This window comes from Coleofasciculus sp. B1-GNL1-01, assembly GCF_040220235.1.
Taxonomy (GTDB): domain Bacteria; phylum Cyanobacteriota; class Cyanobacteriia; order Cyanobacteriales; family Coleofasciculaceae; genus Coleofasciculus.
The window spans coordinates 1-57671 of record NZ_JAVJTO010000059.1; the positions used below are offsets into that span (position 1 = coordinate 1).

Below are 57671 nucleotides of genomic sequence, written 5' to 3' on the forward strand. Positions count from 1 at the left end.
GCTTACAGTGAACCCAAACTGGGGAAGTATTTGGGGGTGTGTATCAGTTAGCGGCTCAATGGTCTATTCAACTCTTACGTTGCCAGCCCTGTCTCTGGCAATCCCTAACCTAAGCGTGATAGCTAGGTTAGGGTTGTTGAAGCCTTACCTCAACCTATAAAGCATAACCCTAACTCAGTGTGGATAGCTAATAATCGTTAGATTAGCTTAGCTTCTGTTAACTAACCAGTGTGGATTTCCCGGTATTCTGTTTCGGGAGACAAGAGAGATGAGGAAGCAAACACATCGAGATCTGAGTCAACTCAACACTCAACACTCAACACTCAACACTTTCTTTTCCTCATCTCCCTAGTCATTAATCAAAACCTAAATGACTGTTCCATCGGGAATTACGGCATTTTTGAGGACAACGACAATGCCATTGCGGATCAAAAAGCCTTGTTTTTCACGTTCAGCTTCCTCGACGTGATCTTTGTTCACAATTTGAACATCGTGACCAATCCGAGCATTTTTGTCAACGATGGCACGGCGAACTGTGGTTCCTGCACCAATCCCTAAGGGCACACGTCCGGTTTCTACATTAGATTGACGTTCGGCAAAGGGTTCATAGAAGTCACATCCCATAATCAACGTGTCTTCAATCACACAACCCGCTTCAATGCGAGAGCGAATTCCCAATACCGAGTGATGGATACGACAATCTTTGAGAATACAACCTTCTCCAACAATCGATTGCGTCACATGACTATCCAAAAGTTTAGTCGGAGGCAAATAACGGGCGCGAGTATAAATCGGTGCCTCTTTGTCGTAGAAACTAAACGGCGGCTGGGGTTGGCGAGTTAACGCTAAATTAGCCTCATAGAACGCTTCAATGGTACCAATGTCTTCCCAGTAGTCGTTGAACAAGTAGGCTTGAACGTTATGATCTCCTGATGCCCCTGGGATGATTTCTTTACCGAAATCGGTTTGTTCGGGGTTGGCTTGCAACAACTTAATCAACGCCTCTTTACTAAAGACGTAAATTCCCATCGAGGCAATATAGGGTTTTTCCTTTGCCTCATCAGGCTTCAACCCTAAAACCGTCGTATCCACATGCATTTGCTTCAGCGCATCCCCTTTGGGCTTTTCACTGAAATCAATTACCCTGCCCGTGTGATCAATTTTCATCAAACCAAAACTGGTTGCCAGTTTTTCACCGATAGGCACCACAGAAAGGGTGATATCAGCTTTCGTTTCACGGTGGTGTTCCACGAAATGGCGATAGTCCATCCGATAGAGATGGTCGCCGGACAGAATGATATATTCATCAACATCCCACTCCTCTAGGAGCCATAAATATTGACGAACCGCGTCTGCTGTGCCCTGAAACCAGCTAGGATTTTCAGCAGTTTGCTGGGCAGCTAGAACTTCAACAAATCCGTCGGTAAAGCCAGCAAAGTTATAGGCACGGGCAATGTGCCGATTCAAGGACGCTGAGTTAAATTGGGTAAGAACGTAAATCTGATAGATCTCGGAGTTGATGCAGTTACTGACCGGAATGTCAATCAGGCGGTACTTACCTGCCAAAGGAACAGCCGGTTTAGCCCGCAACTTGGTTAATGGATAAAGGCGGGTGCCCGCGCCACCTCCGAGAATGATACCTAATACTCTTTTCACGAAACACCTCTGGAATGCCGATAGACTCTCAAGTCTTAGTGTCCGCTTGTGTGGAACTCTTTTCAAGAGGGTAAGGGAGAAAGTTGACTCTCTCCAAAGAAAGAAAAACTCAAAAAACGGCGGGAATAGAGGCACGAAGAGAGACTTCTACCCCAACTAGAGTAATGATTTGAGCTGGGTGTCCCCCTCAACGCTGGGGTTGAACTTGTGAGTTCTACGCCGTTATTATAAATTTCCACTACATTAGGATAAAGAATGGCAAAGGAAGTGAGAGATGTCAGCACAACTGTTACTGGTCGATGACGAACCGGGCGTTCGGGTGGCGGTCAAAGAGTATTTAGAAGAGGTGGGGGGGTTTAGCGTCGATGTGGCTAGTAATGCCAATGATGCGTGGCAAATGTTGCAACAAAAAACCCCCGATCTGGTGATTACCGATATTATGATGCCTCAGGTCGATGGGTATCAGTTTCTCAAGAAGTTGCGAGAAGACCCGCGTTTCAAATCACTGCCAGTGGTTTTTCTCACGGCTAGAGGTATGACTACAGACCGGATTCAAGGGTATCAAGCAGGTTGTGATGCTTATCTGTCCAAACCATTTGATACGGATGAATTAGTCGCCATTGTCGAGAATTTACTGGAACGTCGTGCCGCTACTGCACAGGAAACGGCGGGTACGGCGGATTTAGGAAACATTGAGAAAGAACTAACCGCGATTCGGGAAATGTTGGCTCAACGGGGTAATATTTCTCAAACTCCCCCACCCATTCGCATTGACTTTACGCCGCGAGAGCAAAGTGTTCTGGATTTGGTTGCCCAAGGGCTGATGAATAAAGAAATTGCCCGCCGCCTAGAAACCAGCGTCCGCAATGTGGAGAAATATGTCAGTCGCTTGTTTAGCAAAACTGGAACCAATAGCCGCACCGAGTTAGTCCGTTATGCCCTTGAACATGGCTTGACTCAGTAATATAGCACTACGGGGTACGGAAAGGACATCAGTTAGCCCAAGAGGGAACAGGGAACAGGGAACAGTAAAGAATGTCTTAACCTGTCTTAGTAAGCTGTTCGGCATTTAAACCTTAATATCAATAATGGCGAAATCCTTGTAGTGCGTTTAGCGAAGCCATGCCGCAGGCTTTGCATCTTGCTCGCTACCCATTCCCAATTTAAATGCATGACAGCGTACTGCTATATCATGTCCGGTTGAATACTTAATACTATTGGTGGAAACCAAGCTCCAGGGAAAGAAGAAGGTTGCAAGGTAAAAGGCAATGATGGATTTCTAGTGTTAATCTAGGTAAATGTCACTAACTTAGAGGTTTATGGCGCTAAAACGCAACTACAAACCTAGCTTAAGCAGCGTGACTTGCCTTGCTATTCCCCTGCGTATCTAGAAACAGATGGCAACCTTAGTTGTAACGACTGACACGGTTTTCAAAACTAAGCCTGTTCAGTCTTCAGAACTCCCCGACTCCGAGAAGCACCCTGTCTCCCAGGGAGAATTCGGACTCAAAAGTTATCAGGAGGAGAAGGATCATTTCAAAGTCACCTTAGCCAATCCCCTTAGCGATCGCACAGAATGGTATGTGTTTCAAGGACACGCTGAAGTCCTTAACACCTCCACCTTAGTCGTCACCCAAGATACCATCTTCAAGACTAAACCCCTACAAGCCAAAGACCTACCTGACTCCGATAAATTCCCCGTTTCCCGACGAGAACTCGCGGTCAAAACCTTCGAGGAACGAGGCGTTCATCTGCTGGTGAAATTAATTAATCCAATTGACAGTGATTCTAACCGCCTGGACTGGTATGTGTACGAAGGTCACATCGATTTGCTCAAAATCGCCACCTACTCCCCGCCAATGGACGAACCCGAACCCGTGAATCGGGGTATTTTGTTCCGATTACCAGGACGCGGACAAGTTGGAACAGACGACTCGATTATACCTAATGGCAACTTTACCTGGGGTGAAGCAACCAAAAATGGGACTCGTATACCCGTTAATGAACTGATTGTGAATAACATCATCGCCATGGCGCGACGGATGGAAGAGGTGAGAGAACGGTTGGGAAATCGCTCCACGATTATTACCAGTTGGTATCGACCCCCGCGTGTGAATCGTGCTGTTGGTGGTGCGACGCGTTCCACTCACTTACAAGGACATGGGGTTGACTTCGTGGTCAGTGGACTAACACCGCGAGACGTGCAGCGACAACTTGATTCCTGGTGGCCCGGTGGATTGGGATATGGTCGGACGTTTACCCATCTGGATAATCGAGGGTATCGAGCGAGGTGGAATTACAATTAGGGGCTGCTGAATAAGTCTTGTGGTGGGGTAGAGAGCAGGGGAAGCAGGGGAAGCAGGGGGAGATGGGGGAGATGGGGGAGATGGGGGAGATGGGGGAGATGGGGGAGATGGGGGAGATGAGGGAGATGGGGAAGTTAACTCAAAACTCTACCTTACCTTGTTCCCTATTTCCTGTTCCCTGTTTCCTGTTCCCTACTTAAATAAATTGCCAAACTTTAATCGTTTTATCTTGAGCCGCACTCGCCAAGGTTGAACTATCTGGACTAATTGCCACAGACATGACACCAGCGGAATGATCCGATAATGTCTGGAGCAGTTTTCCACGACCCGGATGCCAAAGTTTAACCGTTCCATCAGCACTACCACTGATTAATAGGCGACCTTTAGCGCTGATTGCAACAGAATGAACCGCATCTGTATGTCCAGTCAGCGTCAATAAAATATCACCTGTCCTCAAGTTCCAGACTTGAATCGTCGCATCCGCACTACCACTGATTAAAAGTTGACCACTAGGACTAAAGGCAAGTGAATTGACGGCATCGGTATGTCCATGTAGGGTTAGTTGAATCTCACCTGTGGCTAAATTCCACAATTTAATCGTGCGATCTGCACTACCACTTGCCAAGGTTTTTTTATCTGGACTAATGACAATCGTATTAATCATGCTGGAATGACCATCAAAAGTTTTCTGTATGTCTTGTATGTTTAAATTCCAAATGTTAATTGTTTTATCAGCACTTCCGCTGGCGAGAATCTGACCATCTGGACTAAAAGCAACTGATTTAATCCAACCTGAATGTTGCTTCAGGGTATGCTTTAAAGTTTGGGTCGTTAATTCCCAAACTTTAATCGTGTGATCCCAACTACCACTGACTAAAAACTGTCCATCTGGACTAAAAGCAATGGTATCAATTAGACTAGAATGCCCAGAAAATGTACAACTGGATATACCACTATCCAGATGCCAGAGTTTGACGCTACGATCCGCACCCCCACTAGCCAGAATCTGTCCGTCTGGATGAAAGGCGATCGCATGAATCGAACTCGAATGACCCCGCAACGTCCGTACACATTGCCACGTCGGTGTTAGCGTGTTTGGTTTAACCGATGGATTTGGGGAAGCGACTGACAAGGATTGGGCTAACGTCTGGGTTAGATGCAAATCCTGGAGAATCTGGGCGGCTGACTGATAGCGCAGTTTTACCGCCCCCTCTAGCATTTTATTCAAGGTTTGCTTGAGGCGATCGCTAATCGGTTCAACCAGGTAGTCTTGCCACACCCAAATTCCTTCTAAACTGTTGAATAAATCAAAAGGATGAATGCTAGTCAATAAATGAATACAAGTTACCCCTAAACTATACAAATCACTACTCGTACTCGCTTTACCCATTAGCTGTTCTGGGGCAGCGTAAGCCGCAGAACCAATCGTCGTTCCGGTTCGGGCTAATGCAGTTTTCGTCGTCAGTTTGGCGGCACTAAAATCAACGAGAACCAGTGTCTCGGCTTCTGTCTCGATTCCTGGACTGGCAGAACAAATAATATTGGCTGGGTTAATATCGCGGTGAATAACCTGATGAGCATGAATATACTGTAATACAGGCAATAGTTGTGCCAAGACATGGCGAATCTGGGTTTCCTTAAATGATCCGGATTGGGCTAATTGTTGGGCTAAACTCTCTCCCTCCACTAAGCGTTGCACGATCGCACCCGTTGTTCCCGTTTGCGGATTAGGTTCAAAATAAGCCAGCAGTCGGGGAATCTGGGGATGTTCACCTAGAGTTTGTAATCGGGCGGCTTCTTGACGAAAAGATGCCGCCGCTTTCTCAATATTGGTTGTCCCTTGATTGGTGGGTGAAAACTGCTTGATAATACAAGTGGGTAATCCCGACTCCGATTCGTCAATTGCCCGAAAGGTACGACCAATACCCCCTTGACTAATCAACTCCATCGCCCGGTAGCGATCGCCTAAAAGTAATCTTGACCCACAAGTGGAGCAAAATCTGGCATGATCAGGGTTGTCGGGTTTGGGGCAAGTTAGGTTAAGGCAGTAACTCATTCGCGAATTTTTAGAGTCAAGAGTTGATCCTATTGTGGCTTGTATCCAGCCTCCCCTGCTCCCCTTCACCCCATCTCCGAAATCATGCTTCCTGTATCCGGCGAATAGACGGCTGGCGTATCATCAAATCCTCAGTCGTTGACACAAAACCATGTCTGCTGTACCAGGCGCGTAAATTTTCTATGCCAAAAGGACTACCCTTGTCCAATTCTAGAGTAATCGGTTTATCATTCAACATTTGGCAAAGCATCTTCAGGATTTTAGACCCATACCCTTTGCCACGATTACCAGGCATGACATTTAAGAAATGAATAAAATAGGAGGTTTCATCCTCACAGACAGATACCACTCCGACTAAGTCATCTGCCTGAGTAAACTCATACCTCATTTCCCCTTGATATCCAAAAGTTCTGGGAAAGACTCGTACCGATAGATTCACGGTTAACTCATCCTCTCGTCCATTCAACGTATACACCAACCTATTGTCAAAGTCCGGTTAGTGCGTCGGCAGATGTAACCCCAGTTAATATGACATGCGTCATTTGTCATTTGTTTGCTCCCTCTACACACCTAGAAGGGCAGGTTTAGTCATGTTATCGGACATCGACAGAACCTTAGCGGTAAAACCCGCCCCTACAGCCCCTCTCCCAAACGTGCCATGGCAACGTCTGTGCTTCCTCAGCTTCAGTAGACACCGATGGGACGTGGTAAGCGGCGCGATCGCGTCTGGGTTAAACATAGAGTACAGATGATTAAACTACAGCTTCTGAAGAAAAATCTATCTTCTTGCAGATACTTCTTTGTCAATTATCGTTTCCTCTGATAGAGGTAAACCGGACTCAAGTTAAAAATAATAAAAATGTAACAAACTCTCATGGGAGAGAACGCCAATGCGATATAAAAATCTTACAGCCATCGGAATCCTAACCGCCATTTTCGGCTTAGCGAACCCTGTCTCGGCTCAATCACCAGTCATGACCAAAGCCGACGACGTTACTCTATCGGGTGAATCCTTAAGGGGCATTGAACAGAGAAATCTCGGTGATGATTTTGACCAGTTCTTTTTAGACGATCCAGCCCTAGCATGGAGAGGAACAGGTGGTAGCCAGATTAATTTTAACAACCAAGCTGGTACTGACTTCCAGTTAATAGAAGATGTGGAAATCTCAGTGAACGAACCCTTATCTCCACCGATCAGTCCGATCAATTTCCGCAGACACGAGAATTTAAGCAGCGGTCTCGATCGGGTGGAAGTGCAAGTTGAACTTGATTAATAGTTATATGTTTTTCCGAAAGTAGGGGCGGGTTTAGGGCTTTCATTTTGCTATTGATGATCAAGTTTATTCAAAACCCGCCCTGACAGAGTGGCAGAGTTTGGGCTGAGACAGTGGAGAGTGATTATCTAGCACTATTGTCACCAACCCTATAAGCACCTATTTCAACATAATCATTTGATTGGTTTGGGCTGATTGGCAAGCGGCGTCTCCAACCTGAAGCGCATATAAACTGGATTCACTCGACACATACAGAGATTTTCCATCCACTAGATGATCCAATACCATTTGCGTATCTTGAACAAATAAACCGCGACGCCCTGCAACAGGGATGGGGTGTTCTTCCTCGCCGCGAATTAATTTACCTTGATCGCCCTCAAATACCAGCGTCCCGCGATCGCCGTGGACTTCAAATATCCGCAATCTCTGCCAAAATACGTCTCCTTTACCATAGGTGACGTGGGCAATTAAACCTTGGGCAAACTGTAATTGAGCCGTACATAGACAGGCACTATAATAGTTTGAGTGCTGCCAAAACTGAGCATTACAGCTAACGGTTGCGACGTTGCCAAATAAATGGGTAAATCGATGGATGTGAGGTAATGCGGCTTTAAAGGGAAAGCCAAATAAATCCCGATGGTATGTCCAGCGCTGCGGTGCTGGCTGTTTCGGCACAATAGTGACATACCGGGCATAAACAGGAGTACCAATCTCTGGTAATGATTGCTGTAAGGCTTGATGTAAACCGCCTAATAACTCAATATGTTCCACATGTAGGAGTTTGCCTTGAGCTTGGGCAAGGGCAATTAGGGATTCGGCTTCTGTCGGATCAAGGGAAATCGGATATTCGACGACCACATGCTTCCCTGCGGTTAAAGCCGCCCTAACAATCGCACCATGATCACGATTAATCGTACAAACAAAGACTAAATCCACATCCGGATGTGCCACCACTTGTTGCCAAGACTCGACGGCGCTAGTTTGGTGACGTTGTACAAAGTCTTGCACAGTTTCCGGGGTATGCCCACTGACAACCACAAGCTGCGATCGCGCATCCGCCTGTAGTGTTTGCGCCCGTTGGTTGGCGGCATATCCAGTCCCGACGATACCAGCCCGAATGGGCAGTTTATCAAACATTTGTGATTAATCCTCTCTTAAAAATCCCCCTATTCTAGAGTAACTAAGTAGTTGAACACAGACAAACGCAACAAAAAACCTAACGCCCAACCCCCTTCTATGAATAAAAATCTTAGTCCTTAGTCATCTCCCGGAGAACAAAAAGCGAAGTATCCTTTGGTCTCCCCGTGCAAAAAAAGCTCCCGCCTCCTCTGGCTTCCCCATGGAACAAAAAGCGAAGCATCCTTTGGTCTCTTTTTGAAGGGGGACGGAAGGGAGATCTAATTGGGGAGAATGAGAGGGGTGAGAAGTTATAGTTTTACACCCCTCTCCTTGCAGGAGAGGGGCTGGGGGAGAGGTCATAATTTTATCCACCTAACTTACAAAGAGAGTGGGTAAAATCACAGTAACTTCAAGTATTCTTTCAGCACGTTTTGCTTCATGGTAAAAAGCAATTGCGTCCTGGTTATTTTACCTTATTTTGCTTTCTGGAAGACTCTTTTTTCAACAATGCACCAAACCCGAGCGCTAAACCAGAACCAAGGATAGTCAAGGGTTCAGGAACAGGTTCGCTTGTGCCTACTTTGATTTGATACGCCAGGTTAGAGCCAGTCGGTTGAGTTCCAGTCCAACTGAGGTTTGCTCTGCCAGTAAGAGTAAAAGGCTGGGAGATGTTTTCTATTAGCAAATAGTCCTCATCATCTGTACCGGAATTGCTTGGTGTTGAAATAGCAGGGTCAGATGTACCCTCTAAAACCAAATCCATACCGTTTAACTGCAACATATCAACCTGAATATTGCTGTTAGACGTTTTTGTGTCTCGTCGGGTGCGTAGGTATATGGTATCCGCTAGACCGCTGAAATTGGCAGTCAAATCTATACCTGCCACTGTATATGTGACTTCTGTGCCATCGTATGTCAGTGTAAAGTTTACTGGTTGATTACTTCCCCATGCATACTGACCTTCGGCAACAGGATCACCATTTGGCTGGTTAATCCCAAACTCTCTATCTCCACTCGTTCCGCTTCTACCAATTCGCCCTTCAGCAACGAAGACTTCGGTAAAGTTTAACGCATTGAACTGCTCTTTGGTCAAGTTAGGTAGACTCGTGACTGTAGCGGCACTGGCAACACCCGACACCAGAGACATACCCACAGTGGCTAAACCAACGCCTAAAGCAACTCTAGCTGCTCTGAACGAAAAATTTGAGTAGATGCTATTCATAGTTACACCCCGTATATGTACTTACCTAACAGTATAATTCTCTCTTGAGAGAATTTCTATGAAGTGTTGATGAAGTAAGATCCAAATCCTAGCGCAAAATCCCTAGTTATGTTATGTCAACAAAAATTGTCAATATTTTTTAAGTAGGGCAGCATTTCCATACCAGCCAACGGGGAACAAATTGAGCCTTGTCTATAGTTATTCTCAATTAGCTAGACGGATGCTAGCTGAATATTCCAGACTCAACCCAATAGGGGCTGTTGGGGAAAAAGCATTAGGAGAGTTGATATCTAAGTGGGTTCTTGTGGTTTAACTTAACTCTAATGGCACTGAAAATTCGTATTTTTAGCTCGCCGAAACTCTTGATATAGCGTAGGGGCTTGGCAAGGTTAAAACGGTGGTCAAGTATTTTCAAGGAACCCTTATGAGAGTAGCGATCCAGAAAAATTTTACCCACGACTTTAAGCTTGCCAGCCTAATGCCCACGAACATACCAGTCAATACCATTCAACTCAACTCCCCTCGCCAAACCGATATCCCTTCCCGTATACCGTGTGAATCAGAGGCGCTTCACCAGGAGCCTCTATTTTGCGGCGTAACAAGCGCACTAAAGCCGCTAAGACATTACTACTCGGTTGTTCCTCATCCTGCCACAATTGCTGATAAATTTCCCCATGAGTCAACAGTTGACCCGAATGACGCATAAAATAGTCCAGAAGCTGGGTTTCTTTTTCCGAGAGTTCAATTAATCGTCCATTGCGGTAGGCGAGCTGATTGTCCACATCCAGTTCTAAAGAAGCGACACGCAACCGAACAGGCGCATTGGTTTCCGTCGCGGTTGAACGCCGCAGCAAGGCGCGAACCCTAGCCAGTAATTCTCGCAATTCAAAGGGTTTGACGAGATAATCATCCGCCCCTGCATCCAATCCCATCACCCGATCATCCAGGGTATCTTTAGCGGTAAGGAAGAGAACAGGTGTCGTTTTCCCTTGCGATCGCAACTGTTGGCAAAGCTCTAACCCAGACTGATGCGGTAACATCCAATCTAGTATAAGTAAGTCGTAGTCGCTTTGCATCGCTAACTGGCGTCCCGACTGTCCCTCATACGCCACATCAACCTCGTATCCCTCCCGTTTCAGGACTCGGCTTAAGGGATCAGTGAGTTCAACTTCATCATCAACCAACAGAATACGCATTATTTGTCATTCGTCATTTGTCATTCGTCAGGAATAACAGGGAACAGGGAACAGGGAACAGGGAACAGGGAACAAGGTAAGGTAGAGTTTTGAGTTAACTTCCCCAGCTTCCCCAGCTTCCCCAGCTCCCCCAGCTCCCCCAGCTCCCCCAGCTCCCCCAGCTCCCCCAGCTCCCCCAGCTCCCAGACGCGCCATGGCACGTCTCTACATTGCTCCCCCAGCTCTCCCAGCTCCCCCAACCGAAAACTTTTGCCGCCACACGCTATATCATGGTGAATATTGCTGCGCTTAACGATGCCCATGTCTGTATCCCGGCTCAATGTAACCGAAGGCTGGCTAGAAGCCAATCAGCAGTATCTGATGGGAGAGATTGCGCGAGTGCGTCAAGCCTTGGAACGCAAGAGTGATCAAATTATGACAGGGATCTCTCTCACCTTAACTAATGGCTTCTATCCCAATGGAAATGGTTCCTACCATCAACCCGATACATCGCTTTCACCGCCTCCCTTATTAGATCAGCTTTGCCAAATGTTTGGGCTTTCATCGTTTGAGCGAGATTTGCTGTTGTTATGTGCGGGGATGGAATTTGACGCCTCTTGGGGGTTGCTCTGCGGCATCGCTCAAAGTAATGATGAATTCAATTATCCCACATTTGCTCTAGCGTTGAATATATTGCCCCATGGACATTGGGGGGCGCTGACGCCAGATGCACCGTTGCGCCGTTGGCGGTTGATTGACGTGGGTGAAGGGTTTACGTTAACCAATAGTTCGCTACGGATTGATGAGCGGATTTTGCATTACCTGCGCGGGGTGCAATATATTGATGAGCGCTTGGCGAGTATGGAGGAACCGATGCCTTTACCGGGTATTTTGGTATCCTCTCATCAGCAAAGTGTCCAACAAATTGCTACAACCTGGTTACAGGTGGGCGAGGGTACATTTCCGGTAGTGCAGCTATGTGGAGAAGATGTCACCAGTAAACGAGCGATCGCGCGAGCGGTATGCGATCATTTAGGGATTAATCTCCATGCCCTTTCTGCTGAATCTTTACCCACGAATACCAGTCAACTGAATATCGTTAAGATACTCTATGAACGGGAATGGGCATTAAGTAGCACGGTTCTAATGCTCAACTGTGATCATCTCGAAACCAATGATCCAGCCAGAGAAAGCGCGATCGCCCGTTTCATTGAAAGCCTGAACACACCCCTGATTGTAACGAGTCGCGATCGACGCCGCCAACGCCAGCGTCCCATTATTACTATTGATGTCCATCATCCCACCAGTGATGAGCAGCGTTTAATTTGGCAAGACGCTTTAGCCGATAAAGCGGAAAAACTTGAGCCTGCAATCAACTTATTAGTCTCCACATTTAACCTCAGCGCCCCCAATATTCATACCGCTTGCTTAACCATCAAAGGAATGGACATTGAGACGCCAGAAGAAGATGAACAACCTATAGACGAAGAAAGCTACAACCCATCTGCCCTCCCACCCCTTACCACTAAATTGTGGGACGTTTGCTGTATTCAAGCCCGTCCCCGCATGGAAGAATTAGCCCAACGAATTGACACAGCCGCTACTTGGGACGATTTAATTTTGCCGGACAGAGAACGCACGGTTTTGGCAGAAATTGTCACCCATGTGCGCCACCGGATGAAAGTGTATGAAAGTTGGGGATTTGCCGGAAAAAGTAGACGCGGGCTGGGAATTAGCGCTTTATTTGCTGGTGCCAGTGGAACCGGGAAAACCATGGCTGTAGAGGTGATCGGCAAAGAGTTACGATTAGATGTCTATCGGATTGACCTCAGTTCCGTTATTAGTAAATATATTGGTGAAACTGAGAAGAACTTGCGCCGGGTTTTTGATGCCGCAGAAGGAGGCGGATCAATCCTGTTATTCGATGAAGCCGACGCCCTATTCGGTAAACGTTCTGAAGTTAAAGACTCCCATGATCGCCATGCAAACATTGAGGTCAGTTATCTATTGCAGCGCATGGAATCCTATCGAGGATTGGCAATTTTAACCAGCAACATTAAAAGTGCCTTAGACCAAGCCTTTCTGCGCCGGATTCGCTTTATTGCTCAATTTCCTTTCCCCGACGCGGAGCAACGCCAAGAAATTTGGAAACGGATTTTTCCGAAACAGACACCAACCGAGAAACTGGATTATCGGAAATTGGCAAAACTGAATGTAGCAGGGGGTAATATTCGGAGTATTGCCATGAATGCGGCATTTCTAGCGGCAGATGCTGGGGAAGCCGTACAGATGAAACATATTTTACAAGCCACTAAGAGTGAATATATCAAACTAGAGCGACCCTTAACCGATGTAGAAATCAGGGGATGGGTTAAATAAGAGGTTTAGGGATGGTAAAAATTAATGTAGAGACGTGCCGTGGCACGTCTGCAAATTGTATGTAGGGGCGGGTTCAGCCATAATTGTAGGGGCGGGTTTAGGGACAATTGTAGGGGCGGGTTTAGGGACTAAATTCAGATATCCACCACTAACGGAACAACAAAACCCGCCCTCCCTCACCACTAACGGAACAACAAAACCCGCCCTCCCTCACCACTAACGGAACAGCAAAACCCGCCCTGCCTTGGTAAGGCTATATTTTCTAAAGTTCCGTAACAATTTGAGCGATCGCGAATTGCAAAAAGGACTTGTGCAGGATAATATTAAGTATCCAATAAGTTGAGTTGGGAAGACTGGTCATGGGTAGCAAACGGCGTCTTAACAAAAAAACATCCTGGCAACCAACCTCTTTACCAGTGCGGAATCCTTTGCAGACCCGTCCCTTCGGTAAAGGTATCCAGGCAAGACGAGCCGAATTACCAAAGACCAATGTGCTGCAAACTCGTCCCTTCGGTACTCCCAAGCAGGCATCTACACCTAAACAAGAGATGCCAGATCTCCAAGCTCAACTCAAACAAGCAGAGAGCTTTGGCTATAATGCGGCTAATATTCCAACGTCAGCTCCGAGTAGCGCTACACCGATTCAGGCAAAGCTGACGATAGGAGAACCGAATGATAAGTATGAGCAGGAAGCGGATCAAGTAGCGTCTCAAGTCGTCAATCAAATTAATTCGCCTCAAACTCAATCGGTTCAGGGTAAAACAGTACAACGAGAAGCCTTACCCGAAGAAGAGAAAGAGGAAACTCCCGTTAACCCCAAACTTGAATCAGGAACAGTGCAACGAGAAGCCTTACCCGAAGAAGAGGAAGAAGAAGAGGAAGAGGAAACTCCCGTTAGTGCCAAACTTGAATCAGGGACAGTACAACGGGAAGAATTTCCTGAAGAAGAGAAAGAGGAAACTCCCGTTAACCCCAAACTTGAATCTGACACTATCCAACGTCAAGGTATTCCTCCTGAAGAGGAAGAGAAAAAAAAAATTAGCCCAAAGTTAATGAGGAAATCCCAATCGGGAACAGGGAGTACAAATTCCTCGGTTAACTTAGAAGAATCGATTCAACAAAAGCGGGGTCAGGGACAATCCCTCTCAGAGGATATCCGCGAACCGATGGAGCAAACATTGGGGGCTGATTTCAGTGGGGTAAAAGTACACACTGATAGTCAATCTGACCAGCTTAATCGCTCAATTCAGGCGCGTGCTTTCACAACAGGACAAGATGTTTTCTTCAAACAGGGCGAATACAACCCTGGAAGTAAGAATGGACAGGAATTGCTTGCCCATGAGTTAACTCATGTTGTTCAGCAGACAGGTACTGTTCAGCGCGATGATGATCCGGCAAAAAAAGACCAAAAAAAGTCGAAGAGTACCATTGAGGAACTCAGAGACGCATTAAGCGGTTGGGGGGCAGATTCAGCCAAGATTTTGCAGTTGCTAGGTAAAGCGTCTGCTTCCGAGAAGAAGCAGATATTAGCTGACTCTAAACTGATGGGTCAACTCCAAAGGAAACTGAGTCGCCGTGAGATGCTTCAAGCCCTCAATGCTCTGGAGGCTCCCCTTAAACAAAAGCTGAATGCAGCAATGAAGGGTTGGGGTTGTGATGCTCAGGTGATTAAGGATCTGACAGCCAGTGCCAAAGACGCAGAGAAGAAAGCCGTTTTAGCTGACACAGCGTTGGTTGCTCGACTCTCAAGCGAGTTGAGTCGAGCCGATATGTTGACGGTTTTAGGCAACCTTAATGCGCCTGTGAAAGACAAACTAAATGCGGCGATGGATGGTTGGGGAGTCGATGCTGAGGCGATTAAGGCTCTGACCAAAGGGGCATCAGATACAGAAAAGCAGGCAGTTTTGAATGACCCGGCACTGGGATCGAGGCTTTCGAGTGAGTTGAGTCAAGCCGATATGTTGACGGTTTTAGGCAACCTTAATGCGCCTGTGAAAGACAAACTAAATGCGGCAATAGATGGTTGGGGGACAGATGAGCAGGCTATCCGTGAACTTATGGTGAACGCGACAGGGGCTGAGCGCAATAAAGCGTTAAGTGATACGGTGCTAGTGTCCAGACTTGCATCTGAACTTTCTCTGTCTGAAATGATGAGCATTCTTGCGGATGCAGGCGTTCCCTTTAAAACCCGATTTGAACTGGCGCTCAACCCTTGGTCAGCAGGACTTAGCCAACTTCAACCTCTGGTGGAAAATGCCACTGACGCTGAACGCCAAACCGTTTGGTCAGATGCTGCACTTATGACCCAAGCTAATACAGCTCTGGGCGAACAAGATTACCTCACCTTAGTGACTACCTTGGGCATGTTCCAGCCGGGAACCACCGCAGAAGATGGGAAGAGTCATACCTCGGCAGGTGATGCAGATACTTATATCCAAACCCACATTGCTACTTATGTGGCTGAAGCGCTAAAGAATGGTCGGCAAATTGCTGGACTCGTAGCCGTAGTGGATAATGCCGACTGGGATCGAGCCGGGATTGCCCATTATGGAGCCTCAACTTGGAATGGAGGCAAGAAAACTCAAATTAATGGCTTTGTGGATAGTCAAGGTCGAGTCTGGATTCACAAGGATCGAGGAAATGCGGGTACGATGATTCACGAGGCAGTTCACAAATATTCTGATAATGGGTTAATTGGGATTAGTCAACCTCTGAATGAAGGGGTGACAGAATATTTCACCCGTAAAGTTTGTGCGGCGGTTACGCCTCCAATTACCGGACGTCTCAACTACCAAAATAACTACGACTGCGTAGTCGTCTTGGTGAGTCTGGTCACAGAATCTACCATAGCCAGTGCCTATTTTGACGGCAAGACAGATGAGTTAAAGAACGCTTTCATCAAAGCCAAGAGCGAAACAGACTGGGATGACTTCATTCATGAAACTAAGCAAAATCGGTGGGCAAATGCAACTAGATTATGTACCCCATAAACGCCTATTCATTTCAGTTCTGGTAGGCATGGTTATCGTGAATGTAGGTACAGCTTGCAATGAAACGGCAAGTAGTACTCCTAAAGCTGACTCGGAAATAGAAAATCAATCATTTGATTCTCCGAGAAAACAGTCTAATGCCCAATCCCAAGACATGAAAAGGAGAAATTCCATGACAACAGAAATGCTGGGGCAAGAACTGCAAAGAGCGCGTGTTCTGCTGAGTCAAGCAAATGAACCACTCCAGGAAGTAGACCCAGAACTCCCACCTGAAAATATCGGTGCTTTGGGCGGTATTGGTTTCGAGGTGAAAAACCCTGATGTTAAACTGAGTATCTATGTCTTCGAGTATCAAAACCAGCACGCTGATGCTGTAGAAAAACTGATGGCTCAAGTTCCTCAGGAGGGAACCCGAATTCTTCACGGTTCAAATGGTTCTCTACTGTTTTTTGGGCATACACGAACTGATGGTTCAGATGGTATAGACGCAAAGTTTCGCTTGGGTGGTCTAGCTTCCGCTTTTGCTGGTCAGGAATAGTAATGGATATTGAACGGCTAAGACAACTCTGTTCACTTCAGAGTCTTGAGGTTACCCAAGATATCGACGAAGTGTTACACAGACTCAGGAATCCTCTAGCTGAATATGCAGAGTTGGAGTTGCGGTCTGATGGGAAGCACGTTGATCTAATCACCTTAAGCGAAGACCCCAACGCGGTGGATGAGTTTTTGGCAATATTAAAAGACCGAGGAACTCCTGAGGCAGATTGTGCCATAATGATTGCCCTGGCTAATTTTGGAGCGGGTTGTGTTGTGGGAATGAAGCTGCCAATCGCTGGGTCAGTTTCCGGAGGAGAGATGTACATTCGAGGTGCAATTCCGCTGTCGGAAGTTGAGTACTTTCTGGCACAACGGGGTGTGGGTTCAGAAGCGATCGCGCAGATTTCAGGATTAGCTCAAATCTTTGACAAGGACTACACTCATATTCTGGCAGCCGATGCCACTTCTCCTCCCAGTTTTAGCGTATTTTTCACCACCTATCTCGTTCCCGGTGAAGAAGAACGTGACCGCGATCGCTTGCAGCAGGCGCTTGAGAAAACGGGTGTCACGGAAGATGGTATTGAAAAGTTTCTGCCCTTACATCGTTTGCTGGGTGCCTCACGACCCGAAACTCTCTACTTTTCTTGGAGGATCAAGGATGGTAAACCGACAATTGGAGCTAAGATCGACTACGCGGGTGTTCGGCTTGGGCTTGTTTCAGAGATGCTCACAGGGATCGGTGTAGCTAATCAAGCTAGACTCCCGATCAAATGGGGTACACAGCTTAATGTACGACAAGCTAACTATGCGGGTCTTGTCATTGGCTCTCACCAACCATCAGGTGTTCGCGCCTACTTTACCATTCCTAGTACAACACACTGAAGAATTGGAGAACCTAATGCTCAGTGTTTCATAAGTAGGTGGACACAATAAAAGTCTGAGAAGAAGTAATATCATGTCCTAACGATTGCCCATAATTGCAATGCTGCAATAACAGGGGTTTCAGGCGTTTTTATTAGGGGTGTTTGACCGGACATGATATAACTTTAACTTGGCGATAAAAATTGACATAATCACAAAATGATGCTATATGTCAACTATATCTCCACCTAAATTTGGAGGGGGCTATGGGTATCCGACGACGAATTCGCAAAAAACGGTCTGGGGAAGATGGGCTTATCCCAGCACCAAGTTCGCTACAGACGCGCTCCTTAGGGGAGGGTATCCAAGCCAGACAAGCCAAGTTACCTGCAACGAATCTCTTGGAAACACGCCCTTTTGGTTCTCCCAAAAAGGCATCCACTTCATCTCAGGAAACCGCAGATATCCAGATGCAACTGAAACAGACGGAACGTTTTGGGTATAACGCAGCAAATATTCCTGTGTTTCCACCCAAGAAATCGAAAAAGAAACCGAAAAAATCAAAAGGGAAAGCGTCTGATACAAATCAAATCGTCACCCATAACCATCCTGGTGGAACGCCTCTGAATCAGGGTGATATCTTATCCGCGATCGCAAAAGACGCCAAAGAGGTACAAGCCGTAGGTCATTATGGTAAATTTAGCCTACGGCGTCAGCAGGATACTTGGCAAATCAGTCAAGAGCAAGTCGCAAGGGCTTATGCTCAAGGGGTTGAGCAGTGGTTGCGAGAATGTCCCAAGGAATTAACCGAACATTATCCGGCGAAAAAGGATATCCCACAAGCGGGAGCAACGTTTAAACAGGATCAGTTTATGGCAAACTATTTTGCCTGTAAAATTTTGGCACAACAAAGTCGAGGTGCTGTAGTTTATGAACACCCTGATGAAAAGGGATTGATCCAAAAACGAGCGAATCTGTACCGCGAGAGAATTGTTGTACCGCTTAAGCGCACCTCCCCTGTCAACCCTAATCCGGCGGGTACGAGTGGGGGGACAAAGCTGCAAACTCCCAAACTGATTAGCGATCGCATGGAATAGTCGTTTGGTTGCGATCGGGTATTATTTATCCTGTTTTAGGCGCAGTGGCGTGGTGATGAATTAAAATTACATCCAGAAACCGTAGGGGCGCATGGTGTGCGCCCATAAAATTGACAAGTCTAATCCATCACTTTAGCTGTGTTAGTCCAGTAGTCTACAATATCTCTACAATCGATCAAGGGGGAGGGCGGGTTTTGCTGTTCCGTTATTGGTGGGGAGGGCAGGTTTTGTTTGTCATTTATCGGTGGGGAGGGCGGGTTTTGTTGTTCCGTTATTGGTGGATATCTGAATTGATTCCCTAAACCCGCCCCTACAATTGTCCCTAAACCCGCCCCTAGAATCATCCCTAAACCCGCCCCTAGAATCATCCCTAAACCCGCCCCTAGAATTATGGCTAAATTCGCCCCTAGAATTATGGCTAAATTCGCCCCTACAATTGTGGCTAAACCCGCCTCTACAATTTGTAATTCCTGCCTAAATCACTCTATTCTATTCCAATTGTGAAACGTTTTCAGCAAAGCATAAAAATACTCACGATCCGAAATTATCGCTTTTCTCGCTATCCGAAACAAATCCTGATTTTCCTGGCTACAGTCAGTCTGATTTGTACTCAAGTTGTCGCTCAAGATGTCCCTATTTATAGCCCCAGGGATATCTTTCATCCGGTTATCGCCGAAAATGGCATGGTTTCTTCTCAAGAACGCTATGCCACAGAAGCAGGGTTGGCTGTGTTAAAAGAGGGCGGAAATGCCATTGATGCTGCCGTTACTATGGGATTTACGATGGCGGTTACTTTACCCAGTGCGGGAAATATTGGTGGCGGTGGATTTATGCTGGTTCATTTAGCTGATGACAATCAAACCTTTGCCATTGATTATCGGGAAAAAGCCCCAAAAGCTGCCACTCGTGATATGTTTCTGGATGAAACGGGTGATGTTGATTCTGAAAAATCCCGCTATAGTCATGCAGCCGTTGGTGTTCCGGGAACCGTTGCTGGGTTAAGTTTAGCACTAGAAAAATATGGGACAATTTCGTTGGAACGGGCGTTACAACCTGCGATTGAATTAGCCGAAAATGGCTTCCCCGTTTCCGAATATGTGCATCGTTCCTTAGTGGCTGTGAAAGAACGAATGCAAGCTTATCCTGCAAGTATGACAATCTTTTATAAACTAGGGGGAGAACCGTATCAGATTGGCGAAACTCTGGTGCAAAGGGATTTAGCGCAGAGTTTGAGATTGATTGCTAGTGAGGGTGCAAAGGCATTTTACCAGGGTGCGATCGCAGATGCGATTGTGACAGAGATGGAAGCTAATGATGGCTTGATTTCTCAGGCGGATTTAGCCGAGTATCAACCTGTTATCCGAGAACCGATTCGGGGGAATTATCGTGGCTATGAGATTTATTCCATGCCACCGCCTAGTTCTGGGGGAATTCATCTGGTACAATTATTGAATATTTTGGAAACATTTCCTCTGAGTGAACTGGGACAGAATACGGCTCAAACTATTCATTTGATGACTGAAAGCATGAAGCTAGCTTATGCGGATCGGTCTAAATATTTAGGGGATACTGATTTTGTGTCGGTCCCGATTTCCGGATTAATCTCTAAATCCTATGCCGAACAGCTACGCCGCAAAATAAATTTAGATCAAGCAACGCCGAGTCAAGATATTACTCCGGGTAATCCTAATCCGTTTATTGAAAGTAACAATACCACTCATTATTCAGTCATGGATAATCAGGGTAATGCTGTGGCAAATACGTATACCCTAAACTTTAGTTATGGCAGTAAAATAACGGTTCCGGAAACAGGAATTCTACTGAACAATGAAATGAACGACTTTTCCGCCAAGCCAGGAGTCCCCAATGCGTTTGGCTTAATTGGTGGAGAATTTAACGCCATTGAACCGGAAAAACGGATGCTCAGTTCTATGACACCAACCATTATCTTAAAAGATGAGCAGCCGTTTCTGGTGACGGGAAGTCCGGGAGGGAGTCGGATTATCACGACGGTATTATATCAAATCCGGTTAAATAACCTCACTAAAAATGGCTGAAACCCTCATTCTGACGTGATTGCATTTGTGTGCAATCAACAGGATTCGATATTACAGGTTATTTTAAATGTAATTGATCATGACATGAATATTGCTGAAGCAACGAATGCCGTTCGGGTGCATCATCAATGGCTTCCGGATCAGTTGATGATTGAACAAGGATTAAATAAAGACACTAGACGTCTTTTAGAGGAAAAAGGACATCAGATTACGGTTACTAATGTCATGGGAAGTACCCAAAGTATTATGTTAGTTGATCAAACTTTAAACGGTGCATCTGACCCCCGACGTCCCGGTGCTTTAACCTTGGGATATTAAAGACAGTTCTATTCATTTTTAGTAATGACCAAAAGTTCGCGGGAAATTTTTGGCTGTACCTCATAAAAAATGAGCGTATACTGACGGTTTTTATCCACAATTTTTCTGAATGTATATTCTCCGGTATCGGAGAGTCCTAACAACCAAGAGTTTTTTCGCTTCCAGGTATTCCCTTGCATATCATTATCCATTTGAATCATTGAGAACTCTACCAACCATGTTGGTATACTTAATCCGAAAACAATAGGAATAATGATGGCATAGCGAAACGTTGGATCAAATTCAAATTTATAGGTTACCTTCGCGAAATTAACAAAATTAAGTAACTGACGCCCTTGTTCGGAAACCTGAAATGTCCATTGAAATGGAGCAAATACAGGAAGAAATAACGTTCGGCTATTCGCGTTCCATTGTCCACCTTCCAATGTACAGCAATCATCAGCAAGAGGATTTCCATCCATAAAGAACACTCCTTGAAGAATGTCTGGTAAATCAGTTTCCCTGTCTTGTCTCATCCAAGTGGCAATATCATTCAATTGTCGAGTTTCACTAGTTACCATGAGTTGTTATTTGTGTTCTTAATTAAAACGACGTTTCCGACCAAAGCGATACAATTAATCCGTTTGCTGTGCAAAGCCATTCAATACTAGATTGGGCTTAAATGGAGCAAACTTTTTCATATCCCATTCTACACCCGAAACAGAATGCCATTGATAGTGCTTAAACGCATATAAACAGAACAGTTTTACGATGGCAATCGATAAGGATCTGCCTGGACAGTTGCGTTCCTGATTCGAGCCATTCCAGGACAAAATATCGCTATAATCTCGTGTGGTTTTAAATGTGTCTGGCTCTTCATATTTGTCAGGATCGCGATTTGCCGTAAATAGGGAAGCGACTAGACGAGTCCCCTTTTGGAACGGACATCGCTGACCCCCAATTTCTACTTCCATCGATTCGGTAGACATTTGATTGACAAAGCGAACGGGCGGATAAAGACGGGCTGTTTCAAAAATCACCTTTTCGGTTAATTCCAGTTGGGCTAATGTTTGGGCATTTAGGGGAGTTTGACCATCCCAAACGGCATCAATCTCAGCATTAATATTTGTTCTCAAGGCTTCATCTTGACATAAAACACCGAACACCGAAGCAAGGAGATCACTGGTTCCAGCAGTTCCAGCAACGTGGATCATATCAAACAGATTGTTGGCAACCTGTTGTTCATTTAACTGATACGACGCCCCGAACGCCAGATACTCTTGATACTTGGAAGATTTTTTGTACGCCTCGACTAACTGTTGGCGATGCTGAATATGCGATCGCGTCTTATTCCTCAACAGTGTATTATGAAGAAGATTGGGAACAGTCGCTAATCCCAGCCCTCCAATATAGCCCACTGACCCAGCAATTTCTTCCTCAGATAATTTGAGGTTAAGAACCAGTTCGTGTAATAGAGCGACAATCATTTTGGGCAGGTCAGTTTTGACATTTAGGGTTCCCTGCTTCGTCGCCGTAGCTAGTCCTTCATCGACTAGCTTGGCTAATACCTCTGTTGTTTCTTCGGGTTTTGGTAAGGCGTGAAAAAATAACGCTCGAATTCCGGCATGTTTATCACCATTGGTTCCTAAACATAAGGGATGACCGAGAAAATAACTGCGAGCATTGATCTTCAAGGGTCCCAAATAATTATCCCGTTTCTGGGGTATAGTTTCAACCAGTCTTTTGGCATCAGCGTAGGTGGTATGGATGATCGCCTGATCCAAACCCAGAAATTTATCGGAGATTCGTTCCTTCCGCACATACAGATAATCTCGCCATTGCTTGGTTAGTACCGGAAGGTCTAAAAAATAAGCCATTAAACGAATGACTTTGCCAATGGGATTGTTCTGTCCAATTTTTGCCAAGAGGCGCGAGAACTTAAGTTGACGCTCATGGACTTCGAGTATTTTTTGATGTTCCATCCTAATTCTTCTGGGTTTTGCTTGCTGGAAAGGGTTAATTTATAACTTTATCATCATACGGATTGAACTTTATGGCATTCAGCTCAACTTTGGCAAAAATACTCAACATTTCTTAATCAAATGACATCGATCCTAACCAACTTGAAAGATGAATAAAAATAGTATACAGTATGAATCTGTCCCAAAATGGAGCCAGTCGAGCCAGTTTAAATGAGTCGTGAACACCAATAGGGCTGAAAGTCTTGCCCAGCAAGGATCGCTATTTCACAACTGATTTATACTCATAATTATTTAGTTTTTTCGGGTTCATGCATTGACAAATCTATTGCTATTTGCTACTAAAGCCGATTGTTGGTTATTTGCCAATTGCTGATGGGTCAACGAATCGTCGCCCTGATCCGGCTTCAGCCTTTAGGCTATTTCATGAATGATTAGGGATTCCGGCATCATCCGGAAAAGGGCATCAATAAACCTGTAACGTTTTTTTAACAAAAGGACATCAACATGACCAAGTCGCAAACGATTGTTCAAGAACTATTACAAGTTTTAAAGCTCAGGCTAATTAACAGGTCTGCCATTCAGCAAAAACTCAAGGAAAAAGCGGCAAAACAACGGTCTCAATTAAGTCAAGTTGTCGGTCAGCTTGTCTTCAGTGACACCCAAAACCCCTTACATAATATGGAAGTGGAGTTATGGGATCGAGACATTGGTACGCCGGAAGAGTATCTAGGTAAAGGTGTCACGGATCGCAATGGGTATTTTCAGATTTACTATGATCCGGAACAAGCGGGGTTTAAAGATACGCCAGATTTAGAATTGAGAGTCATCGAAATTCGCAGCAGCTTCGATACCAACAATGAATTGGTGCTTGCCAAACGTCTTGCCTACACGATTAAAGGACCCGATAATGTCACGCAAAAGGAGTATGACTTTGGCACTTGCACTGTTCCCTACTGGCTTTATAATCCCACCAATCCCTTCCCCCGCATTCTGTTTACCGAGTTAGAGGGAACACCGGACGAAGATGCGATTGGTCGCAAACTGCAAGGTTATGAAGCCGCTAATCGTTTAACCCCAATTAAAGCCAAGCATGTTATCGAAAATACGCTCAATCCGAATCAACCGTCTCTCCAGGAGATTCAAGGGGATTATCCGCCCAATTCCACAATTGAGCTAGAGCGAAAAAATCCGGGCTACACCCGAAGTGATGAATTTTTTGGGCTACGGGTTCTCAATGGGATGAATCCCTGCTTACCGAAAAAAAATAAGAGTAAGCCGAATGAGTACAAGGTTACGTTTAACTGGGATGCTTACGAAAAAGATCAGATTCATGACCTGCACAATGTCGATGCGACGTTTGAGGTAAAAGATGGCAAATTTTTACCCACCTCGATTACTATTCAAAGCCGACAGCCTGATTCCTACGCTCCCTTTTCTGCCTTAAAAGAACCGATTACCTATACTCCCAATGACGGCGATCAATGGTTGCAGGCAAAGCGAATTTTCCGCACCAACACTTTCTTCGCAGCTGAACTGATTGAACATTATATTAAAGCTCATTTACAGATGGAGCAATATACAGTTGCGGCTTTCCGTAACTTGAGAAAAAATCCTCTCCGTCTGATGTTAATTCCTCATCTCAAGAGCTTGATTAATATCAATCGACGAGCGGATACAGTATTAGTAGACCCAAATGAGGGCTATGTTGTTACCGCTGGACCCTTGACGCCAGAGAGTGTGGTGCAGATTTGTCATGAGAGCATGTCGCAGTTGGATTGGAAAGGTTGGCAACCACGTCAGCCTTTATGTGAGACGCATACCTTTGCCAAGATAGCCAATCTCTATTGGCAGCTTTTGACGGAATATATTGAGGTCTTTTTCCAAACCTATCAGGATGAGATTGAACGCGAATGGATTGAAATTCATCGGTTATCGGATGACTTGGTTAACCATAGTGTGGCGTATGAACCGGGAAAAGATAGTGGTAGCGACGATGGGTATGAATGGTATGATACGAATGAACTGACTCAACCGAATAATTCTCGACGCACCATCAATGGCAGTTTGAAAGTGGTTAGTCCGGTGACGCTATCGGATAAACCCGATGCCAATGATATGGACAACTTAAAACAGTTCTGTCGGTTTGTAATTTTCCACGTAACCCTGTGGCATTCCTGGGTGAATGATTCCCAAACGGATGCTGGGGGGGAAGTCTTGTATAGTTCTCTCGGACTGCGGAATGGTAGTTTTGGGAATGAGGATGATCCAACCATTGCTCCTGATTCAGGAGAAGCAACGCAACTTCTCTATTTGGTGAATGTGTTAACGGCGATTAAGTATGGATATATCATCAAGAATGAAGATGGGGATATTCCCGCCGAATTCCGCAAAATTTTGTTAAATCACAAGCAAGATTTTGCCCAACTGGATTTTGATGTGAATAACATTAGAGCGTTGATCAATGTTTGATCGATAGTGTATCCCATCCGTAGGGGCGCAAGGCATTGCGCCCTTTATTTAATGGCGTCTTTGACCCCAGCTAGTAGTTTAGTCAATCTCAAACCATGCCCAACACGAATAAGCCGTGATGCATTTAAATTGGGTATTAGTGGCGAGCAAGATGTTCGCACTACAGCGATTTCGTCATTATTATCCAGATTTCATTCTCATCATGGGAAAAAATTTAACAAAATGTCTGCGAAGATATATATTTATGTGATACTTGCATGACAAAACTCCAAGTTGAGCAATACTATGAGTTCTCGAATAGGCGTGGCTTTGAGCCTGTTAACAAGTGTGAGTTTTTTGGCTGACCCGACCCTAGTTGCAGCTCAGGAGGAGAAGTTTAGCTCGCCTCCAGCCGTGATAGCAAAGCGGGGAGAAGGGGAGAATGCTAAACCAATCATTGTTGCCGAGTTAGTTGAACAACTGCGTACCGCCGATGTTGGCAAACGTCGGGAAATTATTCAACAACTTAGTGATACCCAACAAGATATTGTTCCAGCATTGCTCAGTGCAATGGACGATCCTGATCCTCTGGTTAAAAGTGGTGTAGCAGAAGCATTAGGCAATCTCACTGATGATGCTGCACCAGCAGTTCCTAGATTGATTGAGATGATGAATGATGGACGTCGGGCGATCGTACCCATGCCATCAAGTCCTCGATATCCCAGTCAAAGTATTTTTATTGCTCCTGTTCCTACTCTTCGTACTCGTCTTCCTCTTACTCCCGCTCCTATTCGTCTTCCTGCTCGTCGTCCTCCTGCTCGTCCTCTTCCTTTTCCTCCTATTGCTTCTCCTCCTCCTCGTCTTACTACAACAACAGAGGAGGAGACGGATAACGAACGACGCCTTCCACCTACCCCGCCTGGAAACCCCGAAAACCGACTGCGGATTACAGCAATCATCGCGCTGGGAAAAATTGGTTTGCCAGCCAGATCATTAGCGACACCTCCCTTAACCGAAGCCTTGCAAGACCCTGATCCGTGGGTCAAGCTGAATGCAACATGGGCGCTCTCCCAAATCGGAGCTTCTGTCCCCCTTCTATCTCATTGGTTAGAAGCTTTACAGCATTCTGATCCTAACTTGCGTCGCAGTGCAGCAACAGTTTTTGAAGATTCCGGATCACTGCTACCTAAAATCTTAGGAGCGGAAGCGGATAATAACACGGCGAGGTCTTTAGTTACCGTACTTAACGATGACGATTCCCTGGTTCGCAGTGCTGCCGAAAAAGCATTAAACTTGTTGGGGACAGATGCATTACCCGGCTTAATCGAAGCGTTGAAAGCACCAGAGCCAATTGTCCGCTTGCAAGCAGCAGAACTGTTGGGAAATCTAGGAGAATCAGCACAGTCGGCGGTTCCTGACCTGTTGCCACTACTGAAGGATACAGGGCGTTATGTTCCACCCTCCTCGAATGGATTATTCACTGCACTACCCCTTTTTTCTAATCGAGTTCCACCCAGTCCGCAATACATTTCTGTTCCTGCTAACCCTCAAAAATTGGTGCGAGTCAATGCCGCGATTGCCTTGGGCAAGCTAGGCGATCGCCCTGATCCTTGCTCCACATCACAGCCGCGATCGCACTCTTTCCCAAATTCAATGGTTATCCCTCCATTAAAGTCCCGCCTCACCCACCCTACTCTTTTAGATATGGCGTATTTGCCAGGATTTAGTTATTTAATGTTACGCGGGCAAACAACTGAGTCCCAGGTCATGTACGGTTATAGATGAACCCCTACTCAGTTGGTGTTCGGTAATGCCTTCCTCGATTTCTCCTTTATCTCAGCCAGAACCGGAAAATAAATGTCCGGATTGCCTGTACATGACATTGGCAGGAATTCCGGTGCAACCTGTAGAACATCCTGACTATCTGGAGTTTCTACAACCGTTCCCAATGCCACAAATTGACCTGTACTTAACCCTTCAGTTTAGCCAACAGTGGGAATCTTTACCTCAAGGGCGGGTTCAGTTTGGACTCAAAGGAGGAGCATTAAGACTGAGGGTAGAGGGGGGTGAGATTCCTTACGAATCCCGGATTATGGGTTCTATGGAATTGGTTGTGCCAACGGTTGAAACGGATTCTTCTGCCAATCGTCCAATCCGCGATCGCTTTTCTGGGGAGTTGGATGAATCCACCCTTAACCCTCAGGCAGATGGAGCAACCAGACAACCCTCACCAAAGGGGAAACTTAATCATCATTCTATTTGTCACATTACAACAAAAGTCACCGAAGAAAACCCCGCCTGGATTTTTGAAGAAGAACGGGGACAGCCCGTCTTAAATGGTTGGCTCAATCAGGTCAAACTCGGCACATTGCGTGTCTCTGCCCTTCCCTGTCGCGTAGACGCCACATTTGAAGTATCGCGACGAGATATTTGTTTGACCCATGTAGACCGATTGTGGAGTCCAGAGATTAGTCGCAATAAACAGGCGGTGCTGGACAGACTGATTATTCAGCAGTTGCTGGAACGTAAGTTTAAGCCCTATCTCAGTCGAGTCGAGTTGCATTATGATGGATGAACGTTTTTTTACCCAACTCCAAGCCCTGATTCAGAAGGTTGTCGCGGCGGATACAGATAATTTAGCTCAACTGGCGGCAATGGTGGGTCTGAATTTGGCACGGGATTTCGCCGAGTCTAATCTCAGAGATACGAATCTCAGGGGTGCTAACTTGGTGAAAGCCAATCTTAGAGGAACGGATTTGCACGGCGCTAACCTGATGAAGGCGAGGCTGTGCGGGGCGGATTTGCGTGGGGCGGATTTGATTCAGGCAAATCTGTGTGGGGCGGATTTGAGACAGGCAAATCTGCGCGGCGCGGTGCTGTGGAATGCGGATCTGACTCAGGCAAACCTGGAGGGGGCGAACCTCACTGATGCTAATTTAGGCGGGACAACCTTAAATTACGCCAATCTGAAAATGGTTGATTTTAGAGGCGCTCATCTCTACCAGGCTCACCTCTATGGGGCTAATTTGAATGAAGCGAAACTTAGAGGGGCAAATCTAGGAAAAACTGACCTGAGAGAGGCAAACCTGAAAGACGCCTATATTATTCGCGCCTATTTGGGACAGGCAAATCTGCAAGGTGCGGATTTCGACGGCGCGAATCTGAGTGAGTCGGATATGAGTCAGGCGAAACTAAACCGTGCCAAATTGCGGAATACTCAGCTACGGAATACGGATTTCAGCCTCAGTGATTTGACTCAGGCGACGCTGATTCGTGCCAATGCTAGCCGCGCCCACCTGATTCGCGCCAACCTGCGAGGGGCAGATTTAATTCGCACGAACCTCACCGGGGCGGATTTACAGGGGGCGGATTTGAGTTTGGCGGATTTGAGTCTGGCTAACCTGTATTTAGCCAACTTAGGCAATGCTAACTTAATTCGCGCCAATCTGAGCATTGCTGAACTCGGCGGCGCTAATCTGAGTCGAGCCAACTTGAATCAGGCAGATTTGAGAGGAGCAAATGTGGAAAATGCTGAGTTTGATCGCAATCCAGGATTGTCTGACGAGATGAAACGGGTGTTGAAACGGCGCGGCGCTATCTTGGCAGAGGTGAAGCGCGATCGCGTGGGGGTGTTGGTGTCTCGGTAACTGGATGCGATGGCTTTTTATCCCAGGTTGAGCGATCGCGAAATTACTGGGAAGTCCCCCTTGTCCCTACTGTTCTAGAGGGTCTATAGGAGCGCACATTTTCCCATGGTAAAAAATTACCTCAAACAACAAAAAAAGTCAATGACTACGGGATTTAAATCATCGAGGCAATATAGTCAGGATATAATCCTATCCGGTTGAACCTTCATCGGTGGATCTGTTGTCACATAACTAAACCTTTTCGATTTATCCGCGCTTACAATAACGGAATATTCATGCATCTGAGAAATCTAGTTAAACTGAGTTCATGTGGCAGCGGCTCATTTCCATTAAAGGCGAAGATACATCGCTCTGGCAGCGATTGACAAAAAATTTTTCTATCAGCTTGGGTGGATCGGTGGCTACGATATGCATCAGGTTGCTACAGACTGCTCTTTTGAGCAAATCTTTAGCGATCTCTGACTACGGAAAAGTGCTGATTGTCATTCACCTGTTTAGCTTCTTGGAAAATTTTTTGGGTGTACGTGTAAATGATATAATATACAGGTTTTATCCTCAGTTCCGTCAGCATCAGGATACCAGTGCCTTAGGGGGACTGCTTTTTCTCTGCCTCGCTCTGAGCCTAGTCGTTGGTTTCGCGATCGCAGGTGGAATATTTATTCTATCTCCATGGATTGCCCAACACTTCTACGCAGATGCTGATCTGGCTTTGCCTTTTCGTATCTATGCTAGTACAGCTTTGATTGCCGCTTTTAGCGGATTTTACACTTCGATCCTCAGGCTGCATGACGATTTCGCCGCTATTGTCATTCCCCAAACTCTAGGTGCTGCAATGATGCTTGCGGTGTTAGGTATTTATTTGTATAGTACAGACAACTATCGCCTGGAATTTGTGGTAACTGCTTGTGCATTGGGTGTCTTCATCCAGACAGTGCTTCCTTTCGTTAAAGCCATGGGGGTTGTTCGTCCCTACCTATTCTCAATCTCCCCCATGACACTTTTCCGTGCCTTGCAACCCTATCGCCGTGAACTAGTCTCGACGCTTTTTCAAACTAACTTGATTGGATATCTCAAACTGGCATCGGACTCGGGTGGTCTTTTTCTACTGGGAATTTTGGCATCACCCCAGCAGGTAGCCCTTTATGGTATCGCTCAACAGTTGACCAAACCGTTATTGATACTCCAAAACAATATTCAAACGGCGATCACACCCGAAGTGACCTCACTTTTAGCAAAAGGGAAGGTTGAACAACTCTATAGGTTGGTCAAGGGTTTTGTCTCCTTAGCACTAATCATAGGCGGTATAGCTGTGATATTTGCTCTTTTACTAAGTCAGTCTGTTATTCTGTGGATTACCCAGCCCCAATACTTAGAAGCACTTCCTACGTTTTCTGTTCTGATCATTGCTGTATATCTCACTTGTATATCGTTAATTTTTTATCCCCTTGCAGTAAGTCTTGACCAATTGCAAAAACGCAACCTGGTAGTCGCGATGAAATTGCTGTATCTGGGGGTTGCTGTTAGTATAGGTTTGAATGCTGTTCGTCTTAGTTTTGTGCAACTAATTGGCGCATTAAGCACGAGATTACTGGTTGATATCCCCTTACTCATAAGGTTAAGAAAAATGACCAAAATTTCTCATAATTAGATTTTTAAACTTAAACAATTTAACTTATGGTTTTAGATAAAATAGCTCTCAAATACTTAACGTTGCAAAGACGGTTGGCAATAAGGAAAATGAATAATGATACCGATAAACCTATTCAATTAATAAATGAGTACCTAAACCTAACTACAAACAACCCTGAATATATCAATCAAGTTGTATTAGAGGTTTTAGAACATTCAACTAAAGAGTTGAGTAATAACTTAATTTATAAATCAGACTATAACGATTTCAAAAAGGAAATAAACACAAAATTAAAAATATTCACAAACAAACCTTATCAGCTAGGAGCTATAGACATAGAGATAGATGCAATAGCTCATTCTCTGGCTCAATTCGAGCAACCAGATGTTCTTGAAATCGGAGTGGCTAATGGATATTCATCAGCATTTTTATACTATGTATTGGACAAAATTGGTGGAAGTATAACATCCCTTGACTTGCCTCGTTTTTCTTCTTCCTTATCTCGACCTAGGGACTGGATTCGTACAGGCTTAGCCAGTAAAGGAAAAATTAAGAACACCGGTACTCTGGGGGATCTCAATCCAGGAGGAGTCATTCCAGCGGAAAAGTATGGGGGTTGGCTGATACCGATGCACCTGCGGACAAGTGTCAAGAATACGACAATTTATGGTGATGCTTTGATAATTCTGAAAAATTTACCTGGAGAGCGATTTGATTTTGCCGTTCTAGATGCCATGAAAGGCTATGAGTCGCGGATGAAAATCATGGAAATGATTTGGGAGCGTTTGCGTGCAAATAGTCTAGCTTTTGTTGATGGTTATTGGGTTAATTCCGCTTTTGAAGATTTTTGTAACTTACATCATTTACCTTCATGCAAATTGGGGCGTGTTGGTGTTTTTGTAAAAACGATTTAATTAAAAATATATTTATAAAAGGAGGATATAAACATGAAAATGCTAGTTGTTGGTATTGATGGGGGCGATCAAAAAATTTTAAAATCAATGAATATGCCAAGTTTAAAGGCGATTTTAAATGAGCAAATATGTTTAGAACTAGAAGAAGATTTATGGAGTCGAGGTTGGGCTGAGATTTTGAGTGGTATACATGGAAGAGAAACGGGCGCATTCTATTCTAAGCCTAAACTGGATGGTTCTCATGACTTTACCAAAAGTTTTAGCACAAACGATTACAATAATAACGATTTAATAGTACCATTATGGACGAAGCTGTTAAAGTTTGGTCACAAAGTAGGTTTTATGAATGTGCCAACAACAATGCCAGCCCCAGATGTAGACGGTTTTTTCATTGCTGGGGCTAGTGGTGGTTCTAAGGTGAGTGGTGCTTCTAAGATTCCCGCAGGTGTATGTTTTCCTCCAGAAAGTTTGGATGATTTAATCCAACATCAATATATATTAGATACACGATTTATATCATCTGGGATTCGAGACGTAGAAACCTTTTTCAATCGTCTTGCCGCCATGCAGACAAATAGAACGAATGCCTTCATACAATTATCCCAAAAATACCAGCCTGAATTTGGTTTTCTCGCCTATAGAGCCACTACTGTAGTTCAATATATAGTCATGAGTGAGATTGAATCCCTGATGGCAAACCCAGATTCACCTCAGACCAAAATTCAAAAAAGAATACATGAACTCTACCAAGATCTCGATCAGTGCATCTACAATTTACTAGACCAACTACAGCCAGAGTATATTATAGTGGTATCTGATCACGGCGCTTCTCCTCGCTTTGCAACAGTGAATATGAATGTATTTCTACAAGAAATGGATATGCAGAAACCGCTGCCTAGTTCAGTTAAAACGACTCGCCGCCTGGTGAAACAGTTGGCTCAGCTAGTTCCTCGTCAAGTTCGGCGAAATATTACTCAGTCTGTTCCCCAAGTGCGAAGTATTTCCCAGCCAGCCATTGATTGGAGCCAAACACGAGCGTTTGGAGCTCGCTACGTTAGCGGAGTTTATATCAATGATAGGGAAAGATTTGCAGGTACAGTGGGTGACAGCGAGGTTAATCAAGTCACTCAACAGATAATCGAAGCGTTCAACGCAACTGAAGCAGCGACAAAGCATAGACTCTATGCACGTCCCTATCGCCAAAATTATCGCTCAGCTAAGTTTGCCGACTTACTTCCCGACATCTGGATTGACCATCCTGATTCAATTTTCTTTGAAGAAAAAGGTCAATTTGTGGAAACCAACGAAGACTATAAACCCATCGAAACTCTCCGTCAAGTAACTCGCGACCAATATACAGGAGCTAAGGGAAGACATCCGCTTCTGTGTATTAATCCAGAACTTTACCGCTATGTGGAAGACGGCGATCCTTGGGATCTAACCCTAGTCTATAAAATAATCGAGAGAGCAATGGCGCAGTGAAAATAGGCATTCTTACGTTTCATAGATCAGTCAATGATGGTGCAGTCTTACAGGCGTATTGTCTTCAGCAATTATTACAGGCGCAGTTTCCCCAAGCCAGCGTCGAACTGATCGATTATCGTCCTTGGACGTTAGAGAGAATTGAGTACCGTAAACTTTTTAGGCGACGCTTTCCATTCATCAATCGGTATAAATGGGCTCAACGCAGGAGTTTGCAGGAATTTTTGCACCAATACTGCACTTTATCACTAGCATCTTGTACGACCAATACTCTACAAAAGGTACAGAATTTTATTCTAAACCAAGAGTATGATGGGATTGTGGTGGGAAGTGATGTGGTCTGGCAAATTCGAGATCAGGGGCTAATTCCGCCAGTTCCTAATATTTTTTGGCTAACGGGCTTACAGGGGATGAAAAAATTAGCCTTTGCTGTGTCTGCTGATAAATCCGAAAAATTATCTTGGCAGCTAAAACATAATCAGGAACAGTTACTCTCAAGTCTGGAGGATTTCCATTGGATATCTGTCAGAGACGAGGCAACACGACAGATGCTTTTGAAGCTAGGGTTGGCGGAAACACAAGTTTCATATATGCCTGATCCAACAATTTTGTGGGACTTTTCATCTATTGTTGATACACCTCAAGAATTTGAACAATTTCCGGGACAATTAGCTGGTGTTGCTGTTGGCTCAAGTTTTATCAGGAAAAAGCTAACTCAGATAATCCTGGCAAAAGGTTATCACGTCATCAATCTCTTAGGAGCTAGAGTCAAAGGGCAAATCTCACTGCCTCTTCACTATTCTTTAAATCAGAGATTGGGGATTTATTCGTTACTTGACTTGATGGTGACCGATCGATTTCATGGTAGTATCTTTACCCTTAAACTGGGACATGCTCCTTTAATTTTTCTGGAAGTTGCCGAAAAGTATCCTGATTGTTATAGCAAAGGTCGCGATTTACTTCGCCGGATCGGGGGTGAAGCAATGGTTTGGCGAACTGAGAGTCGAGATATTGGCGATAATCTAGATTATTATTTAGCTAGATGGCATGAATTATTCCCTGATATTAAAAGCGGCTTGGGTGCGATTAGCCAGTCAAATTTCAAAGATCTTGAGCAAATCAGCAAAATTTTAGATTGAGGTTATTTCAATTTATATGGATAATTTTTTTAATTTAGTCGTTCCTGATTGTGCTGTTAAATATATTCTGTTACAACGCACAGAATTACAGATATATTTTAGGATTTTAAAAAAATTTAGGTTCCTGTACTATACATATTTTATTCCTATAGAAGCCTATTTAATGCGTCAACAAATTAAGGAAAAGTTTGCTTTAAAATTATTAGAAGAGTATCAAATTATGAAGCCATACCTACCTACCCAGGCATTAAGAATAGTAGACATCGGTAGTGGGATCGCTGGCATTGATGTTTTTCTTTACCATCATTATCGCCATTCTATACCGAAACTAGATTTGTTTTTATTAGATCAAACAGAAACGAATAAAAATATTTACTATGGTTTCCATCAGCAAGCGTCTTATTATAATTCACTTGAGGTAGCAAAATTAATGCTGATGTCAAATAAAATTAACGAAAAAAACATTCGTCTCATCAGCGTAAATTCTTACTATGAGATTGAGTGCAGCAGTGCTGATTTAATCATTTCGCTTATTTCTTGGGGATATCATTACCCTGTTTCTACCTATCTTGAACAAGTGTATCAATGGTTAAAACCGGGTGGAATACTCATCTTAGATGTAAGAAAAGGTTCAGACGGAGAAAACGAACTAAAACAAAAATTCCCAGAAAAATACTTAATTATGCAGGACAAAAAAAGGCGTAGATTATTACTCATTAAATAATAAAAATTATGAAGAAGCAGGGATCGGGGCTTGTGCAGACGAGTGACGGGCAAGATGAAGTTTTTTTTCATCAAGGGAAAATAGCCATCTTTCTCCCTTCTCTCCGGGGTGGTGGCGTGGAAAGAGCCATGTTGACCTTAGCAAAGGGTTTAGCCGAACGAGGCTTAAATATAGATTTAGTCTTAGCTCAAGCGGAAGGACCTTATCTGGCTCAAGTGCCACCAGAGTTAAATATAGTCAACCTTCAGGCTCCGCGAGTGCTGTCTAGCCTTCCTAACTTGATTCACTACTTACGGCAAGAACGCCCAATAGTGCTTCTTTCTGCAATGGATCATGCCAATATAGTGGCTCTTTGGGCAAGATATTTATCTGGAGTATCTAAAAGATTGGTCGTAACCACACACAATACCCTGTCGCTTTCCATCAAGAATAGTTCTAACCGCACAAGTCAATTGATGCCCTTCTTAATACGCCACTTCTATCCGTGGGCTGATGAAATTGTTGCCGTATCGAAAGGAGTAGCGGATGACTTAACATTGACTACAGGCTTGCCTCGTGAAAAGATACAGGTAATTTATAACCCAGTCGTAACGCCGGACATGTTGAAGGAAGCCCAAACCCCTTTGGCTCATCCTTGGTTTGCATCTGGAGAGCCTCCAGTCATTCTGGCAGTAGGGAGACTGACAAAGCAAAAAGATTTTCCCACCTTGATCAGAGCCTTTTCGTTGGTGCAACAGCAGTACAAAGCGCGGCTCATGATTTTGGGTGAAGGGGAAGAACGCCCCCTATTAAACCGATTGATCCAAGAGCTGGGCTTGGAGAATGGAGTCATTATGCCAGGGTTTGTGAGCAACCCTTATGCTTATATGTCCAGAGCAGCCGTATTTGTCCTGTCTTCAGCTTGGGAAGGGTTAGGTATAGTTTTAATTGAAGCCTTAGCTGTAGGAACTCCTGTAGTCTCTACGAATTGCCAAAGTGGACCATCAGAGATTTTAGATAATGGTAAGTACGGGCGATTAATACCAGTTGGAGATATACAGGCAATGGCAAAAGCCATTTTAAATACTTTACAAAATCTCCCACCGCCTGATTTTTTGCAAAATAGAGCCAATGAATTTTCTTTAGAAAATAGTTTGAGGAAATATTTTGAATTAATCAAAAATTAGTTTATTTTTACGCTAGAGACAATTAGGTTTTTCTGTCAATCATATAAATAAATAATTTACCGACAATTGGTCTATCTTATTTATCAGTATCAATGTTAGACACAATGGGATGCTTCAGCTTAATTTTTGTAGCCATTACCACAGTATTCATTTCATACAGATTCACCAAAATTAAAGTCCCGTTACTTGTTGGATTTTTGACTCGTGCATCACTTGCATTGGTTATCGTATACTTGTCGTTTCAGGGGAACAACTTTTTGGAAGACGATGGATTTCAACGGTTAGCTGAATTTTGGTCAATTTCAGGTTTTCCAGGTGTTTTAGAGTATTTCCGAACCGGAGCATTTATGTATGCTTGGTTCATGGCTACTTTATATATAATTACTGATAGCACCAGTTCTTTAATGATTCAGGCAATTAATGTATTGCTGGGAACTTTATTAATTCTTAATGTCTACCTGATTACTAAAATTGTTTGGAGTGAACGTCCTGCCATCTGGGCAGCATGGGTTTGTGCCTTATTTCCTACTTTATCACTTTATTCGGCATGGAGAGTTCGAGAAGCTCTTTTAACTTACTTGTTCACATTAAGTATCTACCACTTTTTAGTCTGGCTAAAGCGGGGTAAGGCTCAATCATTTGTTATCGGTTTCTCTGTCATGGTTCTGGCTTCAGTGCTACATACAGCCTTCTTTGCTGGAATCGTTCTTTACGCTGGCTTTCCCATTTTTTATTCTGCCAAAGCTTTTCTCAAAAAGAGGGGAGGTCGTCTTATCGGCAATACCCTGATTGCTTTAATTGCGATAGGAGGTCTGGGATTAGTGATATGGTCAGGAGTAGCATTTGGGAAAATACAGGATTTAATTCAGTCGGGAGATTTAGCTATAATAGCTCACAAACAAGAATCTAGAGCCTTAGCTGGTCGGGCAGGTTATCTGCCCGATTTAGTTATTCGCTCACCCACAGATTTTTTCTGGCAAGTTCCCCTGCGACTTGTTTATTTAATTCTTACTCCTTTTCCCTGGATGGTGAGTAATACAAAAGATATTATTGGGCTAATTGATGTTGGGATTTATACCTGCTTTATTTTATTAATTGTTAAAAATGGCAATCGATTAAAACGAAGCAATCTGGCTTGGTGTGTACTCATTTTCTGTTTAGGCATAGCTTGTGTATTTGCTTTGGGAACGTCTAACTACGGGACAGCAATGCGTCATCGCTCTAAGGTTGCGCCTTTATTGATTGTATTAAGTGCTGGTTTTATATCTCAAAAAGAGGCAACCCAGCAGCCGTCTCCCTACAATAATTTAACTTCTTGGTCAATGACCCCAGGATTCTATGTTCAGGATCAACTCCCCTCTGTTTCTACGCAAGGTAACTACAGTGGGGTTCAGACTAATCTTCCTTCTCAACAGACAGCTTATCAGGTAGTCTTAACCCAGATCCATCAGTTGCTTACCCCTGCGGTCTTTAACCAACACGCTTACTATTACTCACTAGGAGGAAAAGGACGAATTCTAACCCTGCCTCTGATGACGGCAGCCGGATTATTTTTATTATGGCGAAATGTTTATTCCGTACAGAAACTGGTTAAGTTTTTAGCCCAAAACGATTTACTCTGGTGTCGAGAATTTAGCCTATCTCAAAGAGAACGTATAAACCGAATTTTATTGATGCCTGCTGAACTATTGCAGCGTGTATTTAAAGATATATCGCCTCAGTTAATCCAGCGATGCTATAAACGAAAAAAACGTCCTTTACCGCCGACAATTTCTCTGGGTCGTCAGCATTTTGCACGAATTTGGTCAGTTGATCGCTCTACCTTAGAATTCTTGGGATCTAAACTCAATACTACTCAGCCTCGGTCTAATATGCAATCATCAGAAACTATCTGCACGGTGGTCGATCTACCCACTCGAATACCCATTAAAGTATGGTTTTCTCCCACAATTAAAGTTGACGACACCAATCTTACTCAAAAATTGCTCAATCTAGTTCCAGCAAAAACCTTACTGATTCTTGATCGAGGTTTTAATCATGTCCAGGTTTTGAGTGGTTTAATGGCGAAACAGATAAATTTTATTACTAGGCTTAGATCTCATAAATTATTTCAGGTCGAACAAGTTTTGACTTCAACCTATCGCGTGAAAGATCAAATCATTTCTATTAAAAGTAGTCAAACGCTGACGTCTCACCTCAAACTGCGCCTAGTACAAATCCGCCATAACCAGCATTGGTATACTTTTCTCACGTCTGTATTAGACCCGACTATCTTACCCCCCTATGTTGTCGCTGATCTTCATCGACGAAGATGGCGACTGGAGAATGTGTTGCAAATCGTTCAACAGCTATTAGGATTGAATTACTTGTGGACAGGTACAATGAATGGTATACAAGTACAAATCTGGGCGAGTTGGTTGTTTTACTCAGTACTAGCGGACTTAGGAGATGCCATTGCTAATGAATTAGGGATTCCGTTTGAGCGTATTTCTCTGAAAAAAGTTTTTTGGGGACTTAACCGCTTTAACCAAGCTTATGCCGAAGGTAAGACCATTAACCCCGTTGTATATTTTGTGACTGATATCCATCCAGATTTCACTGTTGTTAAGCCGATGAGCCAGCCGACTCCCATTATTGATTTATCTCCTTACCCTACGAGCTTTACGAGACGACAATCTTCTTGAATGATCACCTTTACCCTTTATTTTAAAATGAACAGATGAATTCATCCAACCTCAGTGTAGTCACAACCGTCTATAATGGTGAAATCTACTTCAATCGCGCTGTGCCTAGTATTTTACAGCAAACTTATACCAATTTTGAATTTATTATTGCCGATGATGGCTCAACTGACTGTACCGCCCAACAACTTAGAGAACTCACTCAAAACGATCAACGTGTGCGTGTCCTGAGTCCTGGACGATTAGGACGCAGCCAAGCCCTTAACTATGCAATTGAACAGACTCAAGCAGACTATATTGCTATTCAAGACTTTGATGATATCAGTTATCCTGAACGTTTACGTTTACAGGTCGAGTTTTTAGAGGCGCATCCTGATGTCGGGTTAGTCGCTTGTCACTACGTTTTAGTAGATGATAATCGCCAAGAACAGTATATCCGAATGCCCGCTACAGAACATCAGCAACTGGTTAGGACAATGGCTAAGTGTGTTCCCTTTGCTCATACCCTGGTTACCTATAGAAGAAAAGCCTGGATGCAAGCTGGAGGATATCCAGATGTAGATAGTATGGTTGATCTTCACTTATGGATTGCCTTTGTCCGTCTGGGTTGGCGACTCGCAACTATTCCTCAAGTCCTCGGTGAACATTGGGTACATCCCAACAGTTTTTGGCATCAACAGTTTAACTATATAAAACAGCAACAAAAATTAGCCCAAATCCAATGGCAGGCTATTCAAGACCTTAGTTTACCATTATGGATGGGAGTGTATCCTCTTGGTCGATACTTATATTCCTATATGCCCAAAACCCTCAAGCGATATGTTCGACGTACTTTGGCTCAATCTAAAGAAGAAGATATGGCAAAGCGATAGAGTGCTATTGACCCGATTAATCCACGAATTACTGCTGCAAAAATGCCAGATATTATTCCTCACCTGAACTACGAACTCAAAACGTATCAGTCTCAGCGCATTCATCAGGCGATGCTTCAGGCAATATGTTCCTTAGTTCGTCTAGTTTTAGAACAAACAAATCAGCCGTCTATGAGTATCCTAGATGTAGGATGTGGACGGGGAGAACTATTACAATCTCTTGTTCAAATTCCCCAGGTTTCAGCTCAAGGCATTGATCTCGATCCTACCTGTATTGAACTATCCCGTCAATTTGCATCTTGTCGTGTAGGTTCAGTTGAAGCGTTAGATCAATATTACTCTCCGGACAGCTTCGATCTCGTCATTGCCTCTCATGTTCTAGAACACGTCCCTAACCCCACTCTCGCACTTTTACAGCTAGCTTCAGTGAGTCGGAATTGGGTATTAATTGCTCTTCCTAATCCTGTTAGACCCTCTAGACTGCTTCAATACTTAAAGGGTAAACTTTATGCCGATCATCCGACTCATTGTCAAGTTTGGGACCCTGGTCATCTCGCGAACTTTATTGAGACATTTGGTCATTTAAAAGTTTATCAGTGGCAGCCCGATATTGTAACTGTCATTCCCGGACAATTGTTGTCTGTGCCATTATTACGTTTTATTCTAAAACCTTTCAGTATCGCAGAAACGACACTGTTAACTGGGTTATTCCCTTTATTTTCATCAAGTCTAATTGTGCTAGCAACCAAACACCGTGATTAGGGTTAAACAACGAATTTTAATGTTGTCCACTTGTATGGGACTCGGTGGTGCAGATCAACAGATTTTGTACCTTGTTCGTACTTTACTCAAGCGGGGATACGAGATTCAAATTGTGTCGATGACACCGTTGGGTGCCATGGGGAAAGAAGCTCAATCAGAGGGTTTACCCATTCAAAGCCTTAATATGCAAAGGGGTGTACCCGACCCCAAAGCAATTTTCAAACTTGCCAGAATACTACATCAATGGCAGCCTGATATTCTCCACAGTCACATGGTACATGCTAATTTTCTGGCACGGGTGAGTCGGTTATTTTCTCATTTGCCTGTGCTAGTTTGTACAACATCCAACATTAACGAGGGAGGTCGATGGCGAGAATGCGTCTATCAATTGACTGACTTTCTCTGCGACATCACGACTCAAAAGAGTCATGCTGGAGCTGAGCGATATGTGAGCATAAAAGCTGTACCAAGAACAAAACTTAGGGTGCTTCCCAACGGCATAGATATTCAAAAATTTAAACCCAATCGAGAAGCCAAGCAACGCCTACGACAGGAGTTAAGTTTAGAGGAGCAATTTATTGGCTTAGCTGTAGGGCGATTTCGTCCACCCAAGGATTATCCGAATTTACTCCAAGCCTTTAGTCGAATTAAAGCAAATTCTATTAATACAGTGTTAACTCTTGTTGGCGAGGGAAGTCTTAAGCCAGAGATGAAAGCATTAGCTAAAACTCTTGGCATTCATGAGCAAGTCAAATTTTTGGAACCGAGACGAGATATTCCTGATTTAATGAATATTGCCGATTTCTATATCATGTCTTCGGCGTGGGAAGGAATGCCAATGGTACTTTTAGAAGCAGCATCGGTTGGACTACCTATTGTGGCGACTGATGTAGGTGGTAATGGGGAAATTGTCTTGGATGGCAAAAACGGTTTCTTGGTTCCCCCTCGCCATCCAGACGCTTTAGCGCAAGCGCTGGAACGGATGATGAATTTATCTCCACAAGAGCGTCAACAAATGGGGCAGTTTAGTCGAAAGCATGTAGAGCTTAATTACAGCATTGAGCGAGTTGTAGATAGGTGGGAAGCACTCTACCAGCAGTTGCTAGACAAAACCAGCTCACAGGATCAGGGGGTATAGCTGGGCGCCCCGAAAAATAATCTATGTTACAGCCAAAATGATATCTGCGAGTCTCAAGGAAAATAATCTTTAGTTAAAATTTTTATCGGAGCCTGTCAACCGTGAAAACCCCTAGATAGGCTAGTTGAGTAGGGAGATTATTTCCGGAATTTGACTGACGACTTCTGGTGTATCTATCAAATAGTATGAAGTTGATCAGGCGACTTTTTAATCTTAAAGGCATGTAACGTTCAATCACGAATTATAAATAAAAATGAAAAAAATATTACTTTTTAGTGCTGAAGTGATACTTCTTTGCAGTACTGCTGTTCCAGCCCAAGCTACTATACTTAACGTGAGCCAGGGTGGACAGATTATTACTGCCCCCAGTTCCGTCTCCTACAATTTTCCAGGATATGAACATCCAAATTTCATGCTCGGCTTCTCCGAAAAGCAAAACGTTAAGCTCTCTTCCAATCTCGCCATTGATGGTGGCTTCATCGCCGCAGGGCAGCTAGTGAGTAGCCACATGATCTTCCTGAATACTCCAGGTTCTCGGCGGTTAGCGTTATCGAATATTAACTGGACTTTTGACAGCACAATTCTGGGCGTAATGTCGGATGGTAACGGTTTATTAGAAGCAGCGAGTAATACTCTGTTGGGTGTTCCTCATACGTTCTATCCTGGTAGCTTTACGCAACGGGGTTTAGAATGGAGCCGCCAAGAAAATTACTCTGAAGTTGGTTCTAATGTGTTGATCGTATCAATGAAGACAACTACACCAGGCGACTGGATTAGAGTCGTCACCCAAGCAAAGCCGATACCTGAACCGACATCTACTTTGGGTTTATTGACAATATCTTTGGTGGCTAAGGCAGTCCTGAAGCGTACACGTAAGCCCAGTGATCTTACATCGCTCCCCCAAAACAGTCCTGACATGCGTTAGCGGCTCATCTTCCTGTGGAGATGAGAATACGACGGTTGAGCAGCTTACCTTATCGGACTAAAACTATCCTCCTGTAGATAGAGTTCTTTTTACAAACCCTTATGCCACATTTCGATCATTGAGTCGCAAGACTTGACTAGCCGTCACCCAATCCAAAATACTGATGCCTGATGGAGGCAAGCGCTATATACATCACCCAGATAGTTGTATTTCTTCCAAGCTCTTCACCAAACCCAGGCAAATGCTTATACTGGAAGATAACTTAGCGATGCCATTCACCTATCCATATTAGTAGGATATGTCGTGTGAAGTTCAAGCATCGCCCCAAAATTTTGCTGGTCGCTAACACGGGTTGGAATCTTTACAACTTCCGCTTACCCTTGGCTCGATTTCTCCGTCTACGAGGAATCGAGGTTATTTTTGTTTCTCCCCCAGATCCCTACGTATACCGACTGCAAGCCGAAGGATTTCGCTGGATTCCCTTGCGCCTCTGTCGGCGCAGTATCAATCCCCTGGTCGAACTCTTGACTATTGGTCATTTAACCCGGATTTACTGGCAAGAAAAGCCCGCTGCTGTCCATCACTTTACGCTCAAATGTGTTCTTGTGGGAACGATCGCGGCTAAGCTAAGTGGTACAACTGGGGTGGTGAATGCGATTACGGGATTAGGCTACATTTTTAGTAGCAGTGAGTGGAAGGCTCGGATCTTGAAACTCATCTTCATTATCGTCGGTAGATGGGTATTGAGAGCTCGCAGGGCAATGGTTGTGTTTCAGAATCAGGATGATCGGCAAGTTTTCACCACCCTGAAGCTGACTAATCCCTACCGAACTGTACTGATCAGAAGTTCGGGTATCGATTTGCAGCGCTTTTCACCGCCGCTTCATCCACCAGATGTTCCGTTGACGCCAGTCGTCCTGCTTGCTGCCCGCCTGATTACAGAAAAAGGTGTTATAGAATACGTAGAGGCTGCTCATATTCTCAAAGCTCGTGGCGTTCGGGCAACGTTTCAGATCGCGGGTGAGCCAGACTTGGGTAATCCTGCTTCCATTTCTCCGACCACTTTACAACACTGGCAACGGGAAGGAATCGTTGACCTGCTGGGTCATCTGGAGAACATTGAACAGTTCATTGCTCATTCAACCCTTGTCGTGTTACCTTCCCACGGTGGGGAGGGTGTTCCTCGTATTTTACTAGAAGCGGCGGCGATGGAAAAACCCTTGGTCGCCACTGATGTCCCTGGCTGTCGAGAGGCAATTGACCCAGGGAAAAATGGCGTTTTGGTTCCGGTAAAGAATGCGGCGCGGTTGGCTGATGCGATTGAGATCCTCTTAAACGACGCCAATTTGTGCCAAGCCATGGGAGTCGCTGGACGAGAAAAAGTCTTGCGAGAGTTTGATGATCGCAGCGTGATTCAAAAAACAGCCAAGGTTTACCAAGCGATAGGTATACCACTACTGCACGTTCAACAAACTTGTGACTCGAGTTTTCTCAGGGCTGACAAAAGCGGATTGGGTATCGCTCAAACTGGAGAAGAGGGTTGACAACTCAGGGCAGCTTTTGGATAAGCAATCCGCTGGTGATTGCACTGTTGCCAAACTTTGACAAAGACTTCCGCCGTAATCAATAATTCTTCTTTGGTTAACCCCGAATCAACTAACTGGTTATCTTCCCATCGGGCTTTGAGAATTTTCTTAACCGTGATTAAGGCGGTGTCCGGGGTAACATCTTTAAGCGATCGCAGCGCCGCTTCACAGGCATCGGCTAACATGACAATTCCGGTTTCTCGCGACTGAGGAATCGGTCCATCATAGCGAAAGTCTGCTTCTTTCACCGAATTTTCCCCCTCTTCCTGAGCGCGTTGTTTGGCTTGAAAGTAAAAATAGGAAATCAGCAGTTTACCTTGGTGTTCGGGAATAAAATCCCGAATCGCTTTCGGTAACTGATGTTTGCGAGCCATGACCAACCCTTCAGAGACATGCTTTTTAATAATCTCGGCACTCTTACGGGGGTCGTTAATTTGATCATGTTTATTGGGACCGCCCATTTGATTTTCAATAAATCCCAACGGATCATGCATTTTACCAATATCGTGATACAAAGTACCTGCCCGAACCAGTTCCACATTACAGTGAAGTTCACGAGCGGCGGCTTCGGCTAACGAGGCAACAAACAAGGTATGTTGGAATGTTCCTGGCGCTTCGGTGGCTAACCGTTTGAGCAATGAACGGTTCGGATTGGACAACTCCGCTAACCGAATTGGCGTCACCAAATCAAACAAGCGTTCTAGATAAGGAGAGAGTCCCAATGCCACAATACTCCAGGCTAACCCCGATAGCCCGTAGAGAGCCGCACCCGGTAGCACCGCGTACCAAATTGTGCCAGCACTGGCACTCATAATCAGATTCAGGACGAGATGAACGCTGCCCTGGGTCAATCCCACGATACCGCCTAATAACGCCAATTCCTCCCGCGATCGCATCCGTCCGGCAATTAACGCTCCCACCAAACCCCCGGCACCCCCCGCAATTAAAAATTCCCAGCTCACCTCCATGCTAAATGTGACCAACCCGGTCAACAGTGTCACCACAGTCGCACCCAAGCTTGACCCATAAAAACTCCCCACTAACAACCCAATCGCGGGCAGGCTATTATATTGCCCCCCCAAGAGTGCCAAGACGGGCGTACTTAAACTCAACAGCAGCACCAAAATATGGTCACGTCGCCGCAGGGGGGGATGGACTCGACGTTCGACCAACCAAAAAATACCAACTCCCCCGGTAACCAAACCGCCAAATCCAATCAGCCCGAGCCAGTTAATTTCGCGACGACTCAAGCCGTAGTAATCCAGCAGGACAAAATCCGCCTGGGTAATTTCCTCGCCCGCTTCGACAATAACTTCTCCTTCTTGAGCCGTCACCATCACAGGATCTACAGATCGAGCGGCTTGTTCTGCCCGGCGCTTGGTTTGTTCTGTATCTTCGATTAGATTGGGCTTTAAGTTAGAGGTCAGGAATTCCACGGCTAAGGGTTGTGCCTCAGCCGGAACCAGTGTACTCACCTGCACCGCTACCGCATTGTCTAATAGATCCGAGGGCAATCCCGGCGGAATTCCTTGGGTCAGAATGTGGCGAGTGGCATCCTGAATTCCCTGTCGAGTTTTCTGCCAAGCCGAATCAGACAGATCGAGTACGGATGCATCATAGGCAGGAGTTGATTCCGGGGTTACACTTGATGACAGTTGAGCCACTGCCTTTTGGTAACCCTGACGAGCTTTACTGGCTGTCTGCATCAACTCAGAGAAGGCTGGAGTAGATGCTACTTGACGGTAACTTTGCAATTCGCTTACTGCTTGGACAAACTCCCGAGTCAACGGTTTTTTCTCTCGGTTCGGGATAACCACGCCAGGCTCAAAGGGGTTAACCGGAGCATTATCTTCGACGAAAGCAACAATAGCTTGCCATTCCCAGGCTTCACTCTGGCGCAGATACTGCTGGGTGGCGGCGGACAGCACGGAGGTTGGGACAAACGGAAACGAACCACTAATTTCTCGCCATTGGTCTATTTTGTCCAATGATTGTTGTAGGCTTTGATCAATCTCTTGGTTCACAGATTTGTCAATCTTTAAAACCGGGAACGAACCCGTCCGAGCCTCTTTGCGTTTTTCTTCTGTGGTTTTTGTGTCCTCAACACTGGCGTCAAAGCGAGCGCGAATGGTATAGGGGGCGTCCCTACCCACATCGAGGGTTGGTTGATTGTAAAAGCGGTTGCCCATCACGCTGGTGAGAGAAACGACGGCTAAGATAAACATGACGGGTGAACGTCCTTGCCGCTTTGCTGATGGTGGTGGATTGCCTTTTGTCCCCAGGAAAGAAAGGGTTTGTTTTAACGGATGACCTGGCTTTTTTTGCTCAGGGGAAAGATGACCATCAGATCCGACGAATGGAAGGATGGTACGAAATTGCTCAGATTTTTGCCGCAGGTGGTTTAGCTGTTGCGTCAACGAGTGGAGCGTTTTCATAGCAGAAGAGTTGCCTTTTTAGGTGAGCGGTAGCGGTGAAACCGCGAGGCAGACAGGTGGGGGAATTGGCGGTTAGTTCATTGGGTTTCAGTTAGTCGGCTGTAATGTTTGAGTTTAGCTCTTTTTAGCTGACAAAACATGGTTTACCCACCTATCTATAACTTATAAACGACGTTGAATGATACCCGGTGCAGCAACGGCTGCTTGTTTGTACCGACCATTGATTTGGTTTTGATCATAAACCCCTAGCCAAACCGCTAGTAATTGGTCTGTTAATTGTCGCCTCTTTTTGAAGACCGGAATTTTTAGGGCAGCAACTCGCCAGCTTACTGGAATACCGTTGATACCGTTATAAACACCCGCTAATGCCCCTGTCAAAGCTGCCGTAATTGGGTTTTGGTAACCGCTACGAACGGCACGGATGACACAGAGACGAAAATCTTCGGGTGTATAGAGGAAACAATAAAAGGCTAAAGCAATCGCCATATCTGAGGCATCCCCCCTATTACCTAATTTTGCGGCTAGACGGCGCACCTTCCTCGTGGTGGTTTCTAAATCTGTACCTGCTTCTATGAGGGTTTGGATCTGTTGTAATTGGTAGGTTAAGATGGTTTCTTCTGTCCCCAAGCCCCTAAGGATGTGGGGAATCAGGGTTGTTCGGTTAAGGGTTTCGGTGAGAGTCAGAGCCATGGCGGTAGCGATTGCCAACACCCCAGCCGAGGCGTCGGTTTCGAGTTGCCAAATTGCTGCCGCCTGAACCAGGTGTTGCCGTAACCACTCTTGATTTTCGTGAAAAAAAAGCGCCATTTGCAGAGTTGCCACTGCTGCTTCACTGCTTTGTGCTTTCCCTTTCAATTCTAGGAGTGAGGGTTGAGTTTGGCGACAGCGAATCAGCCAATCGTCTAGATTCAGTCTGCCTGTGTCAATTAAACTCTCGAGTCCACAAGTGGCGATTTGACTCCAAGCGGAGAGTTTGGGGATACAGGGGTGGGACTGACTCGGTTTGGGTTGGCGTTTGGTGAACTGAAGCGATTGTCTGCCACCTGGATCACCGAGTCCTTGATCAAGGTGATGGCTGACCAGCTCACCAATTAAGCTACCCAGTAATGCTCCTTGAAATCGGCACAGAAGAGAATGCTGCATTAATTTGCTCTTGCCCCTGTTTTCAGGGTATGGACGAGAGCTAAGAGTCCCAAGCGATAACTTTCGGCACCAAAACCGCTGATCTGACCGACAGCTACGGGGGCGATGAAGGAGTGATGTCGAAATGGTTCGCGCTGATAGATATTACTCAGATGGACTTCCACTACAGGCAGGGCTACGGCGGCTAAGGCATCGCGTAGGGCTACACTGGTATGAGTGTAAGCACCAGCATTGATTAATATCCCATGATGCTGTGTTCTCGCTGCTTGTATGGCATCAACTAAAACGCCTTCATGGTTGGACTGTAATGTCACAACTTGGCAGGATAATGAACTCGCCTCCTGTTGCAGGAGTTGGTCAATTTCCGCCAAGGTCACAGATCCATAAATACCAGGCTCTCGGAGTCCTAGAAGATTCAAGTTTGGACCATGCAGGACGAGAATACTCAAAGAACTCCGAGCTTCATTCGGCACGTTAACTAATTACCGAGAACGACGGCGTGGATTATTAACTGGAATGGGGATGGGTTCGGGTTCCGGCTGAGGTTCAGGACCCAAGAGGGTTCCAACCAGCTTGCGTGCCCATTCTTTCAGTTTTTCCAACACCTTTTCTATATAATCCATTAAACTGAATGCTCCTGTGAGACAACTTAATAGGTTTTTGACCGTCTTAACAACAGGACGAGTGCTAGAAGCCTTTCACAGCACTACTTGGGGAACTCTTGGGCGCTTTATTGGGCGCTTTGGTGAAAACCTTACCCAAGTTAAGACTATGACGCTGATATTAAACTGAGCGGTTTTCCTATTCCTATGCACCGTCTGGATCGTTTTAACCCATCTGTTGCATTTCTTAACGTTCAGCATAACACAGAACCCCAAAGCCTAGCTATCCCCTAAATGGAATATGGAGTCGATCCTGCGATCGCAACGGTTTTGGCTTCTCTACCTTTAGTTATAACTCAAGTTAGATGTGAGCCTAATGGTATTGCTCCAATAGTCGGCGTCGCAGTTGGTCGAGGGCATAACAGGCACTCCAATGACGAACCGAAGCCCGATCGCGATCGCGACCAAAGTTATATTTAAAACACTCAACTCTATCATCTGGCGTCGCCAGACCGATATACACCAACCCCACGGGCTTAGATTCATTCCCACCGCCGGGTCCAGCAATGCCAGTAATACTCACACCCCAATCCGTCGTCAGCCGCGATCGCACACCCAATGCCATCTGCTGGGCAACAGGTTTACTCACCGCCCCCCATTTATCCAGATCTGATGACTTAACGCCAAGTAAGGAGACTTTTACGTCATTGCTATAAGAAATTATCCCACCCTTAAAATAGTCAGAACTTCCGGGAATAGCTGTCAACATGCTGCCTAAACCGCCTCCCGTACAGGATTCGGCTACACTCACCGTTTGATTCACGTCCTGTAACAGCTGACCCACAACCGAGGCTAGGGTATCTGTATCCACACCAAAATAGTCAGCCCCAGCAATTTGCCGCAGTTGCTTGACAACAGGCTCAATTACCTGTAAAGCTTCCCCTTGAGACGGCGCACGGGCGCTAACCCGTAACCGGACTTCTCCCTGAGAGGCGTAGGGGGCGACAGTGGGGTTGGTTAAGTCAAAAAATGACGCGACTTTTTCGGCTAACGCGGATTCCCCAATCCCCCAGAATCGTAAGGTTTGACTATAGATAATTTGTTGTCCCCAACCTTGACCTTTGAGATAGGGAACCGCCGTTTCTCGCCACATCCGCTGCATTTCACTGGGAACACCGGGAAAGGTAAGAATGGTTAAACCGGGGCGTGGATGCCAGATTATACCCGGTGCGGTTCCCTTGGGGTTTGGTAAAACCTTCGCCCCTTCCGGAATCAGGGCTTGCTTATGATTATTGGGGGTCATTTGACGCCCCCGTTGAGCAAATTTGCGAGCAATATCCTCAATGATGTCAAATTGCTCAATCAGGGGAACACCGAAAAAATCCGCTAAGGTTTCCGTCGTCAAGTCATCGGGTGTCGGTCCCAATCCTCCCGTAAAAATCAGAATCGCCGAGCGATCGCACGCCATTGCCAAGACTTGCTTTAACCGAGAGGGATTATCTCCCACAACGGTTTGATAGTAGTGAGGAATACCCAGATCTGCCAGTTCGAGGGCTAAAAACTGGGCATTCGTATTCAGAATATCCCCCAGTAGTAACTCTGTACCAACACAAATGATTTCTGCGCTCATTGGTTTGTCCTTTGTCCTTGGTCATTTGTCCTTGGGCAAAATAAATAGAGAATAGCAAACAGCCGACTTGACGCTCCCTTATATGACGAATGACGTAGCTTGCTTCTCGCTTAGCGAGTATGACGAATGACAAATGACGAATGACGAATGACAAAATTACACCATTGTGGGTACAGGAATATTGAGATGGGGATATAAGGGGAAGCGATCGCACAATTGAGCCACGCGACGCCGACAATCAACGGCGATGGTTTCATCCTCTGGATTGAGTAAGCGATCGGCAATAATATCACCAATCTCGGTAAATTCAGCCACGCCCATCCCTCGTGTCGTCATTGCGGGAGACCCAAGACGTAAGCCACTGGTGACAAAGGGAGACTCTGGATCAAAGGGAACCGTATTTTTATTCGCGGTAATGTTCACACCACTCACCAGTTGATCCGCCCGCTTCCCGGTCATGGAAATACAGCGTAAATCCACCAGCATTAAATGATTATCCGTCCCGCCAGAGACAATTTTCAAACCCCGTTTTTGCAGTTGACTGGCGAGGGCTTGGGCATTTTCAATCACATTCGCCGAATACTCTTTGAACGCAGGTTGTAACGCTTCACCAAACGCCACAGCTTTCGCCGCGATCGCATGTTCTAATGGACCGCCCTGACTTCCTGGGAACACCGCTTTATCCAGCTTTTTGCCGATGTCAGGATCACGGGTGAGAATTAAGCCGCCTCGGGTTCCCCGCAGGGTTTTGTGCGTGGTGGTGGTGACTACATCACAATGAGAAATTGGGTTGGGATGATGACCTGTCGCCACTAAACCCGCGATGTGAGCAATATCCGCCACCAGGTAAGCGCCCACTTCATCCGCAATGCTGCGGAATTTTTCAAAGTCAATAATACGCGGATAAGCCGAATAGCCACAAATCAGCATCTGGGGGCGTTCTTTGATGGCAAGTTCGCGCACCTGATCATAATCCAGTTGCTCGGTGTCAGCGTTAACGCCATAGTGACAAACCTTAAACCACTTCCCGGACACATTTACAGGCGAACCATGAGTGAGGTGTCCCCCATGGGATAAATCCATCCCCATAATCGTGTCTCCTGGCTTGAGCAGCGCTAGGAATACCGCAAAATTGGCTTGAGCGCCGGAATGGGGTTGGACATTGGCATGAGCCGCCCCAAAGAGCCGTTTAGCCCGGTCAATAGCAAGTTGTTCTACTTTATCGATGAATTCACAACCGCCATAGTAACGCTTTCCAGGTAAGCCTTCGGCGTATTTATTGGTTAAGACTGATCCTTGAGCCGCCAGTACGGCTGGGGAGGTAAAGTTTTCACTGGCAATCAGTTCCAGATGGTCACGCTGGCGCTGAAGTTCAAGGCTTATCCCCTCAGAGACTTCTGGGTCAGTTTGGGCGAGAAAATCTAAGTTCGTTTGAGTCACGTCCGTCTATACCTTACGATGCTTTGCCGTCCAGTTGGGTTCATAACAAGTTTTACCACATTCGACCTGTTACCGTTGCTTGGCTCAAACGATGACCTATCTGCCCCGCTTTTTGAAGATGTCGAGTATCGAGGGGATGAAAGTTAAGCTCTGTGTTGATCGAGAGCCTCTAGCTATAGACGTAAATTAACATGGGATCAGCGGTCTAGTGGATTTGACCGGAGGTGTTCTATGTTAGTTATTCTTACCGAAGAGCAAATTTTGTCACCGACTCAAGTTTGCCAAAGCTGTTTGCTGGCTGACAGCAAGGGTCAACCGCGTTGGCGTCGGGGTAAGCTGGGATGTGGTCATGCTATTCGCAAACTTACACCCCATCAGCCGGAGCAATATGAGTGCGAAATGGGTTTCCGTATCGCTAACCTTGAATAGTTTATCATCTGGGACAATAAACTGAACTACTGTCCGAGTCGGAAATAGTCCTTAAATCCTGACATAAGACCCATGGCAGATGACAGCGTTCATCGAAATGGGTCACCTACGTTATCCTGAAAATAGTTAGATAGCGATTTGAACCACCCGAAAAGGAGAAGCAACGATGACTTGGCGCGGCTCAACAACAGTTAAAGATCGAATTTTTGCAGCGCTGCCCTATCTGCTGCCTTTATTGTACGCACTGCCCTTTGGTGTTTTTCTACTCAGACAGTTTCCTGTCCTAAATATTATTCTTATACCGCTCTCTCCTTTAATTTTCATTAAAAGCACAATTCCATTGGCGGGACTGATTCTTTTCTTTGTCTTATTTTTAGCCGTTGTGCGGAATGAAAGGATTGCCCACTTTATTCGTTTTAATACGATGCAGGCGATTCTTTTAGATATTCTACTGGTTCTATGTAGTTTTGCCATGAGCATTCTCGGACGAGGATTGGGAGCGAACTTTTTCCTAGAAACCCTATCCAACGTGATCTTTTTAGGTACGCTTGCGGCTTGCGGCTACGGGATAGTTCAGTCATTGCTGGGGCGCTACGCCGAAATTCCCACACTTTCGGAAGCGGTTTACGCCCAAGTTCGATGATTGGTCATTGGTCATTGGTCATTGGTCATTGGTCATTCGTTTATGTAAGGGTTTGAGGAATATTTACCAAAAAACTGGTTAAAGAGTGACGGGTGCAGGACGGGGGACGACAGTGTTTTCTAAATGACCAATTCCCTCAATTTCCACACGGACGCGATCGCCGATTTGCATTGGACCAATCCCTCGTGGCGTACCGGTAAGGATTACGTCCCCAGGAAGCAGGGTCATAATCTGAGAAATATAGGAGACTAAGACGTCCGGGGCAAATACCATTTGATCAATGGATGTCGATTGTACAGGTTCTGGCGCATCGTTTAAAAACGTCTGCAACTTCGCCCCAGCACTCAACTCCCGCACAATCCAAGGTCCTAGGGGACAAAAGGTATTAAAACCCTTTGCCCTCGTCCATTGACCGTCTTGTTTTTGTAAGTCGCGAGCGGTGACATCGTTGGCGATGGTGTACCCCCAAATTTTTCCTTGGGCTTGTTCGGGCGTACAGTCTACACAGAGTTCACCAATAACCAGCGCCAACTCTCCCTCATAGTCCACCCGTTCTGACTGAGGCGGAAACTGGATGTCTCGATCCGCCGCCGTTATGGTTGTCGGTGGTTTGAGAAACAACAAGGGTTCCTGGGGAACAGGTGTTCCCATTTCAACGGCGTGATCCATATAGTTTTTGCCCACGGCGACAATCTTGGATGGCGCACAGGGAGCTAATAGGGTATAACTATCCGGCGCTAACTCCAGATCAGTGGGTTGACCCTGTAGCCAAGGTGGTGCATCCAAAACCTGGATACTGCGGTTGAGTTGCAGCAAGCCATAGTAGGTTTGCCCTTGAGCCGTTTTAATTCGGACGTAGCGCTGCGCCATGATATTAGAGATTCCTTGGTAATTGAATGAGAGCATTCTACTGATATGGGATTTTGATTGACCGGAAATAATGGGTCACAATCCGCGTCCTTGTCTTGTAGGATGGCTTTTAAAATTTTTCGGATAGTCTATACTGCTGTAGTATAAGAAACAAGCAGTTAACGAAAACCGAGTGCTGCCTAAGTCGCGGGAGGGCATTCCGAGACTATAATAAGACCCCAAGAGGGGCTGTTTTCAACGCAGCGTCAACCCCACTCAGCGACCACCCCGAAAAAGGTGGCGCGGTAAGGAGATCAACCTGGCAGCTAGCTAGAATTAACGTAATCGCGGAAGTCCTCACTATTCAGAAAAGAATAGCGCAAGAGGTTCCTTTGGCATTATTCGGTTGGAACTCCAACCCTAAACCGCTCTAACCAAGCGGACTAACAAAATATCAATGCCTGCGGGAGGCGGGCGACTGCCTGTGGACGCTGAATAAGACCAATAGAGGGCAACTTCGACTTCGCTCAGTTAACTTTGGAGGCATCGGCGGATGAAGCGGGAAATTCCAAAGACGAATAACACCGTCCTTGTTTTTAAGAGGTTGGAAGCTCCAACTTCAGCGAAGCAAGTTGGGATACTTCACTACCAAAAAATAGTAAAATTGCAAGAGTATAATCTGGGCGGATTGTTTGCACTCAAGCCTAGAGGTAGGAAAGAACCCAGATTTGCCATAGAGTAAAGCAGTCAAATCTGCTCCTATCCTTGCTTCTTTGAGCGGGATAGCTTCTTGGTGAAAACGCTGTGGCTATCCCGAATCAGCAAAAGAAGCCCAATTGTCCATAAGGAGAAGACCATTTGTGAGCGATAGTTACGAAATGATGTACATCCTGCGTCCTGATATGTCAGAGGAGCAGGTTAACCAAGCGGTGACCAAGTATAAAGATCTCCTGCAAGAGCAAGGCGGTGAGGAGATTGACATCCAACATCGCGGTAAGCGTCGTTTGGCTTATCCCATCGACAGACACCGCGAAGGCGTCTATATCCAAATGAACTATAAAGCGCCCCCGACTCATGTGGCTCAGATTCAGCGAGCGATGCGCTATGGAGATGAGGTTATTCGTTATCTGACGCTGAAACAGGAACTTCCCCCCGAACCCCAACCCGAACCGGTTGAGGTAGAAGCTTAGGGATAGGGAGCGGCGTAAAAATAAAGTACCAGTGAGGAAAGCTGAAATTCATGAACTCAGCCAAGTCTCCTTGGTAAATTATTAAGTCGCAAGCAACCGCAAAGGCGGTTAGGACACATCATTTATGTAGAGACGCGCCATGGCGCGTCTCTAGCACTATCGAGGCTAACCATCTGATTAGAATTGGGATGACATCAAAAGGACAAGCCGCCCGTGCCAAAGACCAAAATTCTCCAAGAAGGACAATCCTATACCTTCCGATCTTATTTCCAGATGCCCTACGAGGCAGAGGATATTCTTGCCGAGTTTGATTACACCCTTCACAAGTCACGTCTATCTTTACCCCTGTCTCAAAAGCAACTTGACCAACTCCCAGCATTGCAGCAGCGGCTAGAGGACACTCTCCTATTAACCAGCTTGAGTAACGAAGCGGCGCGACGGGAAGCTTTGGTCTTTCCTGTACTGCTGGAAGTTGCCCGGTTATGCCAGTGCCAAATTCGTATTGAATACCCTCTAACTGTGAATCATTGGCTCAAAGGTAACCTGGACTACCTTGTGCGGGGGAAGACAGGTCTGATTGTGGTTGAGGCGAAACATGATGACTTGACCAGAGGTTTTACACAGTTAGCCGTGGAACTGATAGCATTAACCCAAGTTGAAGAACAAAACATTCTCTACGGTGCTGTCACGATTGGAGATGCTTGGCGATTTGGCAAAATAGAGAGAACCGAACATCGCATCACCCAAGACATTACGTTATATCGGGTGCCCGACGACCTAGAACAGCTCACCCAAATTCTCATCGGACTTTTTGATTAAATCTCTTGTTGAGAAACGGCTCGATTAGAATCTGCTGTCAATAATCAGGCAACCCTTCAACCAATAAGTCCTGACTTAGGCAACAATAGTAGGAAGAGTCATAGTAAGATTACTCTCAACTACTGATTATGCAACGAGTAGGTAGATAGAACTAAACATCCTCTAAAATTGCGATTTTCTTATTGTTCATCATTCAGGTTTTATCGCGATTCTGCCCAATTCGCGATCGCTCGGTACTCGTTGTTACGATCACGTTGTTACGATCAAGTCTTTCCCTTAAATCTCGTCCTCTTGTTGCCCGACGCTCCTAGACCCTACCAGCATGACTGTAACGGATACTGTTGCCCATAAAATTTCGAGCTGGAATCGGCAAATCTATAAACGCTTGAAACTTGCTCTCAGTCTCGGACTACGGCGTCAAATTTTTGTGGCGATTTGTGATGATCTGAGTCTGCGGAATCGTCTGGCGGGCAAACTTCATGGAGAGTTGGGGACAACTTCTGCGATCGCGCCTGCTAATGGTTCAAGCTCTACTAATTTAGTCAGCCTGAACATTAATGTCAATGATCCCCATCCCTTTGCCCAAATAGCTACCTGGTTAGCTCAAAATCGCCATTCTCCTATCGCGACATCCCCTCCCAGTTTCCAATTCCTGGGTGTTGAACGCTTAACCCGTCAATCCCCAACAGTACAGCAACTGTTTCTCCGGCGTTTACAGTCGATTGAGCGCTATTTGCCCCAGTTAGACGCCAATGTGATACTCTGGCTACCCCGCCCTTGGTTCCATTCCATTGTTCAGTCTGTACCGGAATTTTGGCGGTGGCATACTGGGGTATTCGAGTTTGAAGGGGAACCCACCCCACTCCCCCCGGTTGGCGCGACTCAACCCGAAGCCTCTCCCACGGCGGTGATGACTCAGGAGACAGAGGAGACAGAGGAGACGACGGCTTCGTTCCAAGAAACCTTGCAGACGGTGCTAACCCAGGAGGTGGACGAAAATCTGGATTTGCAGTTGTTCCAAAATAGTGTGGGCAACAATGGACATTCTAGCGAGGAGACTGAACCCCTTATTGCCCCGACTAACGGCAAGTCTGGTGCTAATTTGAATGGCAAAGGGATGCTGGGGGCTGTGGACTTTGAGATGGAAGAAACACCATTACCGCCGCAAAATCCGCCTACATCCCAACATCCTGCGGATACCTCAACGGAATCCCCAGATCTCCCCCAAGCCGCGTCACCCGCTGAGGCGTATTTACAACTGGGGAATCATTACCGTCATGCGATTGAACAAGGAGACACCTCAGAAGAAAATTTAGCGATCGCGATTCAGGCGTATGAGCAGGCGTTGCAGTGGTTAGATGATACCTCGCCCTACGTGGCGGATGTTCTTAATGATTTGGGAAATCTCTATTGGATGCTTTCCCGATGTCCCCAGGATACAGGGGTGCGTCTATCGTATCTGGAACAGGGGATTCAAGCTTATCAGTTGGCATTAACCAAATTAACGGCTCAAGACGCGCCCCACACCTATGCCATGATCCAAAATAATTTAGGGGCAGCCTATGGGGATTTGGCTCGCTATCATGATGTCGCGGATAACTTAGAACTCTCGATTCGAGCCTACGAAGAGGCATTACACTATCGTAATCCAGAAAATGACCCGCTCAAATATGCCTCTACCCAAAATAACTTAGGCACAGCCTATTGGCATCTAGCACAACATCACTCTCCTGTCAATAACTTACAGGCAGCAATTGGGGCGTATGCGGAAGCCCTGTGTTATTACAACAGTCGCTCGAATGCTACGAATTGGGCGATGATTCAAAATAATTTAGGTACAGCTTACTGGAATCTGGCACAGTATGAACAACCGGAAACCTGGCTGGAGTTAGCGGTGATAGCCTATAAAGATGCGTTAACCTATCGTACCCCAGAGGTGTCTCCGGCTGCCTGTGCCGCGACTCAGAATAATTTGGGTACGGCGTATTGGCATCTGGCGGATCGCTGTGTGGAAGACCATCAGAGACGAGCAGACTATTTACGCCATTGTATCGCGGCTTACGAGGTCGCGATCGCGTTAGCCGAGGAATTGGCACAGACTCAGCCGCCGACATCGGTTAATTTTGATGTTATCGCCACTCGGAATAATTTGGGACTTGCCCATTATCAGTTTGCCACTGAACCGTCTTTGGGTGCGGGAAAAGAGGATCAATCCCACCATCTACAAACCGCCCTCCATCAGCATGTTCAAGCTTGTAGGGGAGTCGCGGCGCGATCGGATGTTTACCAAACCTCTTTGGACTATATCATTAAAACTATTCGCACGTTCTACCAGGAACAAGGGATTAGTGGGCAAAATCTGGCACTGT

At 45.5% G+C, this 57671-nt stretch carries 46 protein-coding genes and 1 pseudogene (1 of these 47 running past the window's edge); 30 read left to right on the forward strand and 17 right to left on the reverse strand.

The window, feature by feature from the left end; all coding sequences use genetic code 11:
* Positions 1-366 precede the first annotated feature (366 nt).
* Entirely contained in the window at positions 367-1656 is a 1290-nt protein-coding gene (locus tag RID53_RS14850) for a glucose-1-phosphate adenylyltransferase (RefSeq protein ID WP_446388838.1), read from the reverse strand.
* Between the two features lie 274 nt (positions 1657-1930).
* Between RID53_RS14850 and RID53_RS14855 the strand changes: the two genes are divergently transcribed.
* Together RID53_RS14855 and RID53_RS14860 are read left to right on the forward strand one after the other, a co-directional pair.
* Positions 1931-2620: a response regulator transcription factor gene (locus RID53_RS14855; RefSeq protein ID WP_446388839.1), complete on the forward strand. Its 690-nt coding sequence runs from the start codon at positions 1931-1933 to the stop codon at positions 2618-2620.
* A 433-nt stretch (positions 2621-3053) separates the two neighbouring features.
* Positions 3054-3962, forward strand: a complete 909-nt coding sequence (locus RID53_RS14860; protein ID WP_446388840.1) for a D-Ala-D-Ala carboxypeptidase family metallohydrolase — start codon at positions 3054-3056, stop codon at positions 3960-3962.
* A 196-nt stretch (positions 3963-4158) separates the two neighbouring features.
* Here RID53_RS14860 and RID53_RS14865 read toward each other — a convergent pair whose 3' ends face one another.
* The 3 genes from RID53_RS14865 to RID53_RS14875 form a co-directional block, all read right to left on the reverse strand.
* Positions 4159-6018, reverse strand: coding sequence for a protein kinase domain-containing protein (locus RID53_RS14865; protein ID WP_446388841.1), 1860 nt, complete (start codon positions 6016-6018; stop codon positions 4159-4161).
* 82 nt (positions 6019-6100) lie between these two features.
* Positions 6101-6493 carry a GNAT family N-acetyltransferase gene (locus RID53_RS14870; RefSeq protein WP_446388842.1) on the reverse strand — a complete coding sequence of 131 codons (393 nt, stop codon included), beginning with the start codon at positions 6491-6493 and terminating at the stop codon, positions 6101-6103.
* 209 nt (positions 6494-6702) lie between these two features.
* Positions 6703-6825, reverse strand: coding sequence for a hypothetical protein (locus tag RID53_RS14875; RefSeq protein WP_446388843.1), 123 nt, complete (start codon positions 6823-6825; stop codon positions 6703-6705).
* A gap of 83 nt (positions 6826-6908) precedes the next feature.
* Here RID53_RS14875 and RID53_RS14880 point away from each other — a divergent pair, with 83 nt between their 5' ends.
* Positions 6909-7292, forward strand: coding sequence for a hypothetical protein (locus RID53_RS14880; RefSeq protein ID WP_446388844.1), 384 nt, complete (start codon positions 6909-6911; stop codon positions 7290-7292).
* A 159-nt stretch (positions 7293-7451) separates the two neighbouring features.
* Here RID53_RS14880 and RID53_RS14885 read toward each other — a convergent pair whose 3' ends face one another.
* The 4 genes from RID53_RS14885 to RID53_RS14900 all read right to left on the reverse strand — a co-directional run bounded on the left by RID53_RS14885 (position 7452) and on the right by RID53_RS14900 (position 11024).
* Positions 7452-8429 (reverse strand): Gfo/Idh/MocA family protein, encoded by a 978-nt coding sequence (locus tag RID53_RS14885; RefSeq protein WP_446388845.1) that lies wholly within the window; start codon positions 8427-8429, stop codon positions 7452-7454.
* A gap of 445 nt (positions 8430-8874) precedes the next feature.
* A complete protein-coding gene (locus tag RID53_RS14890; RefSeq protein WP_446388846.1) occupies positions 8875-9633 on the reverse strand; it encodes a PEP-CTERM sorting domain-containing protein in 759 nt (252 codons plus the stop codon).
* 512 nt (positions 9634-10145) lie between these two features.
* The gene (rppA, locus tag RID53_RS14895) at positions 10146-10829 is read right to left on the reverse strand and encodes a two-component system response regulator RppA (RefSeq protein ID WP_446388847.1); all 684 of its coding nucleotides are present in this window, start codon (positions 10827-10829) and stop codon (positions 10146-10148) included.
* 27 nt (positions 10830-10856) lie between these two features.
* Complete coding sequence (locus RID53_RS14900; RefSeq protein WP_446388848.1) at positions 10857-11024, reverse strand: hypothetical protein; 168 nt, start codon at positions 11022-11024, stop codon at positions 10857-10859.
* A 105-nt stretch (positions 11025-11129) separates the two neighbouring features.
* Between RID53_RS14900 and RID53_RS14905 the strand changes: the two genes are divergently transcribed.
* The 6 genes and pseudogenes from RID53_RS14905 (at position 11130) to ggt (ending at position 21047) form a co-directional block, all read left to right on the forward strand.
* Positions 11130-13187: an ATP-binding protein gene (locus RID53_RS14905; protein ID WP_446388849.1), complete on the forward strand. Its 2058-nt coding sequence runs from the start codon at positions 11130-11132 to the stop codon at positions 13185-13187.
* A 359-nt stretch (positions 13188-13546) separates the two neighbouring features.
* A complete protein-coding gene (locus RID53_RS14910; RefSeq protein ID WP_446388850.1) occupies positions 13547-16177 on the forward strand; it encodes an eCIS core domain-containing protein in 2631 nt (876 codons plus the stop codon).
* Entirely contained in the window at positions 16125-16715 is a 591-nt protein-coding gene (locus RID53_RS14915) for a hypothetical protein (RefSeq protein WP_446388851.1), read from the forward strand. Before RID53_RS14910 ends, RID53_RS14915 begins: the two co-directional genes overlap by 53 nt.
* A gap of 2 nt (positions 16716-16717) precedes the next feature.
* Positions 16718-17596 carry a hypothetical protein gene (locus RID53_RS14920; protein ID WP_446388852.1) on the forward strand — a complete coding sequence of 293 codons (879 nt, stop codon included), beginning with the start codon at positions 16718-16720 and terminating at the stop codon, positions 17594-17596.
* A 245-nt stretch (positions 17597-17841) separates the two neighbouring features.
* Entirely contained in the window at positions 17842-18672 is an 831-nt protein-coding gene (locus tag RID53_RS14925) for a hypothetical protein (protein WP_446388853.1), read from the forward strand.
* 527 nt (positions 18673-19199) lie between these two features.
* Positions 19200-21047 (forward strand): annotated as a pseudogene (ggt, locus tag RID53_RS14930) (gamma-glutamyltransferase).
* A gap of 8 nt (positions 21048-21055) precedes the next feature.
* Here the strand turns inward: ggt and RID53_RS14935 are convergent.
* On the reverse strand, positions 21056-21607 hold the full coding sequence (locus tag RID53_RS14935; RefSeq protein ID WP_446388854.1) for a hypothetical protein: 552 nt from the start codon (positions 21605-21607) through the stop codon (positions 21056-21058).
* A 54-nt stretch (positions 21608-21661) separates the two neighbouring features.
* Positions 21662-23008, reverse strand: a complete 1347-nt coding sequence (locus RID53_RS14940; RefSeq protein WP_446388855.1) for a cytochrome P450 — start codon at positions 23006-23008, stop codon at positions 21662-21664.
* A 504-nt stretch (positions 23009-23512) separates the two neighbouring features.
* On the opposite strand from RID53_RS14940, the gene RID53_RS14945 reads away from it, so the two are divergent.
* From RID53_RS14945 to RID53_RS15020, 16 genes are all read left to right on the forward strand, one after another.
* Entirely contained in the window at positions 23513-25477 is a 1965-nt protein-coding gene (locus RID53_RS14945; RefSeq protein WP_446388856.1) for a lipoxygenase family protein, read from the forward strand.
* Between the two features lie 285 nt (positions 25478-25762).
* Positions 25763-27241: a HEAT repeat domain-containing protein gene (locus tag RID53_RS14950; RefSeq protein ID WP_446388857.1), complete on the forward strand. Its 1479-nt coding sequence runs from the start codon at positions 25763-25765 to the stop codon at positions 27239-27241.
* A gap of 25 nt (positions 27242-27266) precedes the next feature.
* A complete protein-coding gene (locus RID53_RS14955; protein ID WP_446388858.1) occupies positions 27267-28031 on the forward strand; it encodes a hypothetical protein in 765 nt (254 codons plus the stop codon).
* A complete protein-coding gene (locus RID53_RS14960; RefSeq protein ID WP_446388859.1) occupies positions 28021-29103 on the forward strand; it encodes a pentapeptide repeat-containing protein in 1083 nt (360 codons plus the stop codon). The genes RID53_RS14955 and RID53_RS14960 overlap by 11 nt, the downstream gene beginning before the upstream one ends.
* Positions 29104-29410: 307 nt before the next feature.
* Positions 29411-30751, forward strand: a complete 1341-nt coding sequence (locus RID53_RS14965) for a lipopolysaccharide biosynthesis protein (protein WP_446388860.1) — start codon at positions 29411-29413, stop codon at positions 30749-30751.
* 26 nt (positions 30752-30777) lie between these two features.
* On the forward strand, positions 30778-31647 hold the full coding sequence (locus tag RID53_RS14970) for a class I SAM-dependent methyltransferase (RefSeq protein WP_446388861.1): 870 nt from the start codon (positions 30778-30780) through the stop codon (positions 31645-31647).
* Positions 31648-31680: 33 nt separating this feature from the next.
* Positions 31681-33129 carry an alkaline phosphatase family protein gene (locus RID53_RS14975; RefSeq protein WP_446388862.1) on the forward strand — a complete coding sequence of 483 codons (1449 nt, stop codon included), beginning with the start codon at positions 31681-31683 and terminating at the stop codon, positions 33127-33129.
* Positions 33126-34268, forward strand: a complete 1143-nt coding sequence (locus tag RID53_RS14980; protein WP_446388863.1) for a polysaccharide pyruvyl transferase family protein — start codon at positions 33126-33128, stop codon at positions 34266-34268. Before RID53_RS14975 ends, RID53_RS14980 begins: the two co-directional genes overlap by 4 nt.
* Before the next feature lie 16 nt (positions 34269-34284).
* Positions 34285-34992, forward strand: a complete 708-nt coding sequence (locus RID53_RS14985) for a hypothetical protein (RefSeq protein ID WP_446388864.1) — start codon at positions 34285-34287, stop codon at positions 34990-34992.
* Positions 34993-35000: 8 nt separating this feature from the next.
* Positions 35001-36158, forward strand: a complete 1158-nt coding sequence (locus RID53_RS14990) for a glycosyltransferase (RefSeq protein WP_446388865.1) — start codon at positions 35001-35003, stop codon at positions 36156-36158.
* A 218-nt stretch (positions 36159-36376) separates the two neighbouring features.
* Positions 36377-38842 carry an IS4 family transposase gene (locus RID53_RS14995; protein ID WP_446388866.1) on the forward strand — a complete coding sequence of 822 codons (2466 nt, stop codon included), beginning with the start codon at positions 36377-36379 and terminating at the stop codon, positions 38840-38842.
* Positions 38843-38877: 35 nt separating this feature from the next.
* Positions 38878-39711, forward strand: coding sequence for a glycosyltransferase family 2 protein (locus RID53_RS15000; RefSeq protein WP_446388867.1), 834 nt, complete (start codon positions 38878-38880; stop codon positions 39709-39711).
* 42 nt (positions 39712-39753) lie between these two features.
* Positions 39754-40473, forward strand: coding sequence for a methyltransferase domain-containing protein (locus RID53_RS15005; RefSeq protein WP_446388868.1), 720 nt, complete (start codon positions 39754-39756; stop codon positions 40471-40473).
* Positions 40466-41611, forward strand: coding sequence for a glycosyltransferase (locus RID53_RS15010; protein ID WP_446388869.1), 1146 nt, complete (start codon positions 40466-40468; stop codon positions 41609-41611). Before RID53_RS15005 ends, RID53_RS15010 begins: the two co-directional genes overlap by 8 nt.
* A gap of 253 nt (positions 41612-41864) precedes the next feature.
* Complete coding sequence (locus tag RID53_RS15015) at positions 41865-42536, forward strand: hypothetical protein (RefSeq protein WP_446388870.1); 672 nt, start codon at positions 41865-41867, stop codon at positions 42534-42536.
* Between the two features lie 305 nt (positions 42537-42841).
* On the forward strand, positions 42842-44080 hold the full coding sequence (locus tag RID53_RS15020; protein WP_446388871.1) for a glycosyltransferase family 4 protein: 1239 nt from the start codon (positions 42842-42844) through the stop codon (positions 44078-44080).
* Here RID53_RS15020 and RID53_RS15025 read toward each other — a convergent pair.
* The 6 genes from RID53_RS15025 to glyA all read right to left on the reverse strand — a co-directional run bounded on the left by RID53_RS15025 (position 44059) and on the right by glyA (position 51372).
* Positions 44059-46557 (reverse strand): HD family phosphohydrolase, encoded by a 2499-nt coding sequence (locus RID53_RS15025; RefSeq protein WP_446388872.1) that lies wholly within the window; start codon positions 46555-46557, stop codon positions 44059-44061. The genes RID53_RS15020 and RID53_RS15025 overlap by 22 nt on opposite strands.
* A gap of 162 nt (positions 46558-46719) precedes the next feature.
* Entirely contained in the window at positions 46720-47700 is a 981-nt protein-coding gene (locus RID53_RS15030; protein ID WP_446388873.1) for an ADP-ribosylglycohydrolase family protein, read from the reverse strand.
* Positions 47700-48173 (reverse strand): type II 3-dehydroquinate dehydratase, encoded by a 474-nt coding sequence (gene aroQ, locus RID53_RS15035; protein WP_446388874.1) that lies wholly within the window; start codon positions 48171-48173, stop codon positions 47700-47702. The genes RID53_RS15030 and aroQ overlap by 1 nt, the downstream gene beginning before the upstream one ends.
* A gap of 9 nt (positions 48174-48182) precedes the next feature.
* Entirely contained in the window at positions 48183-48323 is a 141-nt protein-coding gene (locus tag RID53_RS15040; RefSeq protein WP_446388875.1) for a hypothetical protein, read from the reverse strand.
* Between the two features lie 352 nt (positions 48324-48675).
* Positions 48676-49932, reverse strand: a complete 1257-nt coding sequence (locus RID53_RS15045; RefSeq protein WP_446388876.1) for a competence/damage-inducible protein A — start codon at positions 49930-49932, stop codon at positions 48676-48678.
* Positions 49933-50088: 156 nt separating this feature from the next.
* Positions 50089-51372, reverse strand: a complete 1284-nt coding sequence (glyA, locus tag RID53_RS15050; RefSeq protein ID WP_446388877.1) for a serine hydroxymethyltransferase — start codon at positions 51370-51372, stop codon at positions 50089-50091.
* Between the two features lie 231 nt (positions 51373-51603).
* On the opposite strand from glyA, the gene RID53_RS15055 reads away from it, so the two are divergent.
* Together RID53_RS15055 and RID53_RS15060 are read left to right on the forward strand one after the other, a co-directional pair.
* Positions 51604-51801, forward strand: coding sequence for a hypothetical protein (locus RID53_RS15055; protein WP_006102198.1), 198 nt, complete (start codon positions 51604-51606; stop codon positions 51799-51801).
* A 166-nt stretch (positions 51802-51967) separates the two neighbouring features.
* A complete protein-coding gene (locus tag RID53_RS15060; protein WP_446388878.1) occupies positions 51968-52444 on the forward strand; it encodes a Tic20 family protein in 477 nt (158 codons plus the stop codon).
* 78 nt (positions 52445-52522) lie between these two features.
* Here RID53_RS15060 and RID53_RS15065 read toward each other — a convergent pair whose 3' ends face one another.
* Complete coding sequence (locus tag RID53_RS15065) at positions 52523-53314, reverse strand: fumarylacetoacetate hydrolase family protein (protein WP_446388879.1); 792 nt, start codon at positions 53312-53314, stop codon at positions 52523-52525.
* A gap of 839 nt (positions 53315-54153) precedes the next feature.
* Between RID53_RS15065 and rpsF the strand changes: the two genes are divergently transcribed.
* The 3 genes from rpsF to RID53_RS15080 all read left to right on the forward strand — a co-directional run.
* Entirely contained in the window at positions 54154-54483 is a 330-nt protein-coding gene (gene rpsF, locus RID53_RS15070; protein ID WP_446374826.1) for a 30S ribosomal protein S6, read from the forward strand.
* A 213-nt stretch (positions 54484-54696) separates the two neighbouring features.
* Positions 54697-55302 (forward strand): hypothetical protein, encoded by a 606-nt coding sequence (locus RID53_RS15075; protein WP_446388880.1) that lies wholly within the window; start codon positions 54697-54699, stop codon positions 55300-55302.
* A 322-nt stretch (positions 55303-55624) separates the two neighbouring features.
* On the forward strand, positions 55625-57671 hold the 5' portion of the coding sequence (locus RID53_RS15080; protein WP_446388881.1) for a tetratricopeptide repeat protein. Its footprint extends 47 nt past the window's final position; only the first 2047 of its 2094 coding nucleotides appear in the window; it begins with the start codon at positions 55625-55627; the stop codon falls past the right edge of the window.

Excerpts from the sequence above, each read along its gene's own strand:
- RID53_RS14855 (WP_446388839.1), top strand. The coding sequence starts at position 1,931 with ATGTCAGCACAACTGTTACTGGTCGATGACGAACCGGGCGTTCGGGTG.
- RID53_RS14860 (WP_446388840.1), top strand. The coding sequence starts at position 3,054 with ATGGCAACCTTAGTTGTAACGACTGACACGGTTTTCAAAACTAAGCCT.
- RID53_RS14865 (WP_446388841.1), bottom strand. The coding sequence starts at position 6,018 with ATGAGTTACTGCCTTAACCTAACTTGCCCCAAACCCGACAACCCTGAT.
- RID53_RS14880 (WP_446388844.1), top strand. The coding sequence starts at position 6,909 with ATGCGATATAAAAATCTTACAGCCATCGGAATCCTAACCGCCATTTTC.
- RID53_RS14885 (WP_446388845.1), bottom strand. The coding sequence starts at position 8,429 with ATGTTTGATAAACTGCCCATTCGGGCTGGTATCGTCGGGACTGGATAT.
- RID53_RS14890 (WP_446388846.1), bottom strand. The coding sequence starts at position 9,633 with ATGAATAGCATCTACTCAAATTTTTCGTTCAGAGCAGCTAGAGTTGCT.
- rppA (WP_446388847.1), bottom strand. The coding sequence starts at position 10,829 with ATGCGTATTCTGTTGGTTGATGATGAAGTTGAACTCACTGATCCCTTA.
- RID53_RS14900 (WP_446388848.1), bottom strand. The coding sequence starts at position 11,024 with ATGGCGCGTCTGGGAGCTGGGGGAGCTGGGGGAGCTGGGGGAGCTGGG.
- RID53_RS14905 (WP_446388849.1), top strand. The coding sequence starts at position 11,130 with ATGTCTGTATCCCGGCTCAATGTAACCGAAGGCTGGCTAGAAGCCAAT.
- RID53_RS14910 (WP_446388850.1), top strand. The coding sequence starts at position 13,547 with ATGGGTAGCAAACGGCGTCTTAACAAAAAAACATCCTGGCAACCAACC.
- RID53_RS14915 (WP_446388851.1), top strand. The coding sequence starts at position 16,125 with ATGAAACTAAGCAAAATCGGTGGGCAAATGCAACTAGATTATGTACCC.
- RID53_RS14920 (WP_446388852.1), top strand. The coding sequence starts at position 16,718 with ATGGATATTGAACGGCTAAGACAACTCTGTTCACTTCAGAGTCTTGAG.
- RID53_RS14925 (WP_446388853.1), top strand. The coding sequence starts at position 17,842 with ATGGGTATCCGACGACGAATTCGCAAAAAACGGTCTGGGGAAGATGGG.
- RID53_RS14935 (WP_446388854.1), bottom strand. The coding sequence starts at position 21,607 with ATGGTAACTAGTGAAACTCGACAATTGAATGATATTGCCACTTGGATG.
- RID53_RS14940 (WP_446388855.1), bottom strand. The coding sequence starts at position 23,008 with ATGGAACATCAAAAAATACTCGAAGTCCATGAGCGTCAACTTAAGTTC.
- RID53_RS14945 (WP_446388856.1), top strand. The coding sequence starts at position 23,513 with ATGACCAAGTCGCAAACGATTGTTCAAGAACTATTACAAGTTTTAAAG.
- RID53_RS14950 (WP_446388857.1), top strand. The coding sequence starts at position 25,763 with ATGAGTTCTCGAATAGGCGTGGCTTTGAGCCTGTTAACAAGTGTGAGT.
- RID53_RS14955 (WP_446388858.1), top strand. The coding sequence starts at position 27,267 with ATGCCTTCCTCGATTTCTCCTTTATCTCAGCCAGAACCGGAAAATAAA.
- RID53_RS14960 (WP_446388859.1), top strand. The coding sequence starts at position 28,021 with ATGATGGATGAACGTTTTTTTACCCAACTCCAAGCCCTGATTCAGAAG.
- RID53_RS14965 (WP_446388860.1), top strand. The coding sequence starts at position 29,411 with ATGTGGCAGCGGCTCATTTCCATTAAAGGCGAAGATACATCGCTCTGG.
- RID53_RS14970 (WP_446388861.1), top strand. The coding sequence starts at position 30,778 with ATGGTTTTAGATAAAATAGCTCTCAAATACTTAACGTTGCAAAGACGG.
- RID53_RS14975 (WP_446388862.1), top strand. The coding sequence starts at position 31,681 with ATGAAAATGCTAGTTGTTGGTATTGATGGGGGCGATCAAAAAATTTTA.
- RID53_RS14985 (WP_446388864.1), top strand. The coding sequence starts at position 34,285 with ATGGATAATTTTTTTAATTTAGTCGTTCCTGATTGTGCTGTTAAATAT.
- RID53_RS14990 (WP_446388865.1), top strand. The coding sequence starts at position 35,001 with ATGAAGAAGCAGGGATCGGGGCTTGTGCAGACGAGTGACGGGCAAGAT.
- RID53_RS15000 (WP_446388867.1), top strand. The coding sequence starts at position 38,878 with ATGAATTCATCCAACCTCAGTGTAGTCACAACCGTCTATAATGGTGAA.
- RID53_RS15005 (WP_446388868.1), top strand. The coding sequence starts at position 39,754 with ATGCCAGATATTATTCCTCACCTGAACTACGAACTCAAAACGTATCAG.
- RID53_RS15015 (WP_446388870.1), top strand. The coding sequence starts at position 41,865 with ATGAAAAAAATATTACTTTTTAGTGCTGAAGTGATACTTCTTTGCAGT.
- RID53_RS15025 (WP_446388872.1), bottom strand. The coding sequence starts at position 46,557 with ATGAAAACGCTCCACTCGTTGACGCAACAGCTAAACCACCTGCGGCAA.
- RID53_RS15030 (WP_446388873.1), bottom strand. The coding sequence starts at position 47,700 with ATGCAGCATTCTCTTCTGTGCCGATTTCAAGGAGCATTACTGGGTAGC.
- RID53_RS15040 (WP_446388875.1), bottom strand. The coding sequence starts at position 48,323 with ATGGATTATATAGAAAAGGTGTTGGAAAAACTGAAAGAATGGGCACGC.
- RID53_RS15045 (WP_446388876.1), bottom strand. The coding sequence starts at position 49,932 with ATGAGCGCAGAAATCATTTGTGTTGGTACAGAGTTACTACTGGGGGAT.
- RID53_RS15055 (WP_006102198.1), top strand. The coding sequence starts at position 51,604 with ATGTTAGTTATTCTTACCGAAGAGCAAATTTTGTCACCGACTCAAGTT.
- RID53_RS15060 (WP_446388878.1), top strand. The coding sequence starts at position 51,968 with ATGACTTGGCGCGGCTCAACAACAGTTAAAGATCGAATTTTTGCAGCG.
- RID53_RS15065 (WP_446388879.1), bottom strand. The coding sequence starts at position 53,314 with ATGGCGCAGCGCTACGTCCGAATTAAAACGGCTCAAGGGCAAACCTAC.